This window comes from Microcystis aeruginosa NIES-4325 (assembly GCF_008974145.1).
GTDB lineage: Bacteria > Cyanobacteriota > Cyanobacteriia > Cyanobacteriales > Microcystaceae > Microcystis > Microcystis aeruginosa_G.
On record NZ_BJKP01000013.1, the window covers coordinates 57672 to 113750 of the forward strand.

The 56079-nt window shown below is 43.1% G+C and carries 58 protein-coding genes and 1 pseudogene (1 of these 59 cut by a window edge); 27 read left to right on the forward strand and 32 right to left on the reverse strand.

Annotated elements, in window-relative coordinates:
- The 3 genes from MiAbW_RS09370 to murI all read left to right on the forward strand — a co-directional run.
- Positions 1-698, forward strand: partial view of a cation:proton antiporter gene (locus MiAbW_RS09370; RefSeq protein WP_151695904.1) — the 3' portion only. 691 nt of this gene lie to the left of the window's left edge; the window shows 698 of its 1389 coding nt (coding positions 692-1389); its start codon lies off the left edge, out of view; its stop codon occupies positions 696-698.
- 259 nt (positions 699-957) lie between these two features.
- A complete protein-coding gene (locus MiAbW_RS09375; protein ID WP_151695905.1) occupies positions 958-2880 on the forward strand; it encodes an N-acetylmuramoyl-L-alanine amidase in 1923 nt (640 codons plus the stop codon).
- Positions 2881-2977: 97 nt separating this feature from the next.
- A complete protein-coding gene (murI, locus tag MiAbW_RS09380; RefSeq protein WP_151695906.1) occupies positions 2978-3790 on the forward strand; it encodes a glutamate racemase in 813 nt (270 codons plus the stop codon).
- A 906-nt stretch (positions 3791-4696) separates the two neighbouring features.
- On the opposite strand, the gene MiAbW_RS09385 is transcribed toward murI, so the two are convergent.
- The 4 genes from MiAbW_RS09385 to MiAbW_RS09400 all read right to left on the reverse strand — a co-directional run bounded on the left by MiAbW_RS09385 (position 4697) and on the right by MiAbW_RS09400 (position 8938).
- Positions 4697-5506: a DNA adenine methylase gene (locus MiAbW_RS09385; RefSeq protein WP_151695907.1), complete on the reverse strand. Its 810-nt coding sequence runs from the start codon at positions 5504-5506 to the stop codon at positions 4697-4699.
- Positions 5507-5578: 72 nt separating this feature from the next.
- Positions 5579-6154, reverse strand: a complete 576-nt coding sequence (locus MiAbW_RS09390) for a Uma2 family endonuclease (protein WP_151695948.1) — start codon at positions 6152-6154, stop codon at positions 5579-5581.
- A 196-nt stretch (positions 6155-6350) separates the two neighbouring features.
- Positions 6351-8282, reverse strand: coding sequence for a transglycosylase domain-containing protein (locus MiAbW_RS09395; protein ID WP_151695908.1), 1932 nt, complete (start codon positions 8280-8282; stop codon positions 6351-6353).
- A gap of 170 nt (positions 8283-8452) precedes the next feature.
- A complete protein-coding gene (locus tag MiAbW_RS09400) occupies positions 8453-8938 on the reverse strand; it encodes a pentapeptide repeat-containing protein (RefSeq protein ID WP_151695909.1) in 486 nt (161 codons plus the stop codon).
- Between the two features lie 182 nt (positions 8939-9120).
- On the opposite strand from MiAbW_RS09400, the gene MiAbW_RS09405 reads away from it, so the two are divergent.
- Complete coding sequence (locus tag MiAbW_RS09405) at positions 9121-9330, forward strand: transposase family protein (RefSeq protein WP_238707229.1); 210 nt, start codon at positions 9121-9123, stop codon at positions 9328-9330.
- Positions 9331-9353: 23 nt separating this feature from the next.
- Here MiAbW_RS09405 and MiAbW_RS09410 read toward each other — a convergent pair whose 3' ends face one another.
- From MiAbW_RS09410 to MiAbW_RS09430, 5 genes are all read right to left on the reverse strand, one after another.
- Positions 9354-10115 carry a sulfite exporter TauE/SafE family protein gene (locus MiAbW_RS09410; protein WP_151695911.1) on the reverse strand — a complete coding sequence of 254 codons (762 nt, stop codon included), beginning with the start codon at positions 10113-10115 and terminating at the stop codon, positions 9354-9356.
- Positions 10116-10667, reverse strand: a complete 552-nt coding sequence (locus MiAbW_RS09415; protein ID WP_151695912.1) for a DUF2854 domain-containing protein — start codon at positions 10665-10667, stop codon at positions 10116-10118.
- Between the two features lie 308 nt (positions 10668-10975).
- Positions 10976-12658, reverse strand: a complete 1683-nt coding sequence (locus MiAbW_RS09420) for an alpha/beta hydrolase (RefSeq protein ID WP_151695913.1) — start codon at positions 12656-12658, stop codon at positions 10976-10978.
- A 329-nt stretch (positions 12659-12987) separates the two neighbouring features.
- Positions 12988-14298 (reverse strand): mechanosensitive ion channel family protein, encoded by a 1311-nt coding sequence (locus MiAbW_RS09425; RefSeq protein ID WP_151695914.1) that lies wholly within the window; start codon positions 14296-14298, stop codon positions 12988-12990.
- Position 14299: 1 nt separating this feature from the next.
- Positions 14300-15592: a sugar ABC transporter substrate-binding protein gene (locus tag MiAbW_RS09430; RefSeq protein ID WP_151695915.1), complete on the reverse strand. Its 1293-nt coding sequence runs from the start codon at positions 15590-15592 to the stop codon at positions 14300-14302.
- A 779-nt stretch (positions 15593-16371) separates the two neighbouring features.
- Here MiAbW_RS09430 and MiAbW_RS09440 point away from each other — a divergent pair.
- On the forward strand, positions 16372-17715 hold the full coding sequence (locus tag MiAbW_RS09440; protein WP_151695916.1) for a chloride channel protein: 1344 nt from the start codon (positions 16372-16374) through the stop codon (positions 17713-17715).
- Positions 17716-17864: 149 nt separating this feature from the next.
- Here MiAbW_RS09440 and MiAbW_RS09445 read toward each other — a convergent pair whose 3' ends face one another.
- The 6 genes from MiAbW_RS09445 to MiAbW_RS09465 form a co-directional block, all read right to left on the reverse strand.
- Entirely contained in the window at positions 17865-18293 is a 429-nt protein-coding gene (locus tag MiAbW_RS09445; protein WP_151695917.1) for a DUF29 domain-containing protein, read from the reverse strand.
- Positions 18294-18371: 78 nt separating this feature from the next.
- Entirely contained in the window at positions 18372-20123 is a 1752-nt protein-coding gene (locus MiAbW_RS09450; protein WP_172967359.1) for a mechanosensitive ion channel family protein, read from the reverse strand.
- Positions 20124-20236: 113 nt separating this feature from the next.
- Positions 20237-20413 (reverse strand): hypothetical protein, encoded by a 177-nt coding sequence (locus MiAbW_RS20010; RefSeq protein WP_238707230.1) that lies wholly within the window; start codon positions 20411-20413, stop codon positions 20237-20239.
- Between the two features lie 15 nt (positions 20414-20428).
- The gene (locus tag MiAbW_RS09455; protein ID WP_238707231.1) at positions 20429-21160 is read right to left on the reverse strand and encodes a hypothetical protein; all 732 of its coding nucleotides are present in this window, start codon (positions 21158-21160) and stop codon (positions 20429-20431) included.
- Between the two features lie 3 nt (positions 21161-21163).
- A complete protein-coding gene (locus MiAbW_RS09460) occupies positions 21164-22567 on the reverse strand; it encodes a glutamate decarboxylase (protein WP_151695918.1) in 1404 nt (467 codons plus the stop codon).
- Positions 22568-22595: 28 nt separating this feature from the next.
- Positions 22596-23204 (reverse strand): DUF1345 domain-containing protein, encoded by a 609-nt coding sequence (locus MiAbW_RS09465; protein ID WP_151695919.1) that lies wholly within the window; start codon positions 23202-23204, stop codon positions 22596-22598.
- Between the two features lie 711 nt (positions 23205-23915).
- Between MiAbW_RS09465 and MiAbW_RS09475 the strand changes: the two genes are divergently transcribed.
- Positions 23916-24470: a hypothetical protein gene (locus MiAbW_RS09475; protein WP_151695950.1), complete on the forward strand. Its 555-nt coding sequence runs from the start codon at positions 23916-23918 to the stop codon at positions 24468-24470.
- Positions 24471-24760: 290 nt separating this feature from the next.
- Here MiAbW_RS09475 and MiAbW_RS09480 read toward each other — a convergent pair whose 3' ends face one another.
- Positions 24761-25231 carry a DUF4079 domain-containing protein gene (locus tag MiAbW_RS09480; RefSeq protein WP_002760891.1) on the reverse strand — a complete coding sequence of 157 codons (471 nt, stop codon included), beginning with the start codon at positions 25229-25231 and terminating at the stop codon, positions 24761-24763.
- Between the two features lie 266 nt (positions 25232-25497).
- On the opposite strand from MiAbW_RS09480, the gene der reads away from it, so the two are divergent.
- The 4 genes from der to recQ all read left to right on the forward strand — a co-directional run bounded on the left by der (position 25498) and on the right by recQ (position 31013).
- Positions 25498-26856, forward strand: a complete 1359-nt coding sequence (der, locus tag MiAbW_RS09485) for a ribosome biogenesis GTPase Der (RefSeq protein ID WP_151695921.1) — start codon at positions 25498-25500, stop codon at positions 26854-26856.
- Between the two features lie 3 nt (positions 26857-26859).
- A complete protein-coding gene (locus tag MiAbW_RS09490; RefSeq protein WP_151695922.1) occupies positions 26860-27735 on the forward strand; it encodes an energy-coupling factor transporter transmembrane component T family protein in 876 nt (291 codons plus the stop codon).
- A 452-nt stretch (positions 27736-28187) separates the two neighbouring features.
- The gene (locus MiAbW_RS09495) at positions 28188-28799 is read left to right on the forward strand and encodes a DUF3318 domain-containing protein (protein WP_151695923.1); all 612 of its coding nucleotides are present in this window, start codon (positions 28188-28190) and stop codon (positions 28797-28799) included.
- Positions 28800-28907: 108 nt separating this feature from the next.
- Entirely contained in the window at positions 28908-31013 is a 2106-nt protein-coding gene (gene recQ, locus MiAbW_RS09500) for a DNA helicase RecQ (RefSeq protein ID WP_151695924.1), read from the forward strand.
- A 137-nt stretch (positions 31014-31150) separates the two neighbouring features.
- Here recQ and MiAbW_RS09505 read toward each other — a convergent pair whose 3' ends face one another.
- Positions 31151-31393, reverse strand: a complete 243-nt coding sequence (locus MiAbW_RS09505) for a hypothetical protein (protein WP_108936261.1) — start codon at positions 31391-31393, stop codon at positions 31151-31153.
- A gap of 59 nt (positions 31394-31452) precedes the next feature.
- On the reverse strand, positions 31453-32979 hold the full coding sequence (gene lnt / locus MiAbW_RS09510) for an apolipoprotein N-acyltransferase (RefSeq protein ID WP_151695925.1): 1527 nt from the start codon (positions 32977-32979) through the stop codon (positions 31453-31455).
- A 238-nt stretch (positions 32980-33217) separates the two neighbouring features.
- Between lnt and MiAbW_RS09515 the strand changes: the two genes are divergently transcribed.
- A complete protein-coding gene (locus MiAbW_RS09515; protein WP_151695951.1) occupies positions 33218-33976 on the forward strand; it encodes a GAF domain-containing protein in 759 nt (252 codons plus the stop codon).
- 81 nt (positions 33977-34057) lie between these two features.
- Here the strand turns inward: MiAbW_RS09515 and MiAbW_RS09520 are convergent, their stop codons facing one another.
- On the reverse strand, positions 34058-34444 hold the full coding sequence (locus MiAbW_RS09520) for a hypothetical protein (protein WP_002739650.1): 387 nt from the start codon (positions 34442-34444) through the stop codon (positions 34058-34060).
- A 79-nt stretch (positions 34445-34523) separates the two neighbouring features.
- Between MiAbW_RS09520 and hpsP the strand changes: the two genes are divergently transcribed.
- From hpsP to MiAbW_RS09545, 5 genes are all read left to right on the forward strand, one after another.
- A complete protein-coding gene (hpsP, locus tag MiAbW_RS09525) occupies positions 34524-35735 on the forward strand; it encodes a hormogonium polysaccharide biosynthesis glycosyltransferase HpsP (RefSeq protein WP_151695926.1) in 1212 nt (403 codons plus the stop codon).
- Between the two features lie 311 nt (positions 35736-36046).
- Complete coding sequence (locus MiAbW_RS09530; RefSeq protein ID WP_151695927.1) at positions 36047-36613, forward strand: glyoxalase-like domain protein; 567 nt, start codon at positions 36047-36049, stop codon at positions 36611-36613.
- 45 nt (positions 36614-36658) lie between these two features.
- Positions 36659-37000, forward strand: a complete 342-nt coding sequence (locus MiAbW_RS09535; RefSeq protein WP_151695928.1) for a hypothetical protein — start codon at positions 36659-36661, stop codon at positions 36998-37000.
- Positions 37001-37028: 28 nt separating this feature from the next.
- The gene (locus tag MiAbW_RS09540) at positions 37029-38363 is read left to right on the forward strand and encodes a flotillin family protein (protein WP_151695929.1); all 1335 of its coding nucleotides are present in this window, start codon (positions 37029-37031) and stop codon (positions 38361-38363) included.
- A 345-nt stretch (positions 38364-38708) separates the two neighbouring features.
- Complete coding sequence (locus MiAbW_RS09545; RefSeq protein WP_151695930.1) at positions 38709-39359, forward strand: TIGR04282 family arsenosugar biosynthesis glycosyltransferase; 651 nt, start codon at positions 38709-38711, stop codon at positions 39357-39359.
- Here the strand turns inward: MiAbW_RS09545 and MiAbW_RS09550 are convergent.
- The 3 genes from MiAbW_RS09550 to speD form a co-directional block, all read right to left on the reverse strand.
- Positions 39321-39833, reverse strand: a complete 513-nt coding sequence (locus MiAbW_RS09550) for a L,D-transpeptidase (RefSeq protein ID WP_151695931.1) — start codon at positions 39831-39833, stop codon at positions 39321-39323. The two genes, MiAbW_RS09545 and MiAbW_RS09550, sit on opposite strands and share 39 nt — an antisense overlap.
- Positions 39834-39902: 69 nt before the next feature.
- A complete protein-coding gene (locus MiAbW_RS09555) occupies positions 39903-40217 on the reverse strand; it encodes a DUF6464 family protein (RefSeq protein WP_151695932.1) in 315 nt (104 codons plus the stop codon).
- 59 nt (positions 40218-40276) lie between these two features.
- The gene (speD, locus tag MiAbW_RS09560; protein ID WP_002735723.1) at positions 40277-40684 is read right to left on the reverse strand and encodes an adenosylmethionine decarboxylase; all 408 of its coding nucleotides are present in this window, start codon (positions 40682-40684) and stop codon (positions 40277-40279) included.
- Positions 40685-40886: 202 nt separating this feature from the next.
- Between speD and MiAbW_RS09565 the strand changes: the two genes are divergently transcribed.
- Both MiAbW_RS09565 and MiAbW_RS09570 read left to right on the forward strand, forming a co-directional pair.
- Complete coding sequence (locus MiAbW_RS09565; protein WP_151695933.1) at positions 40887-41171, forward strand: type II toxin-antitoxin system RelE/ParE family toxin; 285 nt, start codon at positions 40887-40889, stop codon at positions 41169-41171.
- A 15-nt stretch (positions 41172-41186) separates the two neighbouring features.
- On the forward strand, positions 41187-41540 hold the full coding sequence (locus MiAbW_RS09570) for a HigA family addiction module antitoxin (protein WP_151695934.1): 354 nt from the start codon (positions 41187-41189) through the stop codon (positions 41538-41540).
- A gap of 10 nt (positions 41541-41550) precedes the next feature.
- Here the strand turns inward: MiAbW_RS09570 and MiAbW_RS09575 are convergent, their stop codons facing one another.
- Both MiAbW_RS09575 and MiAbW_RS09580 read right to left on the reverse strand, forming a co-directional pair.
- On the reverse strand, positions 41551-42204 hold the full coding sequence (locus tag MiAbW_RS09575) for a DUF4335 domain-containing protein (RefSeq protein ID WP_151695935.1): 654 nt from the start codon (positions 42202-42204) through the stop codon (positions 41551-41553).
- Between the two features lie 2 nt (positions 42205-42206).
- A complete protein-coding gene (locus MiAbW_RS09580; protein ID WP_123229928.1) occupies positions 42207-42833 on the reverse strand; it encodes a DUF3038 domain-containing protein in 627 nt (208 codons plus the stop codon).
- Positions 42834-42931: 98 nt separating this feature from the next.
- On the opposite strand from MiAbW_RS09580, the gene MiAbW_RS09585 reads away from it, so the two are divergent.
- From MiAbW_RS09585 to MiAbW_RS19585, 5 genes are all read left to right on the forward strand, one after another.
- Positions 42932-43450 (forward strand): adenine phosphoribosyltransferase, encoded by a 519-nt coding sequence (locus tag MiAbW_RS09585; protein ID WP_002737799.1) that lies wholly within the window; start codon positions 42932-42934, stop codon positions 43448-43450.
- 10 nt (positions 43451-43460) lie between these two features.
- A complete protein-coding gene (locus MiAbW_RS09590; protein ID WP_151695936.1) occupies positions 43461-44522 on the forward strand; it encodes an ABC transporter permease in 1062 nt (353 codons plus the stop codon).
- Positions 44523-44611: 89 nt separating this feature from the next.
- Positions 44612-44920, forward strand: coding sequence for a hypothetical protein (locus MiAbW_RS09595; protein ID WP_151695937.1), 309 nt, complete (start codon positions 44612-44614; stop codon positions 44918-44920).
- A gap of 3 nt (positions 44921-44923) precedes the next feature.
- Positions 44924-45802: an SDR family oxidoreductase gene (locus tag MiAbW_RS09600; RefSeq protein WP_151695938.1), complete on the forward strand. Its 879-nt coding sequence runs from the start codon at positions 44924-44926 to the stop codon at positions 45800-45802.
- Positions 45789-45941, forward strand: a complete 153-nt coding sequence (locus tag MiAbW_RS19585) for a hypothetical protein (protein WP_172967360.1) — start codon at positions 45789-45791, stop codon at positions 45939-45941. The genes MiAbW_RS09600 and MiAbW_RS19585 overlap by 14 nt, the downstream gene beginning before the upstream one ends.
- Before the next feature lie 13 nt (positions 45942-45954).
- Here MiAbW_RS19585 and MiAbW_RS09605 read toward each other — a convergent pair whose 3' ends face one another.
- The 3 genes from MiAbW_RS09605 to MiAbW_RS09615 all read right to left on the reverse strand — a co-directional run bounded on the left by MiAbW_RS09605 (position 45955) and on the right by MiAbW_RS09615 (position 48625).
- Positions 45955-46449, reverse strand: coding sequence for an ureidoglycolate lyase (locus tag MiAbW_RS09605; RefSeq protein WP_151695939.1), 495 nt, complete (start codon positions 46447-46449; stop codon positions 45955-45957).
- Between the two features lie 5 nt (positions 46450-46454).
- Entirely contained in the window at positions 46455-47912 is a 1458-nt protein-coding gene (locus tag MiAbW_RS09610; protein ID WP_151695940.1) for an efflux RND transporter periplasmic adaptor subunit, read from the reverse strand.
- Positions 47913-48022: 110 nt separating this feature from the next.
- Positions 48023-48625 (reverse strand): GUN4 domain-containing protein, encoded by a 603-nt coding sequence (locus tag MiAbW_RS09615; RefSeq protein WP_151695941.1) that lies wholly within the window; start codon positions 48623-48625, stop codon positions 48023-48025.
- A gap of 83 nt (positions 48626-48708) precedes the next feature.
- On the opposite strand from MiAbW_RS09615, the gene MiAbW_RS09620 reads away from it, so the two are divergent.
- A complete protein-coding gene (locus tag MiAbW_RS09620; protein ID WP_151695942.1) occupies positions 48709-49689 on the forward strand; it encodes an aspartate carbamoyltransferase catalytic subunit in 981 nt (326 codons plus the stop codon).
- A gap of 23 nt (positions 49690-49712) precedes the next feature.
- Here the strand turns inward: MiAbW_RS09620 and MiAbW_RS09625 are convergent, their stop codons facing one another.
- Complete coding sequence (locus MiAbW_RS09625; protein WP_061433075.1) at positions 49713-49994, reverse strand: hypothetical protein; 282 nt, start codon at positions 49992-49994, stop codon at positions 49713-49715.
- 241 nt (positions 49995-50235) lie between these two features.
- Between MiAbW_RS09625 and MiAbW_RS09630 the strand changes: the two genes are divergently transcribed.
- Positions 50236-50883, forward strand: coding sequence for a Uma2 family endonuclease (locus tag MiAbW_RS09630; RefSeq protein WP_151695943.1), 648 nt, complete (start codon positions 50236-50238; stop codon positions 50881-50883).
- A gap of 482 nt (positions 50884-51365) precedes the next feature.
- On the opposite strand, the gene ureE is transcribed toward MiAbW_RS09630, so the two are convergent.
- Together ureE and MiAbW_RS09645 are read right to left on the reverse strand one after the other, a co-directional pair.
- Positions 51366-51842: an urease accessory protein UreE gene (gene ureE, locus MiAbW_RS09640; RefSeq protein ID WP_151695944.1), complete on the reverse strand. Its 477-nt coding sequence runs from the start codon at positions 51840-51842 to the stop codon at positions 51366-51368.
- A gap of 76 nt (positions 51843-51918) precedes the next feature.
- On the reverse strand, positions 51919-52404 hold the full coding sequence (locus MiAbW_RS09645; RefSeq protein WP_151695952.1) for a DUF4168 domain-containing protein: 486 nt from the start codon (positions 52402-52404) through the stop codon (positions 51919-51921).
- 549 nt (positions 52405-52953) lie between these two features.
- Here MiAbW_RS09645 and MiAbW_RS09650 point away from each other — a divergent pair.
- Together MiAbW_RS09650 and cobD are read left to right on the forward strand one after the other, a co-directional pair.
- Positions 52954-53238, forward strand: a complete 285-nt coding sequence (locus MiAbW_RS09650) for an HU family DNA-binding protein (protein WP_002759570.1) — start codon at positions 52954-52956, stop codon at positions 53236-53238.
- A gap of 31 nt (positions 53239-53269) precedes the next feature.
- A complete protein-coding gene (cobD, locus tag MiAbW_RS09655) occupies positions 53270-54337 on the forward strand; it encodes a threonine-phosphate decarboxylase CobD (RefSeq protein ID WP_151695945.1) in 1068 nt (355 codons plus the stop codon).
- Positions 54338-54444: 107 nt separating this feature from the next.
- Here the strand turns inward: cobD and psbC are convergent, their stop codons facing one another.
- Complete coding sequence (gene psbC / locus MiAbW_RS09660) at positions 54445-55827, reverse strand: photosystem II reaction center protein CP43 (protein WP_151695946.1); 1383 nt, start codon at positions 55825-55827, stop codon at positions 54445-54447.
- Positions 55811-56079, reverse strand: a pseudogene (locus MiAbW_RS09665) (photosystem II D2 protein (photosystem q(a) protein)); the annotation flags it as partial. The pseudogene MiAbW_RS09665 and the gene psbC, both read right to left, overlap by 17 nt.

The window sequence follows — 56079 nt, forward strand, 5'->3', positions numbered from 1 at the left end:
TCGTTGCTTCTTTGGTGAAGACCGGAGAAGTGCAAATTAGCAAAGTAATTTATCTAGTTATTAGTTCTAGCGCTTTTGTGGTCGGGGCGATCCTGATCGGTCGTTTTTTAAACCCCTTTTACGTTCAATTAGTTAATAGCATGAAAACTAGGGGACAATTGCTCTTAGTTTCCCTGATTTTCGCTTTTATTCTTGCCTATATTGCCCAAGTTATCCAATTAGAAGCGATTCTCGGTTCCTTTGCTGCGGGTCTGGTCCTAGCGGAAACGGAAAAGCGCTCGGAATTGGCAGAACAAGTGTTCCCGATCGCCGATTTATTTGTACCGATATTTTTCGTCTGTGTGGGGGCAAAAACCGATTTAAGTGTCCTTAATCCCGCTATTCCCAGCAATCGAGAAGGATTAGTCTTGGCCGCTTTCCTAATTGTCGTCGCTATTTTGGGTAAAGTGGTGACGGGGTTGGCCGTTTTCAGCCAGGAAAAACTCAATCGCTTGGCGATCGGAGTTGGTATGATTCCCCGGGGTGAAGTGGGTTTAGTCTTTGCTGGAGTCGGGGCTGCCAGTGGTGCTTTATCCGCCGCTACCGATGCGGCGATTATTATGATGGTGATCTTGACTACCTTTATCGCTCCGCCCCTGTTAAGGTTAGTATTTAAAGAACCTACCGCCAGCCCTCAATCAGTGAGCAGTGAGCAGTGAGTTAGGAGTTAGAGGATAGGGAGATGGGGAGATAGGGGAATTTCAACTAAAACCCCAACACCCAACACCCAAAACCTCAACACCCAATCCCTGATCACTGATCAGAAACATAGCAGACCATGGCAACGTCCCATAAGCTTGTTTTTATTGATAGTCATTCTCAAAGCATTAACGGAGCTATGGATGGCCAAAAATCGACAAAATCGTCCATTTTTACCGAAAAAAGGTAACTGATAACTGAGGAACGGGAGCATCGATCATGAGATTTCATTGGTTATTCCTAAGCGCATTAACTTGGTTGCTGGTGGCGGCCCCTGCTTGGGCGGGCAAGCTCGTCTTTTGGCGATTCGACACCAATGAGAATCGTCTGGTGTTCACCACCGACAATCGAGTGCAACCGCGAGCGCAAATGATCACTAACCCCACCAGGATCGTGATCGATCTGCCCGGGATCAAGTTAGGGCAACCCAATATTAACCGGCCCATTGGCAATATCGTCAGAAGTGTCCGTATCGGTCAATTTGATGCGGAAACTACCCGTTTAGTGATTGAATTAGCCCCCGGCTACACCGTTGATCCTCAACAGGTAAAAATTCGCGGAATTTCGCCCACCCAATGGACAGTGGAACTGCCAGAACCCCAACCGATTAGGGAGGAAACGCAACCCCCCGTCACCCCTGAACCCAATTCCACCCCGAACCAAGGTTCCACTCGTCCCACTCCCCCACCTCCAGTTAGCCAGACGGACAACAACGATGATTTTCAGGTGACTCGCAATGGTCTTTTTATCCGTTTAGAGCAGAATGGTGATGAGCGATCGATCCGCAGTCAACGCAGCCGGGACGGCAAAAAAATCGAATTTGAATTACCCGGTGCCACTTTACCCAGCAGTCTCACCGGCCAAACTATCCCCGTCAATCGTTATGGGGTCGGTGATATTCAATTCAGTCAGACTGCCAATCAACGGGCCAAGATTTCCCTAAGTGTTAATAAAGATAGTCCCGATTGGCAAGCTCTCTATAGTCGTTTTGGGGGCTTGGTTTTACTGCCTAGGGGTGGTCTGAGTTCCGTGGATAATATCTCCTCACCTCCCCCAACTAGCGCCACTAATCCCAATCCCCGTCCCAATAATCCCCCCCCGAAAACTCCTAATAATCCCCCCCCGAAAACTCCTAATAATCCCCCTTCTAGCAATCGTTTGGCCACGATCTCCTCGATCGATCTGACGGGTAATAACGATCGCCTGTTAATTCGCGCGGATTCACCCCTGAAAGCTAACGGCAGTGTTAACCGGGATGGTGTCTATGAACTACGCATCGACAATGCTAAGTTAGCCGAGTCTTTTCGCGGTCCGCGCTTCGGTCGCTATAGTCCTATCTATCAATTGCGGGTACGTCAGGAAAGTGCCAATAAGGTGCTGATTTTGGTACAGACCGCAGCAGGGTTTCAATTAGGTCAACTCAATCAGTCGGACAGTCAAACCCTAGCCCTAGAATTGCTTTCCTCCCGCAATTCTAGCCCCGTTTCCCAAGTTCCTGACTCCACCACTATCCCTGTCCCTTTACCCCCCAATACGGGGCAATTTAACCCACCTCCGCGCCCCTCTAACCCCACCCCTAATACTCCTCGACAAGGCAATGGCCGCTTTCTCGTGGTTATAGATCCAGGCCACGGTGGTAAGGATCCGGGTGCGATCGGAATTGGTGGCCTTCAGGAAAAAAACGTGATTCTGCCCATTTCCCTAGAAGTTACCCGCATCCTGCAACAACAGGGCATCGATGTGCGTCTAACTAGGGATAGCGACTTTTTTGTCACCCTGCAAGGTCGCACGGATCTGGCTAACCGGATCGATGCGGATCTATTTGTCAGTATCCACGCTAACTCTATGGGGAAAGCACGACCAGATGTCAACGGATTGGAAGTTTATTACTTCGGCGATAGCCGCTTATCGGACACCATCCATCGCAATATTGTCCGTAGTGTCGATATGCGCGATCGGGGGGTGCGTCGAGCCCGTTTTTATGTGCTGAGAACCTCGAAAATGCCCTCTACCCTCGTGGAAGTGGGTTACGTCACCGGTGCTCAGGATGCTCCTAAATTAGCCAATGCCAACTTTCAACGACAAATGGCTGCGGCGATCGCAAGGGGGATTATTGAATATATTCAACGAAATCTCCGTTAATGATTAAATCATTGGAGTATTCGTTTACCAATCAAAAAATCCGTGTTTTAATATCATCAAATAAAGCTACTTTAGATCAACGTTTTCCTCGATATCTATGAGAGAATCACAATTTAGTCCGATTGGTGTGTTTGATAGTGGTGTGGGTGGACTGACCGTTTTAAGGGAGTTGTATCGACAACTGCCCCAAGAATCGATTCTCTATTTCGCTGATACCGCTAGACTTCCCTACGGAACCCGTTCTAAAGGGGAAATTATCGAATTTGTCCAGGAAATTCTCACTTGGATGAGCGAGCGCCAGGTGAAAATGGTGATTATGGCCTGTAATACCAGTTCCGCCTTGGCTTTAGAAGAAGTACGGGCCGAATTTAAAGATTTACCGATTTTGGGGGTAATTTTACCCGGTGCCAAAACTGCCGTTAAACAAGGAAAGCGCATTGGGGTGATTTCTACCCCGGCTACGGCTAAAAGTAATGCCTATAAACAAGCCATTCAAGAAATCGATCCTACTGCCCAAGTTTGGCAAATTCCCTGTCCTGAATTTGTCCCTTTGATCGAGGCTAACCGCATTTTTGACCCCTACACCACCCAAGTAGCTAGAGAATATCTTCAGCCTTTACTGGCAGAAAATATTGATACTCTGGTCTATGGTTGTACCCATTATCGCCATCTTTCCCCGGTTTTACGTCGTCTTTTACCTAGTTCCGTGCGCTTGGTAGATCCCGCTGCTGCCGTTGTCCGATCGGCGGAAAAAGAGCTAGAATTATTAGGGCTAAAAAATCCCGAAACACCCCTACCTACTAGCTTTGCAGTTAGCGGTAATCCTGACACTTTTGCTCGTTTATCTCGTCAATGGCTCGGTTTTTCTCCTCAGGTAGAAAAGGTTTATTTGCCTGTCCCCGTTTTATAGCCGTTAGCCCTTTCAGTGAGCAGTAATCAGTGAGCAGTAATCAGTGGAAACTGCTATTGACAGCCTTTCTCGTCAAGGTGAAGCACCGACACTAATACTTCACAGAAACGCTGTAATACTGCTCACTTAAAACTCAAATCCGATCAACTGATAACTGATGACTGATCACTGATTAGGAGTTGATTTTAGCTTTTTTTGCGATCGCTAGTAAGAGATAGATCACCAGTAGATACACCATTGGTAACACTAAGGTCATGGTAGGCATTGTTTAATTAGGGAGGAGAGAAGATAGTTAAAATTAGGTGGGCTCGACCTTTCCCCATTGATCATTGAATGACTAGCGACGAGAAAACTAGCTAAATCTGCAAACAGATCGAGCTTATCCGTCAGTCACTCTGCCAAAGGACTGCGATCGAGTTGGACAGGTAATCGTCTTCAACTCCATTGCTCCCACTAGAAACTGACGAGAAAAAATTCCTCATCTTAACAATTCCTAGGCGAGAACTGGGGGTTAATTTCTGGCAACTGCCACTATCAACTTAACATAAGTTGTCAAGGACTGGGAAAAAATTTTTTTAGGCTCGATCGAAAGGAGAATAATCGAGATTTTGCGAAGAAGATTGTCGTCGTAATCAACCATGACTTGAGAATAATTTGACCAGCAAAGCTAGGATATTTGTCAGAATCTCAAGCATAAAAAGGCAATTTTTTAATTTATTTGAGTTAAATATTAGATAGGACTAAATCTGTTGTCAATAGCGTGATTAACTCCCGATCAAACTTTAAAAAACCACTCCCTGCTCCCCTCTCCCCTATCTCTTTTAAACAGGATTTAGTATATTGGGTAACAGCAGTAAGCTAACACATAAGATTAGCTTACTGCTACCCAGTGCCTTCGGCATCGCACTAATAATTTTTGATCATTAATTCTCTCCCCGCTGCTGCCTGTCCTTGTTTATAATTATTCATACCATACTGAAGATTCCACTCGATAATATGGGCAAAATCAAAGAGTTTTCGTATCTCTGGACAATCATCGTAGGTAATTAACCATTTAGCCTGACATTGACGCATATTATCGGCAAAACGTTGATGATCAAAGCTAGTATGTAAATTCCCTCTTACGCCGTACAAACGGGATTTTGTGGCACTATAGTAGGGGGGATCAAGAAAGATAAAAACTTCTTTTCCCTCAGCAAATAATAATTCTTTGTAGTCTTGGTTAGTAATTTTTACCGATGCTAATAAGGGCGCAATTTGAGTTAATCTGGCAATTGATGAATCAGTAAATCTACTGGTAAAAGCTGCTTGAGAATACCCCCCCGAATCCACTGTTCCCGAAAAAGTAATCCGATTTAAGATAAAAAAACGCACCGCCTTTTCAAAGTCGGTTAACTTTAAATCTTCCCTTGTCAAATCTTGAAATAATTCTCGTCCGCTATCATATTTCTGTTTAATTTCTGTTATTTTTGCTACCAATAACTCAATATTTTCTTGAGCGCATTGCCAGAAACAATATAAATCATAATTTAAGTCATTAATCCAATAGGTTTTTATTTGTTGTTCAAAGAGTTGCTTAACAGCAAAAAACACAGAACCACCACCAAAAAAAGGTTCTCGATATTCCCTAATATTAACAGGAATTTGCGGCAGAATTTGCTTAATTGCCCGGGATTTCCCCCCTGGATAGCGCAAGGGACTTTTAATTTTTGACATTTTATACTAAATCCGTTTATTATTGAATTTCTTCTAACGACCAAGTTAGTCATCGTGCTTCTCCCCAGACTTCTACTTACTTTGTCTAGCTTGACCAACTTTTAGCCATGCAAAGATTTGTTGTGGAGTCAGTGTCAACTCAACCCCTGCAATTACCTTAAGCTGGTCATCCCCTCTGCAAACTTTCGGCTCTTGTTGGGGAGTAAACATTAAAACAGAATAATCATCTGGATCAAGCATCCATCCTAATTTACTGCCATGTTTTAAACAATGTAAAATGTTGTCAATTACACGGTTTACCTTTTGATCCGGTGAAAGAATTTCGATAGTCCAATCAGGTGCTTCCCTAAAGTCGTCCTCCGGTTCACCTGCTTCATTTAGGTTAATTCGATTCCATGCAATTACCGCCACATCAGGAACGATCGAACGCCCGCCGAAGGTACATCGCAACTCAGGTAAGGCTGTATAATCAACAGTGTGGCTGTCAACCGCAGCTAAAAGACGTTTTTGCAGGATAGAGTGTCGAGTCTTAGGCATGGGTTTCTGAATTGCGACTCCATGCAAGTATTCCCATGCTGGAGAATCCTCCAAATATGGCAATTTGAGGAAATCTTCAAGGGTGAGACTCTCAGTCAAGGAAGTCGTCATCGGTTCAAGCAAAGGTTTTTTTTGTGACTTTATTATAAATGAACTTTATCTGGGTTTCTTACCCACGATTCAGGTATATTTGAGGAGAATTTGCCCTCTCAATTGTTCAGCAAAAATCGACCAGATCGGTCGATTTCTTAACTATTCTGACTATTTCACGAAAATGTTCGCAGGCATAACCAATTAGATTAACCATCTACTTAACTGTTGGTTTGCGGAATTTGGAGGGAGAGGGAAAATATTCTACCCGTTCATTTTTAAGTGCTTGTGCCATGAAATCACGCCAAATGGGAGCGGCAAAACCACCACCGGTGATACCTTTACCTAAAGTGCGGTTTTGGTCATCTCCAATCCACACCGCCGTGGCTAATTGGGGAACATAACCGACAAACCAGACATTTTTCTCGTTATCGGTAGTACCGGTTTTTCCCGCTGCCGGACGACCGATTTGGGCCGAGGTGGCTGTTCCCCCTTGAATAACTCCCTGTAGGACAGAATTGAGGGAAGCGGTGGCCCAGGGGTCTAAAACTAGCTTCGGTTTGGGTGTATTATCGAGCATGACGTTACCCCGGCTATCGGTAACACGCATGATAAAGGTAGGCTCAGAATGCCAGCCATTACTGGCAAAAGTAGCGTAGGCCCCCGCCATTTCCAGTGGAGTCACATCCACGGATCCCAACGGTAAAGAGGTGACGGCAATTAAAGGACTCTCGAAACCCAGCAGACGACAGACTTCAATGACTTTATTGATCCCGACACGACGACCGAGAACAACTGCGGGAATATTCAGAGACTGCACCAGAGCGCTACGCAGGGAAACCGGGCCAGAAAAGCCGCCACCGTAGTTTTTTGGGCTATAGAAGCCGCCAGCCTCGCGAAAACGGACGGGAGCATCATTAACCACGGTTTCGGGGGTAAAACGACCACTAGCGAAGGCAGTATAGTAAACAAAAGGTTTAAAAGCTGACCCCGGTTGACGACGGGATTGAATAGCGCGGTTTAATTGACTTTTATTGTAATCAACGCCACCGACGAGTGCCTTGACGAAATGGGTGCGGGGATCCACAGCTACCAGAGAAATTTGTAGGTCCTTGGTGCGAATACCGCGACCACGCAAGCTATTATAGGCCTTTTGAATGGTGGACTCGGCCATGTTTTGAAAGTCGAGATCGATCGTGGTTTGAATCCGCATTCCCCCTTTAGTTAGGGTTTCTTTGCCAAATTTTTGCCGCAATTCTGCCACCACTGCATCGGTAACGTAGGGTAATTTACTTTCTTGCCAAGCGGTGGGTTGACCCAGTTTCAGAGGTTCCTTTAAAGCGGCCTTTTCCTGTGCGGGGGTAATCCAACCTAAGCTACGCATCCGACTGAGAACCAGTGCCTGTCTTTCCTTGGCGGTTTTATAATTATTAAAAGGACTATAAACTTCTGGCGCTTGGATTAATCCGGCCATCATCGCCGATTCTGCTAAATTTAACTGGGCAGCGGGTTTATTGAAATAACTTTTAGCGGCGGTTTGTACTCCGTAATTATTATGACCCCAATAGATATTGTTGAGGTACATTTCCAGAATGTCATTTTTGCTAAAAACCTGTTCCACTCGTACTGCCAGGACCGCCTCGGCTAATTTGCGACTAACGGTGCGCTGATGGGAAAGAAAGATATTTTTGACTAACTGCATGGTGATAGTAGATGCACCTTCCACCACACCGCCACTTTTCCAGTTAGCGACCACTGCCCGACCGATACTATTAGGATTAATACCACGATGGTGATAAAAATGGCTATCTTCGATCGCCATCACTGCGCGTTTTAGATTGGGAGAGATTTGATCGAGTTCCACCACTTCCCGATGCGCTTCTCCGTGTAAGCTGGTCAGGGGTCTGCCTTTAACATCGTAGATATAACTGGTTTCCGTGGGAACGTAACCCCGTAAAATCCTCACATCGGGTAAATTGCGGTAACTGATCGCTAATCCTACCATAGCCCCCGTCACCACGGCCGTGGATACCATCAACAGGCCGAGAACAGTTCCCCCCGCAACCCTAGAGACTCCCTGGAGAAAGCTATCGGAGGAACTACTGGACTGCTGCTCTTTGTCTTGATTGCCGAGGGTACTGGTGGACACGATGGTTACAATTTCCTTTTTCCAAGAGGGGACTGACCGATTAAACTGGCTTGAAAGTCTATTCTAAAGGTTTTGTTAAAAAATTGAATACTAGCTTACAGGAATTCTGGCCGATCTGGCTCTAGTTCGATCAGCCCTGGCAGTGCGATTAGGGGCAGCATAGTTAGATATCAGGGACAAAATAGGGTATCGCGGGTATTTCTGCCGGTTACTGGGTTAGTTCCCGTGGCTCTCTCACAAAGATATTTTTCCACATCGGAGCGAATAATTGCATCGGTAAAATCCGCCCCGTCGATAATTGCACCTTTGATTAAAATGTTAGTGGCAAAAGCACCTTCGAGAACGGCATTGGTAAAGTTGACTTTGGTTAAACGGGCCGATTCTAAATCCACATTTCTCATATTGGCATCGCTAAAGTTAGCCCCCTCCAAGTTGGCAGAAAAAAAGCGTACTCCTTCGAGATTGGCATGACTGAAGTTACTACCGCGCAGATTAGAGTGATCAAAGGTGGAATCGCGCAAATCCTGCCCCGCAAAGTCGTTATCGGTCAAATTACGGTTATTGTAACTGAGGGCTTGGGCCGGAGCCAACGAAGATAATAATACTAATATACTAGCAAAAAGGGTTAGTAGAGTTTTGCGAGAAAATTGCGCCATATTGCCACCTGATCGATCAACCTTTTCTATAATAAGCTGTACTGCCTTAAAACTGCATACTAAAAATTTTAGTACAAATGCTCAAACTGCCATTCCCATCTCCTCAAGTGGCGTAAATATCTGCGTAATCTTGACTCAGATTAAGTTTTTTGTCAAAAAAATATCTATTTGTTATCTGATAGATGCTAGGGTTTTTGAAGGATAAAATTGATAATTTTCCCCTGATTAATTTAATCAAGCTCAAACCTAAAACTACGGGACAGCATTTTTTAGCGATCAAAGCTCCTAAATTAGAAAAAATCAAGGTAAATTTATTAATTGATACCATTACGCTGACTCTCTGTGCTGTTATTGGTGGGGCAGAAACTTGGGAAGACTACCCTGATCATTAAGATAACTACTATAACTTGGTTTGTTAACGAAGAAAATAAACTATAGCGGTAATAATACTCAGAATTACCACCGTCCAGCGCAGATCACTAGGAGAGATAATTCTGGCTAGTTTTCCCCCCAATAAACCCCCAATTAAAGAGCCAATTGCTACCACTATCGCCGCCCACCAATACACCTGATTAGAAAAGAGAAAAAAACAAGCTGCGGCCACATTAACCACCAAAGAAAGCAACTGTTTTAAAGCATTTAATCTCGTGAGATTATCCTTGAGAAACAAGCCCAAAATTGCCAACTCGATTACACCTAAACCCGCCCCAAAATAACCACCATAAATTGAAGCAAGAGCGATGGGTAAAACTGCCAAAATTTCTGGTATATGACCATTTTTGTCCCCCTGTCGCCGCTGCAACCAAGAACGTAAAGTATCTTGAAAAGCCAATAGAGCCGCCGCTAAAAGAATCAGAAAAGGAATGAGGCGGTCAAATACTTGATCGCTGCTATTTAACAGCAAAATACCACCGATAATGCCGCCAATAACTGCCGATGGTAGCAATAACTGAATCCGTTTTTGTTGCCCGTGCAGGTCTTTTTTTTGGGCGAGGGTTGCCCCCAGATAACCGGGGCATAAAGCGACGGTATTAGTCACATTTGCCATCACCGGTGGGATACCCACCGCCATCAGCGTCGGAAAACTAATCAGACTACCGCCACCGGCAAGGGCATTAATTAAGCCGGCAGCCACCGCAGCGATTGCCAAGAAGCCATACTGAATAGGCGTGAGCATTTAGGCGCTAGGGATAGTAATTAGCGATAAATCAATTTTTTCCTCATCAATTTGCTTAATTTCGGCTCTAATTCCTGGTCCAAAGTATCTTTCAATTTTTTCCTGTTTTGCCAGCCACTTTTCTAGGGGTAAAAGGGGCGATTCAAATTCTAGGGTGAAACAATAGGCGGAATCAACAGCAGTTTCACGAATTCCCACTAAAGTCGGTCTTTCCTCGTCGGTGGGGCTTAATCCCAGCTTTTCTAGGGCTTCATCCAGATGCACTTCCTGTCCGTAGCGATAGCGGGTGACATCGTTGCGAAGTTTGGTTTGGGTGACAGTAGCCTGTTGTTGGCGCAATTGCAAGATTTCGGGGCTAGTGGGTTGACTGAAGGGTATCGGTTTGATTTCTGAAGCTTTTAGGGCTAAACCTCCCAATAATAAAGGTAATCCGTAGAAAAAACCCGCTAAATTGACCGTGGCGTTACCTTGGGCATAACCGATGATCCCGATAACCGTTAAAATACTGCCTAAAATTAAGCCAAAGTATGATAGTCTAATTTTTCTGAGCATGAAATAATTTTTTTCTTGAGTACGCTAATCCTTTAGAGATTATACAACTCAAGAGAATCTTTTTTGCAGATGGGCAGTAGGAAGATTTTTCAGTTATCAGTAAACAGTCATCAGTCATCAGTGAAAAGAAAGCGGCGAACTTGACACTTAATAAGTAAGTAATCTCAATTAACTGTTAGATAGTGGGACAGGTTTCAGTTTCTTTGTATTTTATCTTTGATTGTAACCAGCTACTTAGTTGATGATAGGTGGTGCGTCAGGAATTTTTGCCGTCTAACGCACCCTAAGTTTTACTATTGCAAGAGTGCCTATTGCCGATGTACTCGCAATTTCTCAATTAATTGAGATAATTTCTCGTCAGAAGCGGCAGTAATAAAGTCTAATTTAAACTTTTGTCCCTGACTGAGATATTCTGTATAACTAGACAGAAGAAAAGGACGAAACTTGTCATTATCAGCAATATAAACTTCAAAAAAAGCGACAAATAAAGCCCCCGCATAATCCCCAATTAAATTTTGATCGGGTAAAGTGATATTGACCACAGACTTCAGTGTTTTTTGCATTCCTGCATCCAATTCCGTAAAATTTACATGAGCTTGTCCCTCCACCATGGCCAGATATTTATCCGGCGTTTTTAACCAAGTAAAAGGAATGGCCTGTTCAAAAATCGGATTAGCTGCTGGGTCATAACTTCCTGAACCCAAGAGGACAGGAATCGAGATTTTACTTAAACCTTTTTCTCCAAAAATACTGCGGTTAACGGGATTAGCTGCAAAGACAGCCGTGACTCGTTCATCGCGAAAATTATAGACCTGTCTAGGCAATTCCAGGGCGCGACATTCCAGTAAAATAGCGATATTAATCCCGGAATAAGGACGGTTGCAATCTTTAGCAAGATTATCAAAATCAATTTGTGCGCCGGCAACAGCTAGAGATGTATAACCCCCGAAGGAATGACCCGCTACTCCCACATTAGTGAGGTTAAGTTTACCTTGAAATTGACTAGCATTACGTCTTGCTAATTCATCGATGACAAAGCTAATATCTTTGGGTCGATTAATAAACTCATCTCGATCAAAAATATTGCGATAATACCCCCCTAACATTCCTTGTAGGTATTTGATATCACTGCCGGGGTGTTGCGGTGCCGCTACTAAAAATCCGTAGGAAGCTAGATGTTCAATTACTTGGGCATAATCTTCCGGTCGCGAGGCTAATCCGTGGGAAAAAATAATTACAGGTGTTTTGCCTTCTCGGAAAGTTTCCGGGATATAAACATCCACATATAAACTGCGATTGCGACTGCTATCGGTTAGGTTCCAAACTTCTTTTTTTACCTGAAAGCTACCGCGCTGACGCAAATCGGGTAAACGGGCATAATTAATCGCTGGTTTAACGGCAGCCGCTTCCTCGGCTGTCCAGAGGCGCATATCTTTAATAAATATTTCCGCCACATAAATGGCATAATCAAGGGCTTTAGCTAATCCGAGGATTTCTTCCCCCTGTAACTGGATATTATTGGGGAATTTTTTCAGGACGTTTAAAAGGGTTAAGCCTCCCGGTTCAAAAGCGGCACTAACAATCGCACTCCGCAGGGCATATTTACCATTAATTCCCCCTTGAATGGTGATACTTTTCCCCAAACGAGAGAGCATATCAGCACCCATTACACTATTAAAAAAACGAGATAGTAAAACAGGATCGATGTCAATTTTTGTTAATAAAGCCTCACGAAACTGCTCTCTTGCTTCGGGAGTTGCTCTGGCCAGAAAATTTTTTAAATTAGCATCGATTTTTCCTTCTTTAGCGAAGGTTTCTAGGGATGCTACCGATACAGAAAAGACGAGGGGAGTATAAACAAATTCAATTTCTTCGGCAGCTTTTAGGGGTAAAGCGGTCATAGTGGCGGCGAAAAGACCTAGTAGAAAAGCTCGCAGCCGACGGGTGGGATTATTTCTGGAAAAACGATTCTGTAAACTGGTGATAATCATGGAATTGTTAGTTAGGGTAGATGACAGCAATTAAAGGAAAAAAGTGTTACGGCGATTGATGTCTAAGTTCAACAAACATCGATAAAGCACCAAGCAAATTAAAAACAAAAAGCATGAGCAAAACCTCGAAATATTAATCTGGGTGATTTTGATTCTAGATTATTGAGTATTTCTGAATATACTATCTAACCTAGATATTATATGAAAGTTGTTTTTATGTCAAGATATAAACTATTAACAAAAAACAATAAATAGATGAATTTAATAAGTGAAAGTGATATATTTGGAAATGAAAATAATCAGATAGGGTTTTTGACTGGGATAAATTGCTAATCATTGCGAATATGAATATCTTGTCGCGGGAAGGGAATCTCGATACCCTCTTGAGTAAACAGATCAAGAATAACACAATTAATATCACTAATGACTCGCTTTTTCCTGTTAACATCATTCAACCAGAACTTTAATTCAAAGTTTAAACTAGAATGATCAAAATTAAGAAAAAAGGCTACTGGTTGCGGGTTTTTAAGTATGTGAGGATGTTGATCAGCAATGTCTAGCAATAAATTCATCACCTGTTTTGCGTTAGAATTATAACCAACTCCGATAACAATTGAACAATAAATCAAGTTATCACTACCAGTATAGGTGGTGACATCCTCAGTGAAAAACTTTTGATTGGGGATAATTTTTTCAGAATTATCTGTAAGGATTTGCACTGTTGTGGCTCGAATACCTAGCTTTTTTACCTGAGAAGTCTGTCCTTCAATATTAATTATATCACCAGGTTTGAGAACTTTTTCAAATAATAGTAAAATACCGCTAACAAAATTACTGACTACTTGCTGCATACCGAAACCAATACCCACAGATAAACCGCCAGTAATTGCCGCTACTGCCGTTGCATTAACTCCCACATAACCCAAGATGAGAATAAAACCTAAGACAATGAAAAAATAACGTCCTAACAGCAAAGTTGCTTCAATTTCACCGCGACTAGCTTGCTGATTTAAATTAGCAATACTCAAAATTATAGTCTCTATAATATCAACAAAAATTACCAGAAAATAGGGAGCTATTATCAAAATAAATATGCTTCTCAATGTGATCGGACTATTGAATAAATTAAAGGGAGATACTTGGGCAATTTCCTGAATATTATTGTAGAAACCAATCATGGTTCTCAGGAGAAATAACACCAGTAAAGGTGCTAAAAGCCGGAAATGATAATATTTAATTGTATTGACGGAAAACTTGGCGTATAGTCCAGCTAATAAACCACGATAAACTAGATAAAACCACAGGAGTTTTATAGATAAACTAATCATTCCTCTTGTCCAATTTTGACTTAAAAAAATTAGATAATTTAAGTCAAGTAAAATTATACTAATAACTGGAAAATTAAGAAACTGTATCAGGATAGCAAAATATTGACGGAGGGTTAAATTTTTATCACTATGAATAAAACTGGTGACGTGAGGGAATCTTTTTTTTAAGTAAAACCATAACCATTGTGACAATAACCAAGCAAGAATTAAAGACAGAAAAATAATCGTTAATTGGTTTTGAACGTCTCTGCGTCCTAAAAATAATAATTGGTTAGCAATTATTTCCGAAAGAGAGGGAATATTGTTGTTCATATTAATTTATTTTCTTGACTTCCTGATCGAGATCTGATTGAATATAAAGTGTCAGTTGCTGGGCTGCTTTTGAGGAAGATATTTCACCAGCGATCGCTCTTTCATACCAAAATTCTCCTTCTTCTAAAATTTGATTCAACTTTTCCCAATCATCCAGAGGAACTGCCACGGCATTTTGAGATTGTTGTAATAATACCGATTCGATCGGTAGTAAATTTCCTTCGATCTGCACCCGTCGATTAGTGGGAATAAAACTTTCTGTTTGGATGATTGCTTGCAATTGTTGTTCGGGATTAGTGAGAAATTTTCCTAAAGCTAATCCCAAACGATTTTCATTATCACTATTATTGCGATTAAATACCATCACCCGTGTATAGAGAATTGGTGCTGCTTTACCTTGAGTTTCTTGGGGAAGTAAAGCGACTCTGAGATCATCTTGTAGGCTGTTTTTTAAATCGGCAATTTCAATAGAATTACACACATAATAGGTTAAGCGGCCGCCAGCAAAGGCCTCATGAAGTAATTCCCGTTGACGATTGAGGATAAAATTAGGCTGTGACGAGGCAAATTTTAGCCATTCTAGCCATTTTGCCCAACCATCCAAGCGAGGTTGCATCCGACCCTGATCATCCCACAAATAGCCGCCAAAAATTGCCATTCCCCAAAAAGTATCTTCAAAAGAGGACACCATCCCCACAGAATAACCTTTGCGCGCACGTTCCACTAATCCCTCTAAACTGGTGGGAGGTTGCTTCAGCAGCGGATCGGTACTAACTTGTAATTTTTTTTGATTATAACACAGTACAGTAGTACGAGAACCTAAGGGAATGCCATAGATTTTTCCTTGATAGCTAACTTGTTTCAGCGTTGGGGGATAATAAATAGATAAATCTAGATTTTTCTGGTCAATTTCCTTCAGTACTCCTTGGGATACTAATTTGGGTATATTTCTCGAAAAAATTAGAATAACACTCGCACCTAATCCGCTTTGAGATTGTTTAAAAAAACGTTCGGGTATCTCATCGATAGGAATAGCTTGTTCAAGAATTGTCACCTGCGGATTTAATTTTCTAAACTCTTGCAAACCGAGACCTAATAATTTAGTTAAATTTCCCTCTTCTGGATACCAAACCAAAAGGGTTCCTTGCCGTTGCTCCGATGATTGGTTAGGAAGATCACTAAAACAAGCATAAAGAAAAATTGGCATCAAGATAAAAAGCAATAGGAGCGATATAATTCTCCTTAGTTTTTTACTTCTCCAAGCAGTTTTAACTCTAAGCATTAGGGATTGCATTGATCGTGAGCCTTAAAAAATATTGTCATATCTTTATAGTATCATGAAAGTTTACCCAATAATCTTCAGGATAAACATAATTTAACATGATCCTTTGTCAAGAGCCTCCAATCTAGCAACAATTACAGCTTAAAACGCACAGTTTTAAGCTGCTGACCTATCTAAATTACTTGTTAAGAATGCAGGGGATAAGGGAGAGAGTAAGTGTCCTAGTTTGTTTTCTAAAACTCTAATATCCAGTTTAAATGCACTACAGTTGACCAGTAAATACTCAACCTGAAAGCTAATCATTAAATAACTACCTCTTAAAAACCCAAGTGAACCCCATAAAAAAGATAAATTTGTTCGACATTCCTGACAGCAAACAATTATTACTTGTCCGAAAAAGCCGAAAATATGCCGATCAAAAAGCCAAGATAACCACCTAAATTTAACACCACGATCCCCCATCTAGATATTGAAAATGCCAAGACCAATAACTATGACAAACTTCAACAACGGCTAAATAACTGGGTTGTTCAGAACATATTATGCTAAATTACTTAGTGATTAAGGATAGGGCGAAGTCCATAGGGCAATACTTGATCTATGGACCTAAGGCTTGCTCCCCCTCCCAACCTTTTCAGGAAAAAACTTAGTCAGATCTACGGTATAGCGCACCTAAATAAAATGTCAACCCCCTCCGTTTGCCGTCGTGCGACACCTGACTTCTAGGGCCTACCCGTTCACGTCTTTACTTATCACCGAGATCCAGCATTAAATGAGGGTAATTCAACTCTATGGCAAATAATAAACCACAACCTCTGTTAACTAGGGTAGGCCGCTGGGCTGTTGCTGGTCTGCTCGGCGGTTTGATCGGCTCTCTGGCCGCAGTACTACTGACTGAGGCAATTAAGCAAACCCTCAGGATTGCCTCTGGCCTAGACAACGTCTGGCTACAGCTGCTGCCTCTGGTGGGCGTTAGCTTAGCAGTGCTAGTCCTGTTTGGACTGGGTAGGGGCCAACCCGTGCAGACCTTAGCTCCCCGGGAGGCCACTGTCTCTGGCCGCTGGGGTTCTCTTATGGCCTGGTACTCTTTCCCCCATGACATTGCTCGCGCCGACCTGACCGGTGACGTGGTTAACGCATCCGGGGCAGAAGAGCGCTTCCCCTGGAATCTAGCACCGTTGCGGGCTTTGGCTATTCTCTCCACTGTTGGACTGGGTGCGCCCATGGGAACAGAATCACCGGCGGCTCATATTGGCGTGGCGACAGGAACCTGGTTAGGTAGCATAAATCCAGCCCTGAATCAACTGGTGCGGCCGCTGGCAATCGGCGGCGGGGCGGCAAGTGTTTCTGCCCTGATGGGAATCCCGCTGGTGGGCAGCTTCTTTATGTTTGAGTTGAGTCAGCGACGCCAGGTTCCGATCACCCCGGAGCGAGTGGCGGCGATGTTAGCTGGGGGACTGGTGGGATGGGGAGTCAACGTTGCCTTTAAGCTGCAACTGATCCGGCTGGTCGTGCCGCAGGTTGCCCCGACTGACTTCTGGGATGCGGTGGCTGCCACTTTGTTGATCGGAGCGATCGCTGGCACGATTACAGCCCTCACTGGTGAGGCGATCTACTGGGCCAGAGGCTTGCGGGACAGGCCCGCCACTCGTCTCCTGATCGGTGGCCTGGTGATGCTATTATTGGCGATCGTGATCGGACAGGTGGCGACTCCCGCCGCGGCTTTTGGTCCAGGGGGAGCCGCTATCGTCTGGGCCGAAAACATTGAAACGACTCCTTACCACCTGTTGGCGGTAGCTCTGCTCCGGGCTGCCGCCACCACTGCTGCGGTTTTAGCTGGGGGCTGTGGCGGCGTGTTTGTCCCTTTTCTGGCGATCGGCGACCTCAGTGGCCGGGTGTTCGCCACCACCTTTGAGATTTCGGGGGATCTGGCCGGTGCCGCAGGGGCAGCGGCTGGTATTGCGGGCGGCTATCGCCTACCTTTGACCGCCGTGGCGATGGTACTGGGGGTAGGGGGTCCAGGGGCAGCCCAGCTAACCTGCCTTGCTACAGTGGTCGTCGCCGCCCTTTCGGGATTGGTGGCCGCACGGGCAGCCAATCAACTCTCTAGTTCCCTGCGGGCAATGATCCGCTAGAAGCCACGCTTAGGTCTCCACTGAGCCGAAAATTTAGGTGATTGCGGTTGTTAGTTGGTGAAGAATTGGGCGGGTAATTACCTCCTTTAATCTCATACCCCTAAAAACGATCGCCCTTAGCTCTAGCAGCAAACTGCGATCGCCTTTTATCATTCCGACAAATGAAGAGAACGATTTAAAATATCCTTAATACCGTAGGGACAAACGGGGGGAAACTCTAATCCCGTCTCTCTAAAGGCATCGGAACAAGCAACAGCATAGAGTTTAAATAGGCTTTCATCGGTTAAATATCGCTTTAAACTGGGGCTATCGTCCAAATAAAGCCTAATATTAGCTCTTTCTCGTTGAATAGTCCCCAGCCAACTGTGCGATCGCCTTTGAGGTTGATAGTCCCACTTTAATAAATGATGCAAAATTAATCTGAGACTAGCGAGTAAGCGATCGCGCTCCCGTTTCGACAAATCCCGCACCTCTTCGACTAAATTCTCAATATCTAACTCGGAAAACTGACCAGAGGCTAATAAATCGGCCATTTGTTCGGCCCAAAGTCCAAAGTCTTGCTCATAGGATGCCGTCATCGATTTATCTCCTTCTAAGCTCAATTAACATTATATTAATAATCCGCCAACAGTGAGGGCTTAAAAACTGATTTACTATCATAATGTGTTGTTTTCTTGATTGTCTGAAGATTGAACGCGAAAGGGAGGCGCAACATAATCGGAAGGTAAATAATTTTCGGGAATGGTTGTTGTATTTCCATCTCGTAGGGCGGTGTAATTGGGAGAGAGAATCTCAATCCCGGCTTCGTTACACTTATCTTGAATATTTTGATGGAGTTCTGAATAAATTATTACCATCAAATTGGGTTGGTTAGTGTAAGCGTTTAACTGATAACTGATGTAAAAATTATCTAGGCTAGTTTGCAGGACAAAAGGGGCGGGTTCTTTGAGGATATGCTCGGTTTCTAAAGCCGCTTCAATTAAGGTTTTGTGGGCTTTTCGCCAAGGCAGATCGTAACCTAGGGTAATCGTTGTCTGAATAATTAGATTTCTGTTTAATTCCCGCGAGGAAATACTAAAGTTAATGACATTACTACTTAATAAAGATGAGTTAGGAATAGTAATGATTTTATTAGTGGGAGTGCAAATGCGAATGACTAGGAAGTTTTTTTCAATTAGATCGCCAATTACCTCTCCTACCTGAATGTGATCTCCGATGCGAAAGGCACGGGTATAGATAAGAATAATTCCCCCAATAACATTGGCGATCGCTGAAGTAGAACCAAGGGATAAAAGAAGACCAAGAAAAACAGAAATGCCTTGAAAAGCTGGAGAATTAAAACCGGGCAAGTAGGGAAAAGCCACTATTGCTGCTATGGCAAGAATTATGACTAATAGGATATTGTAAGTCGGTTTAGCCCAATCAGTATAAAAACCAGGAATAACCAGATTTCCTCTTTCTATTGCTGTAAAAAAGGGCTTGATTAACCGGATTAAGTAGTAGGTTATAAAAATGATTATGGCAATAATAAAGGCATTGGGAAGATATTGGGCAATAGAGGATAAAACCAGTTCTAATGATTGATAAAAATAACCTAAAATACTCTCGCCAAAAACTCTTGTCCAGGGAAATAAACGAAGTACAAATGTGGCATAATGAAATAATAATAAAAACAGAACAAATAAGCGAATTATCCGAAAAACTCGCAGCCAAAAAAAGCTGATTTTAGAGGAAGATACAATCTCGATATTCCCGATTTGAATGCCCGGTGTTAAGGATTCAATCAAACGTCTAATAAAGGGAAATAGCTTCCCTGAAATTTTGATAACTGCAAAGCTAATAATCAAGAAAGCAAAGGTGGCTATAACCGTATAAATGATATTCTTAAGTAGTTGTTCGGGTTTTCGATCTTGGCGATATTGAGCGATAGCGACCTGAATTTTTTGTAAAGCTTGTTGAGCTAAAACCTCCGGCGTTGAACGATAGGCTTTTGCATCTCGCTCCGTCACCGTTAGAATTACTTCTTGATCTACACTTAAATAAAGTGAGTTATCATCAGGAATCTGCTCAATTGTCAGGTTCTCCACAGGAATAGAATCATTTTGAGCAATTCTTTCAATTCTCCGGGTAACAGCGTTAGCTCTCTCCTCCGCCGAAAATGAAGAAACTCCCCGCCGGATAAAAAAGAGGGGTTTTCCATCTAACATAACTGGAAAGCCGTCAATTTTATTTTCTGGTTGTGTCGGATTTTGAGCTATTCCCAAAAGAGGGGTACTTAGAGTCAGTAGTAAAACTACGATCAATATTACCAAAGTATGCCCAGTTTTTTTTATCCATCCTCTAGCTCTAGATGGTATAGTTGGCATTAAAGATATTTGATTAATATCGAAAAATGATACAAATTTCATAGGATTAACTCAGATTTTTATCTGTGTAGTAGGGTAAGGTTCAGTAATTACTGTCCTCGATGAGATATAGATATCCTAGGTTGAGACAGGAGGGAAATTTTCACAGATGAAAGCTATTCTTGCAACATTTCGGGAATCATTAAATAACTACCTCCTAAAAACAAAAGTGAACCCGATAAAAAGGAGAAATTTGTTCCCCATTCCTGACAGCAAATAATTGTTCCTTGTCCAAAAAAGCCGAAAATACTGCCACTCAAAAAGCCAAGAGAACCACCTAAATTTAACACCATAATCCACCATTCTATCTATTTAAAATGCCAAGACCAATAACTATGATAAACTTCGACAAAAGCCAAATAACTAGAGGTGCAGAAATGAAGAGAAGCAAGGGTACTAGGAATCCAAATTAACAGATCATCACTCTGCCAACTTAAACCTTGTGCCATGGCAAAAAAACAATTAATATTGAATAGACAAGCTCCGATAAATTGAATGAAAGTTACCCAATATTCAAGGCGATCAGGTTGCCACGCAAACCATTTAATTTTAATTAGTTTGGGTAAGGGATGGGAGACAGTACCGATTTTTTCCTCCAGTATTTCTGCATCCCGAATCAGAGTAACATCTAGATTTAAATGAATAGCTTCTAAAAAGGCAGCATAGGAACCAAAAGTAAAACAAACTGAACCGATAAAATTAATGACAGAAATTCTCTCTAAGGGGGGATGGGGAAACATCATCGGAATTGCCCCGACGACGAATAAAATTGAACCAATGGTAAAAATAAAACCGATCCACCAGGTTAAATTATCTAATTGCCAAGTCCAGTATTTAAAAGGCTTTAAGTTCGAGGAAATTAAGTCAGAAGTGCTAGATTTCATTTCACTGCTATGGCGTTTACGAAAGCGCCGAGATGACCAAATATGAAAATTTCCTTGGGCAGTTCGGTGAATAATTCGTGTGGAAAAATTGGCAACACCAAAACTTTGTAAGGGTTGCCAATTTTTGGGAAATTTAAGCGAGTTTTTCCTCAACATCTGTTAGTGATGGAAATGGGAACCAGATAGTTTTGACTGATAATTAGACTGAGATTTAAAGAATGCGATCGCTGACCGAATATCCCGCAACAACAGATCCGCCATATCGCGACTAAATCCCTCTTTGATCACCACGCGCTGCACAGTTAAATCTTGGCGATTTTTGGGCATTGTATAGGCAGGAACTAACCAACCACGCTCGCGCAATTTATCGGCTAAATCGAATAAACTATAATTAGTTTGATCGCTAATTGTCTCCTTTAATTTCCAAGCAAAAACCGGAATAGTGCTGCCATCGGTAATCAATTCAAACAGTCCAATCTTAGCAATTTCCCCCGATAAATACAGAGCCGTATCTCGACAGGCTTGATGAATTTGTCGATAACCCTCTTTACCCAAGCGTAAAAAATTATAATATTGGGCGACTACTTGATTGCCAGGACGAGAAAAATTCAGAGCAAAATTAGGCAGATCGCCGCCTAAATAATTACAATGAAAAATTAATTCTTCTGGCAATTCTTGCCGATCTCGCCAGATAATCCAACCGACACCGGGATAGACTAAACCGTATTTATGTCCGGAAGCATTAATCGATTTAACCCATTTGAGGCGAAAATCCCAGACTAAATCGGGATCGAGAAAAGGGGCGATAAAACCACCACTAGCGCCATCGACGTGCAGGGGAACTTGCCAGCCAGTTTCTCTGTTCAATTTTTCTAGGGCATCATTAATTTCTTGGACTGGTTCGTAACTACCATCAAAGGTACTACCCATAATGGCAATTACCCCGATCGTATTCTCGTCAATTAGTTTAATTGCTTCCGTCGCATCGAGATGAAAACGATTCCCTTCCATCGGCACAAAACGCGGTTCTACCTCCCAATAACGACAGAATTTTTCCCAACAAACCTGCACATTAATACCCATGACTAAATTAGGTTTATCGGTGGGTTTACCCTCTTTTTGTCGGCGTTTGCGCCACTGCCATTTTAAAGCCATGCCTCCCAACATCGCCGCTTCACTGGAACCAATGGTAGAACAACCGGTTGCGGCTTCGCCTTCGGGAGCATTCCAGAGTCTAGCGATCATATTCACACAACGCAGTTCAATTTCGGCGGTTTGTGGGTATTCATCCTTGTCGATCATGTTTTTATCGAAGGTTTCCGCCATTAATTGTTTGGCTTCCGGTTCCATCCAAGTGGTGACAAAAGTAGCCAGATTCAGGCGAGAATTACCATCAAGGGCGAGTTCATCCCGAATTAAATTGTACGCCACCGCCGGCGGCATTTCCCCCTCGGGAATCTCGTATTTAGGTACAGCGGAAGTCAGGGCGCGGGAGGCATAGGTGGGGGTAATTAGTGCCTCTTCTGGACTGAGGCGATCGAGATTAATTTTCTGATGAACCATAACTTCCTTGATAAAATATCTTTTTTGCTTAGAGTAAATTACCGATCATTCCAAAAATAATAGCAATAATCGAGACGGATAAAAAATAGGAAAGCATCCCGTGGGTTGCTACCAGCTGCCGCATCGCCGTACTATTAATACTGGTATCGGAGGTTTGATAACAAGCCGCCATACAAAAACCTTGATAGAGAAATTCCGTCCAATTAGGTTGATCGCAATCAGGAAAAACTAGCCCTTTACCATCATGATAGTAGCGCACTGCATATTCTTTGCTGTAGATCAGTTGTATGGTTAACCAAGCACTAATAATACCCAGAAAACCACAGGCAAAATGAACGATGGCGTGTTCGGAAGCGATCAGATAAATTAATAGTCCGAAACTGCCGATCGTATACAATAGGGATTCCAGAAATGCCACCCGATGATTGGGAGATTTTAATAGTTCTAACTGCCAGGGGGCAACGCCAGAAATTCTGTAAGCTAGTAACACAATTGCCACTATCAAAGCCGCAAGAAAAGCTAAAACCAGTCGCAGAGTAATTGTCACCGGCAGCATTAAGACAATCAGAGCGACAATTATTTGACAGAGCCAGCGAATTTGAGTATAGCTTGGTTTTCTAGAGGTTTTTTTGACCATAGATCAAAGCAGAATTGTCGCTCACTATTCTCTCACAAAAATCTGTTGGGTAAATAAGGCAATCACTGCTGGTAATTCTTGGCGACTGTACTAAGACTAAATCCTCTTTATAGTCATTTCAGATAAGTCTGATACAGTCTAGGCCGACAAAACCCTTATGAAATCTGGGATTGATATTCTTAATCTTAATTGAAATGACTATAGCGGTAAGCGATTGAGTGAGATACAGACTAAGCTTTGCCTAGCATGGTTTATAGCTCGTGACACTGTACCTCATACGACTGCACACCGCTATATAAAAGCTATGGAAGAGTGGCGAGTGGAGAGCACCAGAGCGCTGGAGCGGGAAGAAGATCGAGCAAATGTCAGCAGAAAGTTGCCACAATCATCTCGTCACACCAGTCAATAAAACGCAGCAGCAATTCTATCTATCCTAGTACAATCGATCAAGAGCTACCAATCGACCAACCGGGAAGAGTTAGCCAATAACCAAATTCAGGCGTGGAGAAGTTTATGTCACTTTTCTGATCAACCCCTGGCAAAAGTCAAAAAGTAATCAATAATGATATGCAAGGGTTAATTATCGCCCCATGGCAAGAGTGCCTCTTGCCTGACTTCCACCAAAAGTCTGTTTTTACCTTCGGGAATTGTCAAAACCGAGATGTAGTTGCTGATTGGACACCACAAAGGCTAAAATACGGAGTGTTATTTATGAGCCATTTATCCCTATCCGAACAGATTACCGATGAACTTTTGGCAATCCTGATCGAAGAAGAAGACACCTATCCCTGGAATGTAACCGCTGTTGAGAGCAATGATCCCTTAGACGTGACAGAAACCCCTTTTTCTCTGTGTGAAGGCTTAGAAGCGACGGCGATCGAGGCACAAGCTCATAGATTCTTTAGCAATTTACACCAAAAATTCCCGACAGTTTCCGTTTCACCCCAGTCTAATATCTTTGATAAATTTGCTTCTTTACTACCAGCCGAACATTTAAATCGTCTAGTAGAAAGTGCTGAAAATCTAGTTAATAGTCAATTAGATGACTTTGATCGCCTTGTTGTTTGTCTTAGCGATCTCTTTCCCCAATGGTCTCTAGAAGATTTAGAGGTTTTTGCCCGTCCCTACGCCTATACTATGCGTAATGGCCAGAGCGAAACTAATATAGACACCGAAAATTGGCAAAGTCTTTCCGAAATTGAACAAATTCGCCGCAGTGCAGCCATTGCCAGCCAGATTTTCTGCGACTTGTCTTCTCCTCAATAGTCATCTCATTTTATTTTGCACCACTACATTAGGTTACAATTCGTATTTTATGAGAAACACTAGCTCTATTTATTTGATTTTTTACTTTTTGTTTCTACCCGTCAGAAAGATTCTATAGCAAAGATCGGGGTGGTTAGGACAATCAATCGCTGAAACCCTTGACCGATAAGAGTTTGAAAATTGAAAGCGTCCTAAATAACCCATTTTTTGCTATATAATTTGTGATTATTTTGAAAGCACTTTTCAGGGTTGGATGCGTCATCAGACGCATCCTATCGGTTGAGAGTTTCTTACATTTTGCTGAGAATACGCTGGACTATATCCATTCCTGTGAAGGCTTGCCAGCCAAAAAGACCTAAAATGACGGCATTAAGGGTAATATGGGTGATTCTCGCCAATTCGTTGCCTTTTTGCATCAAAGGTACTAAAGCGGCACTAATCGAGATTAAACCCACCATCCCTAAACCGGCCAGTAGATGGGGGCCGACAAATAATTTACCGTTATTAATATAAGTCACCGCCATACCTCCGATCGTCCCCAACACCATTAAAGCGAGGATTAGGGAGCCAATTTGATAGTGTTTAGTGCGAAAATCTTTGGGTAATAATTCTTTTTTTAGGTCTTTATCTGCTGTCCGCGTCCGTCGCCATTGTAGCCCCGAATAGAGCGCATAGATAGTTAATCCTAATAAAACCCACATTAAAATGGGATGGCCAAATTGTGACCAAGTTTTTACGGCACTGGGAATCTCGAAGTTCATAGTTGTCTGTTCTCATCAAAGATCGCTTCTTAATAAAAATTAACATGAATCGCTCGCGCTTCCTTGTTTTCTGTGTCATTAGACCTGTCATACTAAATCCCGTTTAAAAGCTATAGGAGAGTGAAGTGTGGGGAGAATAAATAAAAATAGTCTCCTGTCTCCATCACTACTATCTTTGTTCAAACCAACGTTTAAATCAACCAAGGTCGATCGCAAATCGCTATGATAGAATATTGGGTCTTTAATTTCCGTCCCCTCCTCCCTTTATGAAACTGCCTGTCGTCGCTATTATCGGTCGTCCCAATGTGGGCAAATCTACCCTCGTCAATCGTATCGCTGGAGATCAACAGGCGATCGTTTTCGATCAACCCGGGATTACCAGAGATCGCACCTATCAACCAGCTTTCTGGTGCGATCGAGATTTTCAAATTGTCGATACAGGAGGGCTAGTTTTTAACGATGACAGCGAATTTCTCCCTTTAATCCGCGAACAGGCTTTAATCGCCCTAGCAGAGGCAAGTGTGGCGATTTTTGTCGTCGATGGCCAGGCAGGAATTACCGCCGGCGATCGAGAAATTGCCGCTTGGTTACGACAGCAAAATGTCCCGATACTTTTGGCAGTCAATAAATGTGAATCGGTGGAACAGGGTGTCCTGCAAGCGACGGAATTCTGGGAATTAGCCATCGGTGAACCCTTCCCCATCTCAGCTATTCACGGTTCTGGTACGGGCGAACTACTCGATGCGGTGATTAAATATTTGCCACCCGCGGCGGAAATTACCGAAAATGAAGAAATTAAAGTGGCAATTATCGGTCGTCCTAACGTGGGTAAATCCAGTCTCCTCAATGCTTTAACCGGACAACAACGGGCGATCGTTAGTCCGATTTCAGGAACCACCAGAGACTCGATCGATACTTTAATTGAACGAGAAGGACAGGTTTATCGGTTAATTGACACCGCCGGCATTCGCCGTAAGAAGAATGTGGACTATGGAGCCGAATTTTTCAGCATTAACCGTGCTTTTAAGGCAATTCGCCGGTCTGACGTGGTGCTATTCGTCATCGATGTGCTAGATGGTGTCACCGAACAAGATTTAAAATTGGCGGGACGAATCATTGAAGAAGGGCGCGCGGTGGTGCTAGTGGTCAATAAATGGGATGCGGTGGAGAAAGACACCTACACCATCAATACTTACACCAAAATGCTCCAAGATCGGCTGTATTTTATGGATTGGGCAGAAATGATCTTTGTCAGCGCCATGACGGGGCAAAGAGTCACTAAAATCCTCGAATTAGTCGATATTGCCGCCGAATCTCACCGTCGTCGCGTCAGTACCTCGGTAATCAACGATGTGATCGAAGATGCGGTTAAATGGCACAATCCCCCCACCACCAGGGGCGGAAAACAGGGGAAACTATACTATGGCACGCAAGTATCGAGTCAACCCCCCACCATCGCCCTTTTCGTTAACGATCCCCAGCGCTTTAATGATAATTATCGCCGTTACATCGAAGGGCAATTCCGACAACAGTTAGGCTTTAAAGGAACCCCGATCCGCTTAATCTGGCGCGGCAAACCGGCGCGAGAAGTGGAAAAAACGGTTAATAGAGCCACCAAGGTCTAATTTATGGATTTATTGCGAAGTTTGCCCATCGGTCTTTATCTCGATCAACCGATTACCCGACTACATCAACTAGATGCCCGGGTAAAATTTATCTGGTTAATGGCTTTTTTAGCAGCACCTTTATTAGCTAATGCTTGGTGGCGTTTAGCTTTGGTGGGGTTGTTAATGTTGTTAACCCTGCTGGCCCCTATTCCCCCCCGGGTCTGGCGGCAACAGATGGGCTGGCTGATATTTTTAGCGATTATCGTCTTTCTGATTACTGCTATCACTCCCGATGGTTTAGCAGTGAGTATTCAGCCGCGTTTACCAGAGGAAGGGCTGAATTTACCGCCAGCAAGTGATTATCAGTATGTTTTATGGGATAGAGGCCGTTTATTTGTTACCCGACGTTCTTTGGAATTAGCGGTGAGAATTAGTACCCTAATTTTTACTTTAATTTATAGCACTAATCTCTTTTTGTTGACGACAGCCCCGGAAGAAATTACCGAAGGTTTAGAGAATTTAATCAGTCCTTTACGGCGATTTAATGTGCCGGTGACGGAAATTTCTCTGACTCTTACCCTGTCTTTGCGCTTTATTCCTCTGGTTTTAGAAGAAGTGCAAAATCTAGCTAGGGCGGTGCGAACTAGGGCGATCGATTGGCAAAAATTAGGGATTAAAAGGAGTTTAAACGTCTGGTTAACAGTAGTGGAAAAATTACTAGATAATTTGCTTTTGCGCGCTGAACAAATAGCGATCGCTATGGAGGTTCGCGGTTTTACCAGTCCCAATCAGCATCAAGTGCGCTGGCACCAATTACAGTTAAGATGGGCTGATTTTATCGCTTTATTTTTGTTAATTCCCTTTTGGGCAGCCCGATTAGTTTGGGGAGGGTTATAGCAGTGATAAGTTATCAGTTAATATCGAGGGTATCGTCCCCGAATATCAAGAAAAAGTCTTCGAGGTTTTTCAGATACTAAATTCCCGAGATAAAACAGAAAATACAGGCATAGATATATCAATTATAAGAAAAATTTCTTGATAGTCAAGGAGAAAGTATCTGGGTAGAATACTCAGCAGGTGAAGGGGCAACTTTTGATTTTACTTGGCACAAAAATCTTCCTAGTTAGCTGATAACTAATCGTGTAAAATTAAATACTACATCCTGTTTAAAAGGCATAGCAGAGTAGTAAGTGGGGAGAAGCGATTTTTGTCCCCTTGTCCCTTCCGTCCGCAAACCCCAGCGTTTTTCCTCTCTTAACAAAACTCAACTTTGAGAAAATTGTCGGAAAAGAGATATTAACTCAGAAAGCGATTATACTCAATGATCGAAGACTATTGGCTGGCGATCGATGAACCAAGACAACGAGATTAGTCATTTACTAGACCTCATGCCTGCTTCGGGACGGATGATGACGCGCATTGTCAGCAAACCCGAAAGCACCAAGGTAATCGAAACTAATTTTCCCCTGCCCTGGCAAAGAGGAGTCAGACCGATTCCAATTAATTTTGACCTCTGGCGGCAATTATCAAGATTCCAACGGGATTTAGTCTTGTTAAGGGCCGTCTGTGTTTTAACGGCAGTAAAATGGTTTAAACCCGATCTCGATCAAGTAATTGCTCTGGCTGGTATGATCGGTTTAACCGTGGAAACCCTGCAAACCGATGCCGTCGGTATGGCAGTAGCGGGGGGGTTAACTGCCTTGGCAATTAACCGGATTTGGCGAGAAAAACGCAGCCCCCAACGGGAATTAGACGCGGACGAAGCAGCCATAAAAGTGGCCGTTAGACGCGGTTATACGGAAACCGAGGCCGCCAAAAGTTTATTATCGGCTATTGAGACTATAGCTGAAATTGAAGGGCGATCGAGTCTCAATTTTAACGAGTTATTGCGCTGTCAAAATCTGAAAAAATTAGCCAATCTCTCCTTTGTGGGTGTTCCCGATCAGGTGAGACAATCTTAAAGTCAGTTGTTTTGGCTCTCAGTTTTCTTTTTACTGATTACCGAACACTGACTATTTAAATCCCTAACCTTAAAATAACTGCCATAAAAATATTTTTCTCCTTGCTCAATGGCTGCAATTGACTCTTTAGAAAAAGCCTTAAAATATCACTTTGGCTACGATCAATTTCGATCGAATCAACGCCAAATAATTGAGGCTGCCTTAAATAATCAGGATTTATTAGTAATTATGCCCACCGGAGGCGGTAAATCTCTCTGTTTTCAGCTACCTGCTTTAATCAAAAAAGGGGTGACGGTGGTGGTTTCTCCCCTAATTGCTTTAATGCAGGATCAAGTAACTGCTTTAGCTGATAATGGCATCGGGGCAACATTTCTCAATAGCACCTTAAACACTAAACAAGTCAGAGACAGAGAATCTTTAATCCTGCAAGGAAAAATTAAACTGTTATATGTCGCCCCAGAAAGATTATTATCGCCTAGTTTTTTAGATTTTTTAGCTGTTATTGATAATTACCTCGGTTTAGCCTGTTTAGCGGTGGATGAAGCTCACTGCGTCTCCGATTGGGGCCATGATTTTCGCCCTGAATATCGACAAATTAAACAAGTACGTCAACGCTTTCCCTCCGCACCAATTCTGGCTTTAACTGCCACCGCTACCCAACAGGTTAGGGAAGATATTATTCAACAATTAGGATTGCGAGATACTTCCATTCATATTGCTAGTTTTAATCGTCCTAATCTTTATTATGAAGTTCAACCTAAAACCAGTAAATCTTATCAGCAATTGTATCAATATATTAAAGGACAAAAAGGAGCAGGAATAGTTTACTGTATCAGTCGCAAAACCGTCGATCAAGTTGCCGAACAGTTACAAAAAGATGGTATTAATGCCCTACCCTATCATGCCGGTATGGATGATCGGGAAAGAAGCGAAAATCAAACCCGTTTTATTCGGGATGATGTGCAGATTATGGTGGCGACAATTGCCTTCGGTATGGGGATTAATAAACCGGATGTGCGCTTTGTCGTTCATTATGATTTACCCCGCAATTTAGAGGGATATTATCAAGAATCTGGCCGCGCCGGTAGGGACGGGGAACCAGCTAAATGTACCCTCTTTTTTAGCTTTGCCGATGCCAGAAAAATTGAGTATTTTATTAACCAAAAAACCGAGCAAAATGAACAACAGAAAGCACGTCAACAATTGCGACAGGTGTTAGATTATGCCGAAGGGACTGAATGTAGAAGATCGAGTGTACTAGGCTACTTTGGAGAAAGTTTTGCTGGTAACTGTGATAACTGTGATAACTGTCGGAATGGGAACAATTCTGAGGATTGGACAATCCAGGCACAAAAATTTTTATCCTGTGTGGCGCGGACGGGACAGAAATTCGGTATGATGCACATAATCAACGTACTCAGGGGAGGAAAAGGTGAAAGAATCACCCAATATCAACATCATTTATTATCCACCTATGGCATCGGTAAAGATAAAACTGTGCAGGAGTGGAAACGTTTAAGTCGTTCCCTTGTCCAGCAAAATCTACTGGTAGAAACTGAAGACGATTTTAGAATCTTGAAACTTAATCAACACAGTTGGGAAGTGATGCGGAAAGAACGTTCCGTGTTTATTGCCGTCCCCCAAAAAGCTAACGGTCAAATCTTGGGAGACGACAATCCCAATACGCTGGAAAGTGATTTATTATTCGATCGCTTGCGGCAATTGCGGAAGAAAATTGCCGATAGTCAAGGGATTCCTCCCTACGTTATTTTCCATGATTCTAGCCTGCGTTTGATGGCCGAATCAAAACCCCGTAGTTTAGAGCAGTTTCGTCAAATTTCTGGAGTAGTACAAAGCAAAGTTCAACAGTATGGGGATATATTTATAGCGGCAATTAATGATTTTTGTCAGGATAGTCTTCCCTCTACTCAATTCCTCACTCTCCAATACTATCAAGATGGTTTGACTGCGGAAGAAATCGCTCGCAAAAGAAGCTTAAAAGTCTCAACCATCTATGAACATTTAGCTAAATTGCTGGAAGCTGGTTACGAAATTGATATTAATCAGTTAGTTTCTAAGAATAAACAGGAATATATTCGTTTAGCGATCAAAAAAGTGGGCGTTCAATCCCTGAAAACTCTCAAGGAAAATCTGGGAGATAATTATAGTTATGAGGAAATTAAATTAGTTGTTGCTTGGCAAAGACGACTTTAAAAGCTATAGGAGATGGCGAATTATAAATTATGAATTATGAAGTGGGGAAGTGGGGAAGTAGGGGAGTTTTTTCAGTAAACAGTGAACTGATAACTGATAACTGATAACTGATAACTGACAACTGAATTAAGCAAACCCTATTTAGGGGACAAGCGTTCTTGTATTTTATTAATCGCCCAGCTGAAAATCGCCCCCGCAATTAAAATACTAATAGCAGGATTGAATAGGGGCAGCCAAAGACGCTGAAAAAGTTTAAACCCTAGGGGAATTCCTGTGGATTCACCGATAACAGCCACGGCAAACCAGAGAAAACCCGCTATCACTAAAAACACATCAAATATTAAGATTCTATTCAACCACTTGACAAATTGCTCTTTCATTGCAGCAAAAACTTAGGTTATTTAACAGTTTATTTACGAAAAAGTATAGCACTGTCACCTTAATCCCAAGCTCTCCAGAGCCAAGCTAGTCCAGCAGTCATGATTAAAACTTTAGTTAACCAATCTCCCCAGCGCACATATAAAGTTCTCGTATCCCGTCGATAAATTGTTTCGCTATGGATTTGATATTTATCCAAATCCGATAGCCAAAGGTGATTACCGTGGGGATCGACAAAAGCAGAATAACCTGTATTGGTGGCCCGGGCCATCCATCGATCGGTTTCGATCGCTCGCATGGTATCCTGAGCATGGTGTTGAGCGGGCATGGCGTGGCTATAATGGGCGTTATTAGAAGCAGTAATAATAAATTCGCCTCCTCTGGCAGTTTGACGGCGAAAATGTTCGGAAAAAGCTGACTCGTAACAAATGCCCACAATTATTTTACCGAAAGGACTGTCAATAATTTGAGCGGGATCTCCCGGTATTAAGTGCGCTTGCAAGGGAGAAAGGCGATCAACAATTCCGCCCAAAATTTCCTGAAAAGGAACGTATTCGCCTAAAGGCACTAGAATTACTTTATCATACCGACTAATCACCTGTCCTTCGCCATCAATGGTCAAGAGACTATTGCTATAACCCTTGTCCACCTTGCCGAATGCACCTAACCAGATCGGCGTTTTTTTCGCTAAAATTGCCGAATAAATCGAGCTATTATTGACTAAGTTCTCCCAATAGTAGGGTAAGGCGGTTTCAGGAGTTAAGACGGCATCTACTCCTTGATCGGCGAGAATTTGATAACCAGAGGTGTAACCTTCGAGGGCCTTTTGAAATCCTAGGGGCGAAAGTTTGATCGTGTTGGGAATATTGCCCTGAATTACGCCAATTTTTATCCCTAAATCCCTTGACTTTTCGATCGGTTTATGGTATGTGTTCCATCCCCAGAGATGGAGGCTAAAACAAATAAGTAGGGGTAAAGATAGAAAAGCGAGATTTTGCCGCGATTGACGGATTAGGAGCAAGCTTTCGGCGATTAAACCATTAACTACCACAATTGCCGCCGTTACCGTCGTAAAACCCGATAATTTGCCCAATTGCAGAATCAATAAATTATGGGGACTTTGACTATAAGCAAGGGTAGTCCACCAGAGAGGGGATTGACTCCAGAGAGATTCTAACCCACACCAGAGAGCAGTGCCGATGAAAACCCGTAGGAGAGCATCCCGAAAAGATGACTGATTAACACTTTTGTTGACATAAAACATAACTAACGTCCAAGTTAGCACGATCGCCGTTCCCCAAAAAGTGATAAACAACCAACAAAACAGGGCAATTAACAAACTAGCTAACCAGGGGACACCCATCCACGTCATCGGGTGAATTCCCGTGATCCAGAATAAAGCGAGGCCATGGTAGGCAAAACCCCAGCCAAAACCGTATAAAAGCTGTTTTTTTAGGGATTTTTCCGCTAATCTCACAATAATCCACAGGGGGACGAGAGAAATCCAAGCGAGTAACCACCAAGAAACTGGCGCTACTGTTAACCCCATCCCCACACCGGCCAAAATTGCCCAGAGAAAACGCAACATCTTTCACTCCAGTCAGGTTGAACTGGTCTGACCTACTAGATCTCAGAGTAGCCAGAGGGAAGACAAAAAACAAGAGAGACACAGAAGTTTTGGCTACATCTACAATAGAGCAGTTAACGAGTAAAAAAGCACCTCGATCAGATGCTATGGCAAGCTATAGACTCAGATAAACAAGGAGATGGGGAATGTCACCCTCACCCTAAAAGCCTAAACTCGGACTGAATAAATGATTGAATACATGGATAATTTTAACCCCAAATTAACGGCTCTGGCTCTTGTCTTGAATGTTGGGGAAAATCTCGAAGATATTTTTGGGAAAATAGCTAGTATAAGTGCTCATCAATTGCGAGCGCAGCGCTGTTCAATCCTGTTAAGCTCTCCACAGGAATTAAAAGGGGAAATTACCGATTATCTAGAAGTTTTTGCCCATTATGATGATCTATCACCTTTAGCCGATCAAGAAATAATTAAACTCGATCAAGCTATTGCCAGCACTATAGCGGCGACAGGGAAACCTTTACTAATTAAAGATATCACTCGATCGCCATTTGCCAGTACAGCCCGTTATCCCAAAAGATCAAATAATAATAGTTTTATATCCGTACCGATTATCCTAAACGAGCAGGTAATTGGAGTAATTAATCTCAGTTTTCCCCTAGATAAAAAACATTTTGAACCATTAGATTTAGAAATCTTGCAGTTATTCGCTCAACAGGCGGCCCAATCCCTGCAAATTTTTCATTTGCAAGGGATATTAAAATCTCGTTTTGTGACTATGGCAGTGACTAGAGAAATAGCAGAAATTCAGTCCGAACATTCGATCGCTGTCCATCCTTATCCCCCGAAATTAGCCAAAATTGTCGCTAAGGCTTTTTTTAAAGAATTAACTCAGGCCGGTTTTGGTACCCATCAAGTTATTGAGATTGCCAATGAGGTTTTGAATTTACTACAAAAGACTCTTAATAAACATAAAAATCGTCTGGAAGGAAAAGATTGAGCTATAATCAAGGGTTAAAATCGACTAACTTGTCCCCCCCGTGCAGTCCCAAGGAGTAATTGAGATAGTTAACAGCTTAATTTACTGATTGCCGCTGCCATCCTGCCGTCCTAATTCATAGACACCAGAGGCAACACAGGCGAGAATACCGACACTAATCGGCCAACTTTTTCCTAAACTAATCTCAATTAACCAATCGGAGAACCCGCCGAGAATGAGAAAGGGAATAATACTAAAGATAGAGGCATAAAAAGCATTTTGGGATTCTCTTGCGACGCGAGTTTTTTCAAACTCCTCTAGGGAAGTATAGAGGAAACGCTCGGCAAAATTAAACCAGCGATAGAAAATTTCTATAAACCAATTTCGTACCCCAGCTAACCCCAAATATAATGCTAAAGACCAGAGACAGCTACCGGCAATAAAGGCCGGGGAAATATTGATAGTGAAGGGCAGAAAGTCGATTACCATAAATGAGAGCCACAGAAGTGGTAAATTTGAGCGAACGGCTCGATCGATCTTAACAAGTCTTGGCCTTTGTACCAAAAAGATGAAAATTCTTCAGATTGTTCCTTCGATTTCCCTTGTTTACGGTGGCCCCAGTCAAATGGTACTCGGTTTGTCAGCAGCCTTGGCGCAACTAGGCCAAGAGGTGACTATTATTACCACCGATTCCAATGGTGACACGGGACAAGCACCCCTAGATGTGCCTTTAGGGGTCCCTGTTAGTCAAAATGGCTATCAAATCTATTTTTTTCGCTGTTCTCCCTTTCGGCGCTATAAATTTTCCATTGATCTGTTTACTTGGTTGGCTAATAGGGCAAAAGATTACGATATCGCCCATATTCACGCTTTATTCTCCCCTGTGAGCAGTATATCGGCTTCGATCGCTCGTTATCATCAACTGCCCTATATTCTCCGTCCCCTAGGCACCCTCGATCCGGCAGATTTGCAAAAAAAACGGCAACTTAAACAAATATATGCCAATTTTCTGGAAAAACCCAATTTAGCGGCGGCGGCGGCAGTTCATTTTACCAGTCAGCAGGAGTGTCAAACTGCCGAAAGATTTAATATAACAACGAAAGATATTATCATCCCCCTAGGGGTAGATTTTTTTAACCCACAAGCTTTACCAGTAGCCGGTTTTGATCTTCCCGAAAATAAACCGATCATCCTCTATATGTCCCGTCTTGATCCGAAAAAAGGTCTAGATCTACTGCTGCCCAGTTTAGAAAGGTTGTTAGAAAAGGGACTAGATTTTCATTTTGTCTTAGCAGGAGGCAATCCCCAGAATCGAGACTATGAAAATCGGATTAAAAATCAGATCGAGCGGTCAATATTGGGCAAAAATACGACAATTACCGGATTTGTCACCGGAGAAGTCAAAAATAGCCTCCTCGCTAGGGCCGATTTATTTGTTTTACCTTCCTACTATGAAAATTTTGGCATCGCAGTGGCAGAAGCTATGGCTGCCGGAATTCCTGTGGTGATCTCGGATCGAGTGGATCTGCATCCTGCGGTGGCAGCAGCGGCTGCGGGATGGGTGACAGCTTGTCAGCTTGAGGATTTAACTAATACTTTGGCAACGGCTATCACTAATCCTGAAATTCGCCAGCAAAGGGGGAAAAATGCCAGGGATTTAGTCTTAAATCAATATAGTTGGTCGGCGATCGCCGACCAGATGCTAACTGTCTATCAAAATTTAGTCGGCACTATCGATCGTCCCCGACTTGATCGAAGTCACAGACGGATTAAAATTTAGGCCATCAGGATAACCAGCACTAAAAATGCCAGTAGGGTTAAACCTGATTGCAGAAAGACGGGAAGCGCAAAAGAATTCATAACAGTCGCTCACTTTCTAGGGATGGCTCTACCTCCACTATACGCTTTCATCTCCGCTCATTCCTCATATTTTCCTCCCCAATGTCATCATCCCATCATTTATTCATCCCATAGGAGCATTTTAATACAAACGTACGGAACTTAGTCACTCCCCACCCTGTTAACTTAAGTTTCAGCGTCGTGATTATAATTAGGGAATGATAGAAATTCTTAGGCAATAGGATCACATCAGTGTTGATAAATCATCTTTTCTTCGGCGCTTTCCTACCCCTTGATACTCTCCTGTCCACCCAGGGGATTATGGTTATGCTTCTGGCCGCTTATGCCTTAGCCATGTGGATGTTTCTAACTAGCGCCCCAAAAGTTCATACAATCATGGTGACAGACTTGGAGACAGCCCGACAATTTTATGAAGGACTTTTAAATTTACCCACGGCCGATGTTCCCCTCCATTACTATTACAATTATGAGCAGACGATGGGCAATAATATGATTGACCCATTTTATATGTCTAGTAATCCGGCTGTGACTACTGCCAACCCTTCTTTGGGAGATCAACCCCAGGGTTTATGGTATCAGTTAAAGAAAAATACCCAACTGCATATCGTTGCTGGAGCAACCTCGGGTTATAAGGATCGTCATCGTCACGTTTGTTTTGATCACGATTGTTTAGAACAAATTCTGATGCGGGTGGAATCACGACGCTTAAAGTATAAAGTTCGTCGCAATAAACCTTTAAATTTTTTGGTCAAAGATAATGCCGATCGCGTGATTGAAATGGCTGAAGTCTCGAATTAGTTAACAATTAGATTGGGGGCAACCATAACGGTAAATAACTCAACTATGAATGCTCAACTGCTCACAATCGTTTTAATTTCTTTAGGGGTAGGTATTGGTTTGGCTATTCTACTCCTAATTTTAGTCAAGTTAAGACGCTACAACCAACAGGTAAATAGTATCGTCGATTATCACTCTCTCATCGGTTTAATCGGAGTTGTTCAAATCCCCTTCGATAAAAATAGTAAGGGGAAAGTACGAGTTAATGTCGGAGATAGTCTAATCGATGTAGTAGCGATAACGGAAGGGGAAGAACAATTTAATGTCGGTGATAAAGCATTTATTCTCAATTTCCAGGACAATAAAGTTTTAGTGATTGCGGAAAAGTATATCAGAGGCGATTTTTAATTTCTTCTAGACCAAAGGGTAACTAACTATGAATAGTCAAAATAATTCCTATCTTATCCAAATCAATCCCAATCAATACGACAACAATAATAACAACAGCGCTGCCAATTTGTTATTGAATAGTGTTCCCATTGCTTTATTGATATTTTTCGGGATTGGTGCGATTTGGTTTGTCAATTCTTTTTTGTGTATTTGTAAACCCAATGAAGTGGTCATACTGAGTGGGATGAAACGCAAATCAAAAGATAGACAGGATGCCGGTTATCGAGTGGTATCGGGGGGGCGGGCGATTCGTATTCCAATTTTAGAAACCGTTAAACGCATGGATGTCACCACAACCCCGATCAGAATCGAGATTAAAAATGCCTATTCTAAGGGTAATATTCCCCTGAATATAGTGGCAATTGCTAACGTAAAAGTTAGTTCTAACCCAGAAATAGTCGGCAATGCGATCGAACGTTTTTTAGACCGAGATCGAGAAGAAATTGTTCGCGTAGCTAAAGAAACTTTAGAAGGAAACCTGCGGGGTGTAGTTGCAACAATGACCCCCGAACAAGTGAACGAAGATCGCCTAAAATTTGCAGAAAGTATTACCAGTAACGTCAGTAAAGATCTGTTAAAACTCGGTTTAGAAATTGATACTCTCAAAATTCAAAATGTTGCCGATGAAGTGGATTATCTTAACTCCCTGGGACGGGAAAGAATCGCTTTAGTCATGCGTGATGCTGAAATTGCCGAATCAAATGCCCTCAATGAAGCTGAACAAATAGCAGCGGAATGTGAGGAACAGGCAACCGTAGCTAAAACTCGCGATCAAATTATCATTTTAGAGCAAGAAAACGAATTGAGAAAGTTAAAGGCAAAACTAGAACAACAGGCCAAATCGGAAGAAGAAATAACTATCGCCGCCGCTAAGGAAAAACGTGCTATAGTTGAAGAAAAATTGCAACAGGTCAGGGCAGAATTGGAAAGATTACGTCTCCAAGCAGATGAAGTTTTACCCGCAGAAGCGCAGCAGGAAGCCGAAACTTTCCGCGCTAGAGGACAAGCAGCAATTTTTGAAGAAAATGCCAAAGCTGAAGCCTTGGTTAACGAATTATTTGCGGAAGTTTGGCAAAACACCGGCAGCGAAGCATCAGCAATTTTCTTGATTCAACAGTTAGAAACTATCCTAGAAGAAGCGATCAAAATTCCTAAACGCCTACACCTCGATCGAGTTAATATCGTTGATAATGGTGATGGTAAATCCCTCGCTACCCTGATTAAAGTCTATCCCGAAATCGTCAATCAATTCCTCGCCAGTGTCCATCAAACCCTAGGTATTGATGTCGTTGGAACTCTCACCAATAAAATTGAAAAATAGCAATCAAAAAGGTAGCATCTCATTTATGCAAGCGAGTAATTATACTTGTCCCTAAAACTGGTTTCTAGCAAGGGGGTTCTTCTCGACTCTGTGTGATAAGTTTAAATTATATAAGAGCGATCAATCTTTGTGTCCTTTGTGTCTTTGTGGTTCGTTCCACTCGGTCCCGCGTAGCGAGCGCGTTGGAACCGCCAGCAGGACTGTATCTTAGAATACATTTTACCCACCAAACCCAAGAGAGCCAAATAATCTATACTAAGCCAATAAGGCCTGTTTTATTGGGTTTTGTGCCTCCTATTGACAGTCTGCTCAAACTAATAATTAATATCATCGTCGCAATCACTCGTGGACTGGAGACAACAACTAATTATTTTTACCCGTTACCCGGAATTGGGGAAAGTAAAAACCCGTATGATTCCAGCCTTGGCAGCCGAGGGAGCCGAAGAATTACACCGCAAACTGGCCGAATATACTCTTAGTAAATTAGCGGGTTTGAGGAATTTTCTCTCCCTGATCATTTACTACCATGGCGGCAGCGAGGAGAAAATGCGTACTTGGTTAGGTGAGCATTATTGCTATCATTCTCAACGGGGACAAGACTTAGGAGAAAAGATGCAAAATGCTTTTGCCGATGGTTTTACTCAAGGGATGACAGCGATCGCTATTATTGGCACAGATTGCCCAGAAATCGGGGAAAAAGAGATTTTAGCAGCCTTTGAAGCCCTAAAAACCCACGATATGGTTTTAGGGCCAGCGCTAGATGGAGGATACTACCTAATTGCTTTAAAACAGGTCTTTCCAGAGCTTTTTGACGGTATTCCCTGGGGAACGGGGGAAGTCTTGGCAAAAACTCAAACAATCGCCGCTAAACTGGCTTTAAAAACCGCTTATCTGCCTAAATTAGCCGATATTGATCGCCCGGAAGACCTGCCTATCTTAAAAAAATACCTGCCGGAATTAAGGTTGAACGATGACAGGGGTTCCCACGCGGACTAAATCAAACAACACTTTCACATCCCGATTCCGCATCCGCACACAACCATGGGAAGCGGCACTACCGAGGGAATTTTCTGCGGGGGTGCCGTGAAAACCGATGGAATTTTTGCCGTCAGTCCAAAAACCGATCCATCTTTCCCCTAGGGGACTATTGGGACCAGGGGCGCTGACTTTTCCTGTCCAGGGACTTTTCCAGACGGGATTGCGAACTAATTCCCGCACTTCAAATTTACCGGTGGGGGTTTCCCAGCCTTTTTTGCCGACGGCGACGGTAAATTGCGCTAAAACTTGCTTATCTTGATAAACGTAAACTTTTCTCTCTTTCAGTTTTAGGACCAGATGGGTGGCGAGAGTTTGATTGACCGCCGTATTCGGGGTGACGGTGCTGATTTGGTTAGCTTGGGCCGGATATACGGGTAAACAAGTTAATCCTAATCCGATAATTAAGAGGGTCAAATTTCGTTGGAACCCCATTCTTCCCACACTCCTCAATTGCGATAGCGATAATTTTTAAGGATAGCAAATAGGGAACTTTTTGGAACTTCAAGCCGTCCGTCCTGTGCCAGTTTTAGCTTCGTACTGCTGACAACCTTCACAAGGACCCGGGGGATTAACCGCACAACGCAAATGGGGGGAATAGGCATTAAAACGACAACTAATATCACCAATAAAGGCCAGTTTATTTTCTGTCCCTAGAGGGATTGACAAAAAATCACTGGCCGTCACCGTGCTGTATTCGTGACGATAGCGAATCCCTCTCAAACGGTTGCTTAATCTCTGTTGGGATCGGTTAATTAACCAGAGACTAACGAGAGAGGGAAAGATGGCAAGGATAAAAACAAAGGTTATCCTGATCACGATTTCAGTTTAGGCGATTGCCAGTGATGCTCACTTATTATTAAGGCCGGCCCTAGAAATTAGGCCATAACCAGGGAAGACTTGAGGGGTTCTTCCTTTTTGCTTTCATAAACTGCCCCAGAACTGGGGAATCCTCTGGTTAGTTCGCGCACTTTAATCTCACCTGCTTGCAGGGATTTGGTCAAAATTTCCATGGCAACCACGGGTTTACCCGCACCACAGAAGAATAAATCGGCGGCGAAATAGCCGTGTTCAGGCCAGGTGTGGATCGCGATATGAGATTCAGCTAAAGTCGCCGTCGCGGTAACTCCGTGGGGACTGAACTGGTGGACACACAAATCGATCAGCGTTGCTTCTCCTGCCGTAATTCCATCGAGGATAGCGCGACGAATGCGCTCAGGATCGTTGAGGAGGTCAGCAGGTACTTGCCAAGCATCGACAATCAAATGGGTTCCCAGTTTGGTCATTTTTTTTTCAATACTCCCTATCGAAAAACCTTCACAGATTTACCACTATAACACAATTTTTCTAACTTGTGCAAAAAAAAATCAGGTTTTTCTCGGTTACTTTCTCTAAAAACTGGGACAGAACAGTGTGTGGGGAGATAGGGATATGGGCGAAGGCTTACTTCTGCTTGACAATAGTATCGTTAGGCGTTAGGATTTGATCATGATCGTCAATTTCAAGTCCGAAGAGACTAAGCTCATTTTCGAGGGGTTTCAGTCTCGTCACTATCCCTCTGATATTCAGTCGGTCGCTCTACGAAAACTGCTAATCCTTGCAGCGGCGGTATCGATCAATGATCTGCGTGTCCCACCGGGTAATCGGTTGGAGAAGTTGCAGGGCGATCATCAGGGACAGTACAGCATCCGTATTAATGACCAATGGAGAATTTGCTTCATTTGGACTGATGAAGGGAATGCTGATCAGGTAGAGATAGTGGACTACCACTAAAATTAGCTAAATGCGATGAATAACAACACTTCGACACATTTCGACAGGCTCAATGTAAAAGCTCAGTTCCACCGTTTGCCCAATATCCATCCCGGGGAAATCCTCAAGTTAGATTTTCTGGAACCGCTCAATATTACCCCCTACAGACTGAGTAAAGATTTAAGCGTAGCTCAAACTCGTATCGGTGAGATTTTAGCTGGTAAGCGTAGTATCACTGCGGACACAGCTTTGCGTCTGTCACGATATTTCGGTAACAGTCCTCAGTTTTGGCTAAATCTTCAAACAGACTACGATCTCCGTCAAGCTCAGGCAAAGAATGCCGAAGTTTATAACCAAATTCCTATTACTCCATTTGCAGATGTGGCTTAGGGTCCTAATTTTATCTAGGAGGGGGGACAGGATTAGTGGGGACGGTGGGACTGGGAGAAGCGGCGGGAATGGGGGGATTTTCGGGTTTACGGACTTGGGGGACGGGTAACAGATAGAAAAGTAGGGCGCAAGCGACAAGACTGCCTAATCCCGCCAAAAAAGGCACTGTTCGACTGGCCACCGATTCATTAACCTTATGGTAGCGACGGGAAACTGGCTGTAATTTCAGGGTTAGGTCGGGTAAAGTGCGCGTATCGGCAAAAAATTGGTCAATCGCTTCCATTAAATCGAATAAATGCACTGTACTGATTTCTATCTTGACTGGACTTTCTGGGATATTCAAGTCCGTTGATGGATACCAGACCAGACGATGGAGATTCTGGTCAATCTTTTCTAGGTACACATGATCTGGTTCATGGACGGGGTCTTGGGGATGACGAACACCACTCAAAAATTCTTGGGCATACTGACTGACCGCTTGGACTAAATTTTCCAAGAAAACCCGACCACCTTGCAGGACTTTATTAGCCCCGATTAACCGACATTCCACGTTAGTCAAAATTGAGAGTAAAGGTCGGCTATCCCCGGGCTTAGCTGGGGCGAAATCATCGCCGAAACCATCGAGAATCAGGGTACAATTGGGCAGGCTATACTGTCTTCTCATTTCTACACGATCTCCCCATCAAATAAACTAATCCAAAACCGCTGCATTCCCGTGGTGCCTGTACAAAATAATAACCGATCGAGGAGGGATAAAGCTAGTTCATTTAAAGCATTTTCATCGGCTAGATAAACCGATACTTTGGCCCGACGGGGGTTCATGCGACTGCGAAAATTGGAGCGAAATCTTTCTAGGTATTCTGATAAAAGAAAATTATTATCGACGGGTAAACCCTTTGATTCCATCTGTTGGCGCGCTAACAGTAATTGTCGGATGGATATAGCTAGGGGTTTGGCCCGATAACTGGCAATGATAACTAAAGCTTTTGCTTGGTCAAGGGTGAGACGGTCGAGAGTGTAGGAAATTCGCCAGGGATTGGTACAGCGTAAGCGCCAGAAAATAATCCGGTTTTTGACAATTTTATCGAGTCCTAGTTCTTTACAGAGGGCTAACAGGGCCTCCCCAGCACCGACTTCTAAGGATTCCAACGCTAATAGCATTAAATCGATATGCTGTTGGAGATGTAGGGCGCATTGCTGACTGGCAATCGGAAAATCGGGTAAAACGCTTAAAATAACTGGTTTTTCTGGGGCTGATGCTGTAGATTCGGGCGTTAGGCTAGTAGAGGTCATGATATAGGAGAACTAAAACACAAGGGCGATCGAGTCAGGGTGTTGTAAATTGTATTGTATAGATAGCTGTCCCCCATTTTACGAGACACGGAAACCGAATGGATCTGAAATCACTTATTCGCGATATTCCCGACTTTCCCAAACCGGGTATTGTCTTCCGCGATATTACTACCCTACTCAATCATCCCCAAGGATTACGTTACACGATCGATACCCTAACGGCAAAGTGTCGCGATTACGGTTTATCCCCCGATTACATTGTCGGTATGGAATCGCGGGGTTTTCTCTTTGGTGTTCCTTTAGCATACCAATTAGAAGCGGGATTTATTCCTGTCCGGAAACCGGGCAAATTACCCGCCGCCGTTCACAGTATCGAGTATGATTTGGAATACGGAAGCGATAGCCTGGAAATTCATCAGGACGCGGTGGCATCCCATCATAAAGTCTTAATTGTCGATGATTTAATCGCGACGGGAGGGACGGCGAAAGCGACGGCCGATTTATTAGAAAAAATTGGTTGTGAGGTGTTAGGATTTGCCTTTATCATCGAGTTAATCGACCTCGGTGGTCGGGAAAAATTACCCGATTTACCGATTATTACCCTCATCGATTATTAGGTTTTTTTCTATGACGGCGACTGATGATAATTATAAGGCGGCCAACGCTCGATCGAGTGCTAATAGGTTACAATTCCTCCTAACTAGCGAAACTTTTTTATATATTGTCAAGCGTGTTCTCCAGGGTTTATTAACTCTGTTGTTGGCCTCGGCGTTGAGTTTCGCTATTATCCAATTAACCCCCGGCGGTTTTCTGGCTTTGCTTGACCTTAATCCCAAGATTAGTCAGGAAACTAAAGAACAATATATTGCCCTTTTTGGTTTAAAAGATCCGCCGATTGTCCAGTATTTTAAATGGTTGTGGCAAGTGGTAACTCAGTTTAATTTTGGTCTGAGTTTTACCTATTTTCGTCCCGTGTCTTCCCTATTATTAGAGAGAATTCCTGCGACGTTATTAATGTCTTTGACTTCCATCATTTTAACTTGGGCGATTGCGATTCCTTTGGGCATTGTCAGCGCTGTCAAACAAAACCAATTTATCGATAAATTTTTCCGAGTTATCAGTTATCTTGGTCAAGGTTTCCCCAGTTTTATCACTGCCCTTTTACTGTTAATTCTAGCCCAAAATGTCTCGCCGCTTTTACCGGTGGGTGATATGACCAGTATTAACTATTCGGAATATTCCCCTATCGGTAAAGTTTTAGATATCGCTTGGCACATGATTTTACCAACTATTGCCCTGACAGTTACCAGTTTTGCGGGATTACAAAGATTGATGCGGGGACAATTATTAGATGTTCTGCGACAGGATTATATTCAAACCGCCAGGGCGAAAGGTTTACCAGAAAATAAAGTTATCTATGTCCACGCTTTACGCAATGCTATTAATCCCCTGATAACTCTTTTGGGCTTTGAATTTTCTAGTTTGTTAAGTGGGGCATTTATCGCCGAATTTTTCTTTAACTGGCCCGGATTAGGTCGCTTAATTCTGCAAGCTGTGACGGCTAAAGATTTATATTTAGTTATGGGCAGTTTAATGATGGGTGCTACTATGTTGATTATCGGTAATCTTCTGGCTGATTTACTTCTCAAAGCTGTAGATCCTAGAATTAAATTGGAGGATTTAAAGTAGGGGAAATGGGGAAATTCAACTAAAACCCCAAAACCCTAAAACCCAATCCCCAACCCCTTTTTTCCTTTTCACTTTTTACTTAACCAACTATGTTAGGAACTACACATTATTTACTCAGGTCAAAACACGACGGACAATACCTAGTGGCGCGTCTGAGAAAAGGTGAAAGCGAAACTCCGGCTAGTTATCTGCTTCTGTTTAAAGAATCCTACGATGCTTTAAGTTATATCAATACCCATGCTCAGGATTTAGCCAATAATTTTTCTGTGGAGACTCTCTCAGGAACACAATTAAAGGGACTGATGCAGCGATGGGGATTTGCAGGAATTGGTTTAGTTAGTGAACCTTTGGAACCACAAGTGCAGTTTTTAGCTTACGAAAAAGGATTTAATCTCTAAACTATGAAAAGACTGTTAATCACTGGAGTTAGTGGGTTTTTAGGTTGGCATATTTACCAAAAAACTCGCTCATCTTGGGCCAGTTTCGGTACATACCTTAATCACAATGTCAATAGTAATGACCCAAATTTAATTAAAGTTAACTTAACAGACTTAGCCGCAGTTAAAGAACTTTTTCAACAGATTAAACCCGATGCGGTAATTCATGGGGCTGCCCAATCAAAACCGAATCTCTGTCAAGAATTTCCCCAAGCATCCGAGGCAATTAATCTGACAGCTTCTCTAGAAATTGCCCGTTTATGTAGTCAATATCAAATACCCCTAGTTTTTACCTCTACTGATTTAGTTTTTGATGGTAAAAATGCCCCCTATTCCGAACATGATCCTGTTTCTCCCGTGAGTGTCTATGGTGAGCAAAAAGTAGCGGCAGAAAAGGGTATTTTAGCAATATATCCTCGAACGGCTATTTGTCGAATGCCTTTGATGTTTGGTTCCCCTTCTCCCGGCGCTAATAGTTTTCTACAACCCTTTTTAAAAACCGTCCAAGAGGGAAAAGAACTATCTCTATTTACCGATGAATATCGTACGGCTGTTGGGGTTAATAGTGCGGTGAATGGTTTACTTTTGGCATTAGAAAAAGTGCAAGGGATTATTCATCTGGGAGGGAAAGAAAGAGTTTCTCGTTATCAATTTGGGTTACTAATGGCGGCAGTTTTTAACCTTCCCAGAGAACAAATAAAACCCTGTTTACAGTGTGATGTTCCCATGAGTGCGCCCCGTCCGCAGGATGTTTCCCTTGATAGTTCTCTTGCTTTTTCTTTAGGTTATCAACCATTAAGTAATAAAACCGAATTAGAGGCAATTAGAGATGAAATTCCCTGAACAAAAGCGGACTATATTAATCATCTTACTCCTTTTTTTTACCGCTATTCTCATGGCCAATTATTTCGAGGTAGGGATGACAGGAGTGTTAGCTTTTTTCGTTGCCTATCTTTCTAAAGGATTGCGAAAAGTTAAGTAAAAAATTAATTGTTTCAATCAACAATCTCGAATTCTATTGACTGCTCTTGGGCAAAATTATAGGTAAAATGATCGACAATATTAGTATCGCTCAATTCAAGATTATAAAAATCAATTGTCGGTTGATCAAAAAGTGGGCCAGCGTGCCAAGTTCCCACCTCTAATTTAATAAAACGGTCCCCAGAGATGCGAAAAACCTTTAATTTTTCTAAATCCGGTTGAGGATGAGAACTAGGGGGGGCTACTCCTAAAAACCACTCTTGTCCCCCCAAAGAACCAAGACATTGGGTACATTGACTATGACGAGTAATTCGCTTAAATTTACGTCCGCGAGTCTGTAAACGCATAATATAAAAGCGTGGCACACCGTTTTTTAAATGCAGTTGTGCATCGCTTTCATCAAACGGTTTTCCGTCATGACTAGGGGTTATTAATTGGCCGTAGGGACGGAAACTCTCGGCGGTAATTAGTTGTGCTGACAGGGGACGAACGGTAATCGAATTACTCATAAAAATTACTGCTGACTAACAGTTATAGCTGTACCATCTCGGAGAGAAAGAATATTATTAATAGCAATTCTTTCCCCGGCATTTACTCCGGAAATAACCTGATAAGCTTGCCCTTGAATTGTGCCGACTTGAATTGGTTTTTGTCTGACCACTAAACGCTCCTTGGCATTTTCTTGACCTTCTTTAGCCTTTTCTTTTTCGGCGACAAAAACAAAATTTTGCGCCCCGATGCTAGTCACTGCCGTAGTGGGAATTAATACCCCCGGTTTTTGATCCCAAATTACCCGCGCCCGCACATATTGGTTATTACGAAGACTGCCATCATTAGTAAAGGCAAATTTCACTAAAACCGATTGGGTAGCTTGGGAAACCGTGGGAGAAATAAAAGTTACTTGACCGCGAACCCCAGCACTGCCATCGGGATTAATAATTTCCACGGGCAACCCGACACGCAGACGCGGTTGTAATTCCACGGGAATCTGCACATTTAGTTCCAAAGTTTTATTATTAGTCAACGAGGTTAATTCTTCACCCAGGGAGATAATATCGCCGACTTTTCTTTGATTAAAATCGCCGACAAAACCATCAATCGGGGCGGTAATGGTGTTAAAAACTAAATTCTGACGCGTGGCCCCTAATTGCCCCTCAGCGCTGGCCACTGCCGCTTGACGACTGTTCACTGTTGCCGCCGCCGCCGCCACCTGTTGCCGTGAGGCTAATTCGTTTTGAATGGCGATATTTAATGCTTCTTTGTTTGCCTGTAGGGTAGCCCTAGCCGCCGTCACCTGTTGACGGGCTGCATCACGATTTTTAGACCGGGCCTCTACTTCCGCCCTGGCGGCCTGAATGTCGCGGCGGCGATCATCTAAGTCCTGTTGGGGCTGTGCGCCTTGTTTAACCAGAAATTCAGATCTTGTTAGGTTTTTTTCGGCCAAATCTAAATTAGCTCGCGCTCTCTGTAAATCGGCTTCGGCGGCGCTCAACGTGGCGATCTGACTTTTAACATTGGCTTCGGCATTGGCCACATTTGCCCGATTCTGGGCTATTTGGGCTTTATTTGCGGCTGCTTGCGCTTGTCTTTGCCGTAAATCTGCCTCAGACCCGTTGAGGTTCGCTTTGGCCGAATTTACCTGGCCGATACTGGCGTTCACCTGCTGCTGTTGTTGTTCGGGATCCAATTCGGCGATTTTTTGCCCCTGAGTTACCTGATCGCCAGATTTAACGAAAATAGAGCGAATCCGACCGGTAATCTGAGGGGAGACGCTAACACGCTCTTGGGCGAGCAAATTACCCACAAATTCGCTACTTTGCACTAATTTGTCGGTGCCGAGGGTTTGCAGTTTGACGGGAACAGCCGCCGGTCCGGTGGCCTGGGGGGATTGGGAGGCGCAACCGGTGACAATTAGGGAAATGGCGATCGACGAACCGATCGCTCTCGATACGTTAACGGATCGTTTAATCATTGTTAAATTTAGGGGTTTTTGGCAGAAAAAGTGCTAGTAAATCGGAAAAAAAGGGAAGATGAGGAGAGAAGCTTTTCCTTAAATTTTACTCTACAGAATTGATCGCGTGATCACTGTTTGCTTTGCCCTAAGCTAACAATATTACAGGTAACTAATCTTTGGGCGAGGGTGGTGTATTCTAGGCGACCACCGGCGATCTGATATTCGTCCCGGGGCGCCGGCAGATGACCGACGGGAGCATTGAGGGTATAGTTAAGATTTTCTTTAAAAATAATCCAATCACCATCTTTACGCCAACCAATGCGATCGCCAAAAGTTTGAAAATTTTCGATCGCCACTAAGCGCCCCGGTCGATTACCTGTCTCGATAAAAATATGAAATTGGGTACTGAAACTAAAACGACCCCCGGAAGCTTCTTTCCAGAGTTGATCCATCTTTTGCAGATCCCAACAGGCCAATTTTTGCAGATCTTCCATGGTAAACCAGCCCTGTAATTCCCGTCCGGTCGCTTTCAGCATTAAATTACGGGTTTCATCGTTAGCTTGCCGCCAATTTTGTTGAGCGAGGAAATTTTTCAGGCGAGTGTAATTAATGCCCGTGGTGGGTGATACCATTTCCCCAGAGGTGGTAATCTGGGCAACGATCGCCGGCAAGGGATTGAGAAATAAAGCGATCGCGAGAGTGATCTGACAGAAGGAAAAATTAATTCTCATAAACCCTATTTATTAACCTGATGCAAAGAAATCCTAGAATAGCATAGACGAAATTTGCCGTTTTTACCGCCTCCTTAACTCCTATGGCTTTCACTTGGCTCCGACACCACATTTTGGGATTGCAAGACTGGCAACCGGAAGAATACCAAACCCTGCTACAAACGGCCTCTAGTTTTCGTGAAGTTCTTTCCCGACGTACCAAGAAAGTGCCGGCCCTACAGGGACAAGTGGTGACAAATCTTTTTTTTGAACCTTCCACCCGCACCCGTAGTAGTTTTGAACTAGCGGCGAAACGTCTTTCGGCCGATGTTCTTAATTTTGCCCCGGGTAGTTCCAGTTTGACTAAGGGGGAAACGATTCTCGATACCGCTTTAACCTATGTGGCCATGGGTACGGATATTTTTGTTATCCGACATCAACAGTCGGGAGTTCCCGATTTGATCGCGGGGGAAATGGATCGTCTAGAATCGGGGGTCAGTATTCTTAATGCTGGGGACGGTCAACACGAACACCCCTCCCAGGGACTTTTAGACCTGTTCACGATCTGTTGTCTGTTAGATGACGAAAATCCCCGTTTAGAACTGTTAGAGGGCAAAAAAATCGCTATTGTCGGTGATATACTCCATTCTCGTGTGGCTCGTTCCAATATATGGAGTTTAACTACGGCAGGGGCAGAAGTACACTTGTGCGCACCCCCTACCCTACTGCCGAAATATTTTGGGGAACTGTGCGATCGCCTATTTCTCCACTGGGATTTAGAACCAGCTTTAGAAAAGGCCGATTTTGTGATGACCCTGCGACTGCAAAAAGAACGAATGACTGCCAATCTTTTGCCCAGTTTACGGGAATATCATCAAAGTTTTGGCATTACTCGTCCTCGTTTGCAATCCTGTCAACCAGGGGTGAAGGTACTTCATCCCGGTCCTGTGAATCGGGGAGTGGAAATTAGTTCCGATTTAATGGATGATCCCGATTTTAGTCTGATTTCCCAACAAGTTACCAGTGGTGTCGCTGTCAGAATGGCTTTGTTATACCTGATCGGTAATCTTCGCGGCGATCGGTAAAAGCTTCTCAGGGATTTGCTCTTTTAGTCTGGTTTCATTGAAACAATCCTAAAGTTTCTATCAAGGTAAATATCATACTTTCTTCCTCCCTCACACACAGCATCTTCTGCTTCAAATAGGTTAGTCTCAACATCAAATTTCATCGCTTTAGGATTCCTACAACCCTGTTTTAGCAAAGCATCGGTCAACCGCGATTTTTCTTCTGGGGTCAAAGCTCGATAATCACTACTATTAGCTTGACCTGCATAGATTGACATTCCTATAATACTAAGGGATAATAAGCTTATAATCGATTTGGTCTTCATTTTTTCAACTTCCTGAATACAATAAAAACATCACTCCAAGGGTTTTAAACCCAAATTTTCGGTAATTAGTTCGGCACGATTACCGATCAACTATATCTTAGGGGAAGCATACCTAGATTGCAATAAGTATAAATACTCAAGCTATCCCTGGGGCTTTTCTAGAAACTTTGACCGATACCGAATTCCGTTCTCAAGGGAAGGGTATAATTAAACTAAGAAATCAACATTTTCAGCTAAAGCCATGCAATTAGCCTTAGAACAAATTATCGTCAATCCCGGTCAACAGTTACTTTTAAAAGAGCTTAACTGGCAAAAATTTGAGACAATATTATCAGAATTAGGAGAAAGTCGTGCTTCTCGGTTATCCTACAGTAACGGAATATTAGAAATTATGGTACCTTTACCCGAACATGAAAAAGATAAAGAAATCATTAGTTATATGGTTCAGTTTTTGTTAGAAGTACTCAATATTGATTTTGAACCGTTAGGATCAACAACATTTAAAAACGAGCGGATGAATCAAGCGGTTGAACCTGATGCCTGTTTTTATATTAAAAACTATCAAGCCTTTATTGGCAAAAATAGACTTAATTTAGAAAGTGATCCCCCCCCCGATTTAGTCCTAGAAATTGATATTACTTCCCGTACTTATTTAGATAATTATCGACAGTTAGGTGTTCCCGAACTGTGGCGTTATACTCAAAGTGGCCTACAGATTAATTTATTACAAGAAGGAGAATATATTGAGTCTTTAAGCAGTCCCAATTTTCCTCAGATCCCGATTATTGAATTAATTAATCAATCTGTTAAACAAAGTCAACAACTGGGGAGAAGTGAAGCCATCAGAAACTTTAAAAATTGGCTGACGGAAAATATAGATAATAGTTGAAAAATCCTAACATTTTTGACTTAGATAAATTTGTCCGTCGAGAGTTGTATAAACTTCTTGCGGTTCAATGATTCAGTTTGTTACTAGAATCTAGTTCACAAAAATAGATTAGATCATTGTTTTGAGCAGGGGATTTTTTAACCTCAGTGGGTGTGGATAAATCGGACAGGACAGAGGTTACAGCCGTTGGTGCTAGTTATGAAAGTACCATGGTTATTCATTCCTCGTAGTTCGATTTTTACTTTGATAATTAATCAATTCACCGAGGCCGATTAAAATTCTAGAAACTAGCAGAATGAGAGCCTCTTGATTAAGAAAATATCCCGTAGAGGCTGTTAAAAAGTTACTGTTTTCTTGTCAGTTAAATTTTGTTAAGATAATGCCCAAAAACTACAATTTATGGTAGGAAAAGAGGTAAGTCGAAACCGAGTTTGATTTTTGCTTACTCTAAATCAGAAAGGGCATTGGGCAAGATTAGCTAACTATCCCTTTTTTGCCTCTTCCAGATCATGATAATGCTGATAAGCGCCGATTTCGGGGTTAAAGGGGGCGATTTCTTCAGTTACAGTTAATCCCAAACCTTCTAACATTGCTTGTAGGACAGAATCGGGGGCCAGACGGAGGTAATCGGGGTTAATTTCTAAGGCCACATGACGATTACCGAGGTGATAGGCAGCTTTGAGGAGTAAATCGGTTGAAGGGGCGGTAATAGTTATAACTGGTTCTGGTTTAGCGATAATTTGAATAATTTCGCCGTTTTCACCCCGCAGGAAATCGCGGTCTTGTAGAATGGTGCCCCGGGGTAAACGAAAACAGAGGGAAAAACCTTCGGGACTGTCGAGACGATAACGGCTGCGGGTGCGTTCTTCGGCCGTAAGTAGGAGGCTAAAAACCACCGTTTCTGGGGGAGGTGGATTAGCGGTATGACGGGGGGGTAAGCGCTCGGTAAAAGTTAACATGATATTGGTCAATGGGAAAAAACATTCTTATTGTAGCCCTGACTCCAGCTTGACCCGAAAAACTTAGGAACTTTTTCTATTTATTCTCCCGTTGCAGACGAATCATCTCATTTTGCACCCGTCGTCTCAAGTTATCATCGCTACGAATCCGGTTAGTAATGGTGTTAAACTGAGAGGCAGTTAGACCACTATCTTGGACAATCTTTTTTGAGTTATTACAATAATCGACGGCAATTCTTTGGGCATTAGCGGGAAGATTATTAAAGCTTTCCCGTTGGTTACAGGTAATTGCTGGGGGACTTTTCCCTAAAATTTGCGAAATTGCCTGATAAGCTTGTTTTCTTTGGGTTTCGATCAACAAAACTGCGGTCGCATAACGTTTAATTTGGTCAGCCGTAAAATCTTGAGTATAAGCGGAGGACTTAAAACTAACTACCTCCCTCGTCCAAGAAAATTCGGGAATCACACCGCCAAGAATGGCGATTACTGCCAAAAAAGTCACAATAAAAGAACGTCTTAAGCTTTGACCTAGATCGGCTAGGGGATAGCAGTAAATCACCATGCGAGTTTGTCGCTGAATAGATAATGATAGCAAACTTTCCAGTTAAATCCTGCTTTTTTGAATATTTTTAACGATCATAAGTTCCAATTCTAGCGAATATCCCCTCGGCCGGAACCTTAATTTTTGGGCAGAAATTGCTTTGGTAAACTTTTTTAACGTTTTTGGGGGCAAAATTAGTCAAAAATCTTGGAGAGAACCGATGAACGATTTTTGGGAAGTTAGGATGCCTATCGCTTTTAGAGAATATTTATCGGCAATTTGACCAGCTAATCTCTTTTTATTAGCTTATATCGCTGTTAATCTCTCGCTTGTTCCCTTTTTTCTCTCCCCTTGCTGGGGAATCGGGGGGAAGTCTAGATAAATTAAAGGTTTCAGCGATTCCGATCAAGACAATTCCCGCTTAGAATAATGCAGTGGAATATATAGCCAATGAGGATTTGAGGCATTATTTAGTGATCTCGATCCTGGCGAGTCCTCAACAGGGGAACCATAATAAACTACTGACAACCACCCTAAACTCAGAAAAACCGCAAAACAAGGAGTTAGCGCATGAATAAAGGTGAATTAATCGATCAAATCGCTCTCAAAGCCTCTGTCACCAAAAAACAAGCAGATGCTGTTCTCACTGCCGCCATCGAAACCATTATCGAAGCGGTTTCTGAGGGGGACAAAGTAACCCTAGTAGGATTCGGTTCCTTCGAAGCCCGGGAACGTCAGGCCAGGGAAGGACGCAACCCGAAAACTGGCGATAAGATGGAGATTCCGGCCACTCGCGTCCCAGCTTTCTCGGCGGGTAAACTGTTTAAAGACAGAGTGGCCCCGGATAAGGAATAATTACTGTTGAGTTTCGTTCGCTGTAAGTCTTTTGCCTAGACCTAAACATGGTGGTAATCTTGACTGGGCGGCTGCAATTGCTGGCTGTCCAGTTTCCTCTATTCTCGATTTTTCTGCCAGTATCAACCCCCTCGGTCCGCCGGAAAGCGCCCTAACCGCTATTAAAAGCCATTTAACCAGTCTGACTCATTATCCTGACCCCGAGTATTGCCAGTTGCGTTCTGCCCTCGGTCAATGGCATAATATCGGACCAGATTGGATTCTCCCGGGCAATGGTGCGGCTGAGTTATTAACCTGGGCCGGTCGGGAATTGGCATCATTTGATAGTGTTTATGTACTAGCACCCGCTTTTAATGATTACGAACGGGCTTTAAAAAGTTTTGGTGGGAAAATCTGCCAACATTCCCTCGATTTAACCACTTTAAACCCAGTTAATCCCGAAAAACAAGGGTTATTACTCAATAATCCCCACAATCCCACGGGGAAACTCTGGACGGTGGCGGCCATTCGTCCCTATCTATCGCAATTTGGTTTGGTGGTAGTGGATGAAGCTTTTATGGATTTTTTACCCCCGCAACAACAGGAGAGTTTAATATCTCTGTTGCCGGAATATCCTAATCTTGTCATTTTGCGTTCCCTAACTAAATTTTACAGTCTCCCCGGTTTACGTCTCGGATACGTCCTCGCCCATCCCGATCGCCTGTTACAATGGCAAAAATGGCGCGATCCTTGGTCGGTGAATAACTTGGCTGTGGTTGCCGCTATTGCAGCAATTAAAGATAGGGATTTTCAACAACAAACTTGGGATTGGTTAACGGCAGCCCGCGAGGATTTATGGCAAGGATTAGCTAATTGTCCGCAATTACAGCCCCAAACCAGTGCCGCTAACTTCCTCTTAGTACAATCTCAATCTTCCTGTTTACCCCTACAGGAAGCTTTATTAAAATATCATCGAATTTTCATCCGCGATTGTCTCAGTTTCCCCGAATTGGGCAGCAATTATTTTCGGGTCGCTGTCCGTTTACCGGCAGAAAATCAACGATTATTATCGGCTTTAGAGAGTATTTTAGCCGCGTCTGATACTAAATCCGTTGAGTAACGCACAGAAAACGGGTTTCTCCGAGAAACCCGTTTTCTACTCACAAATTAACAACAAAAAGGCTCCCGCCAACTAGACGGGAGCCGCTGCCATCGAACTAAGGGAAATTAGTCGAGGTCAGGCATTGCCAATGCGGGTTCAGTCTCGCGGTCAATTCCTTTCTCGAAACCGGCGGCGGCGGCGCGAGCGCGTCCAGCGTGCCAGAGGTGTCCAATCAGGAAGAAGAAGGCGAGGGTGAAGTGAGAGGTAGCCAACCAAGCGCGAGGAGACACATAGTTAAACGAGTTAACGTCAGTGATAACGCCACCCACAGAGTTCAAGGAACCTAAAGGAGCGTGGGTCATGTATTCAGCTGCGCGGCGTACTTGCCAGGGTTGTACGTCATTTCTGATTTTGTCGAGGTCTAAACCGTTAGGACCGCGGAGGGGTTCTAACCAGGGACCGCGGAAATCCCAGAAACGCATGGTTTCACCACCGAAGATGATTTCGCCAGTGGGAGAGCGCATCAGGTATTTACCCAGACCGGTAGGGCCTTGGGCAGAAGCGACGTTAGCACCTAAGCGTTGGTCACGCACCAAGAAGGTGAAAGCTTGAGATTGGGAAGCTTCCATACCAGTCGGACCGTAGAATTCACTAGGATAGGCGGTGTTGTTAAACCAAACGTAAACGGCGGCGATAAAGCCCATCATGGAAAGAGCGCCCAAGCTGTAGGACAGATAGGCTTCTCCAGACCAGATGAAAGCGCGACGCGCCCAAGCAAAAGGTTTGGTGAGAATGTGCCAGATACCGCCAGCGATACAGATTAAGCCAATCCAGATGTGACCGCCGATGATATCTTCCATGTTGTTGACGCTGATAATCCAGCCTTCGCCACCGAAAGGAGCTTTGGTCAGATAACCAAAGATAACTGCGGGGTTGAGGGTAGGATTAGTGATGACGCGGACATCACCACCACCGGGAGCCCAAGTATCATAGACACCGCCAAAGAACATGGCTTTAAATACCAACAACAGCGCACCACAACCCAAGAGAATTAGGTGATAACCGATGATGTTGGTCATTTGGTTTTTGTCTTTCCAGTCGTAACCGAAGAAATTAGAGTATTCCTCTAGGGTTTCCGGTCCGCGGATAGCGTGGTAGATACCACCAAAACCGAGTACAGCCGAAGAAATTAAGTGCAGAACACCAGCGACGAAGTAGGGGAAAGTATCGACTACTTCACCACCAGGACCGACCCCAAAACCGAGGGTAGCTAGGTGGGGAAGCAGGATTAAACCCTGTTCGTACATCGGTTTTTCAGGGATAAAGTGGGCGGTTTCAAACAGGGTCATTGCCCCAGCCCAGAAAACGATTAAACCAGCGTGGGCGACGTGAGCGCCGAGCAGTTTACCGGAGAGGTTGATAAGACGAGCGTTACCAGACCACCAAGCGAAGCCGGTGGAACTTTGGTCACGACCACTAGCGGTAGGGATATTAGAGAGCGTTACCACGCGGGAGAACCTCCTCAGGGAAGATAAAGTTTTCGTGGGGTTGGTCTTGGGGAGCCATCCAAGCTCTCAGACCTTCGTTAAGCAGAATATTTTTAGTGTAGAAGGTTTCAAATTCCGGGTCTTCGGCCGCTCTCAATTCCTGAGAAACGAAGTCATAGGCCCGTAGGTTAAGCGCTAATCCCACCACACCCACAGCACTCATCCATAAACCAGTCACGGGGACAAAGAGCATGAAGAAGTGTAACCAACGTT

Coding starts and splice junctions, on each gene's coding strand:
- MiAbW_RS09375 (WP_151695905.1), top strand. CDS start 958: ATGAGATTTCATTGGTTATTCCTAAGCGCATTAACTTGGTTGCTGGTG.
- murI (WP_151695906.1), top strand. CDS start 2,978: ATGAGAGAATCACAATTTAGTCCGATTGGTGTGTTTGATAGTGGTGTG.
- MiAbW_RS09385 (WP_151695907.1), bottom strand. CDS start 5,506: ATGTCAAAAATTAAAAGTCCCTTGCGCTATCCAGGGGGGAAATCCCGG.
- MiAbW_RS09390 (WP_151695948.1), bottom strand. CDS start 6,154: ATGACGACTTCCTTGACTGAGAGTCTCACCCTTGAAGATTTCCTCAAA.
- MiAbW_RS09400 (WP_151695909.1), bottom strand. CDS start 8,938: ATGGCGCAATTTTCTCGCAAAACTCTACTAACCCTTTTTGCTAGTATA.
- MiAbW_RS09405 (WP_238707229.1), top strand. CDS start 9,121: ATGCTAGGGTTTTTGAAGGATAAAATTGATAATTTTCCCCTGATTAAT.
- MiAbW_RS09410 (WP_151695911.1), bottom strand. CDS start 10,115: ATGCTCACGCCTATTCAGTATGGCTTCTTGGCAATCGCTGCGGTGGCT.
- MiAbW_RS09415 (WP_151695912.1), bottom strand. CDS start 10,667: ATGCTCAGAAAAATTAGACTATCATACTTTGGCTTAATTTTAGGCAGT.
- MiAbW_RS09420 (WP_151695913.1), bottom strand. CDS start 12,658: ATGATTATCACCAGTTTACAGAATCGTTTTTCCAGAAATAATCCCACC.
- MiAbW_RS09425 (WP_151695914.1), bottom strand. CDS start 14,298: ATGAACAACAATATTCCCTCTCTTTCGGAAATAATTGCTAACCAATTA.
- MiAbW_RS09430 (WP_151695915.1), bottom strand. CDS start 15,592: ATGCAATCCCTAATGCTTAGAGTTAAAACTGCTTGGAGAAGTAAAAAA.
- MiAbW_RS09440 (WP_151695916.1), top strand. CDS start 16,372: ATGGCAAATAATAAACCACAACCTCTGTTAACTAGGGTAGGCCGCTGG.
- MiAbW_RS09445 (WP_151695917.1), bottom strand. CDS start 18,293: ATGACGGCATCCTATGAGCAAGACTTTGGACTTTGGGCCGAACAAATG.
- MiAbW_RS09450 (WP_172967359.1), bottom strand. CDS start 20,123: ATGAAATTTGTATCATTTTTCGATATTAATCAAATATCTTTAATGCCA.
- MiAbW_RS20010 (WP_238707230.1), bottom strand. CDS start 20,413: ATGGTGTTAAATTTAGGTGGTTCTCTTGGCTTTTTGAGTGGCAGTATT.
- MiAbW_RS09455 (WP_238707231.1), bottom strand. CDS start 21,160: ATGTTGAGGAAAAACTCGCTTAAATTTCCCAAAAATTGGCAACCCTTA.
- MiAbW_RS09460 (WP_151695918.1), bottom strand. CDS start 22,567: ATGGTTCATCAGAAAATTAATCTCGATCGCCTCAGTCCAGAAGAGGCA.
- MiAbW_RS09465 (WP_151695919.1), bottom strand. CDS start 23,204: ATGGTCAAAAAAACCTCTAGAAAACCAAGCTATACTCAAATTCGCTGG.
- MiAbW_RS09475 (WP_151695950.1), top strand. CDS start 23,916: ATGAGCCATTTATCCCTATCCGAACAGATTACCGATGAACTTTTGGCA.
- MiAbW_RS09480 (WP_002760891.1), bottom strand. CDS start 25,231: ATGAACTTCGAGATTCCCAGTGCCGTAAAAACTTGGTCACAATTTGGC.
- der (WP_151695921.1), top strand. CDS start 25,498: ATGAAACTGCCTGTCGTCGCTATTATCGGTCGTCCCAATGTGGGCAAA.
- MiAbW_RS09490 (WP_151695922.1), top strand. CDS start 26,860: ATGGATTTATTGCGAAGTTTGCCCATCGGTCTTTATCTCGATCAACCG.
- MiAbW_RS09495 (WP_151695923.1), top strand. CDS start 28,188: ATGAACCAAGACAACGAGATTAGTCATTTACTAGACCTCATGCCTGCT.
- recQ (WP_151695924.1), top strand. CDS start 28,908: ATGGCTGCAATTGACTCTTTAGAAAAAGCCTTAAAATATCACTTTGGC.
- MiAbW_RS09505 (WP_108936261.1), bottom strand. CDS start 31,393: ATGAAAGAGCAATTTGTCAAGTGGTTGAATAGAATCTTAATATTTGAT.
- lnt (WP_151695925.1), bottom strand. CDS start 32,979: ATGTTGCGTTTTCTCTGGGCAATTTTGGCCGGTGTGGGGATGGGGTTA.
- MiAbW_RS09515 (WP_151695951.1), top strand. CDS start 33,218: ATGGATAATTTTAACCCCAAATTAACGGCTCTGGCTCTTGTCTTGAAT.
- MiAbW_RS09520 (WP_002739650.1), bottom strand. CDS start 34,444: ATGGTAATCGACTTTCTGCCCTTCACTATCAATATTTCCCCGGCCTTT.
- hpsP (WP_151695926.1), top strand. CDS start 34,524: ATGAAAATTCTTCAGATTGTTCCTTCGATTTCCCTTGTTTACGGTGGC.
- MiAbW_RS09535 (WP_151695928.1), top strand. CDS start 36,659: ATGAATGCTCAACTGCTCACAATCGTTTTAATTTCTTTAGGGGTAGGT.
- MiAbW_RS09540 (WP_151695929.1), top strand. CDS start 37,029: ATGAATAGTCAAAATAATTCCTATCTTATCCAAATCAATCCCAATCAA.
- MiAbW_RS09550 (WP_151695931.1), bottom strand. CDS start 39,833: ATGGGGTTCCAACGAAATTTGACCCTCTTAATTATCGGATTAGGATTA.
- speD (WP_002735723.1), bottom strand. CDS start 40,684: ATGACCAAACTGGGAACCCATTTGATTGTCGATGCTTGGCAAGTACCT.
- MiAbW_RS09565 (WP_151695933.1), top strand. CDS start 40,887: ATGATCGTCAATTTCAAGTCCGAAGAGACTAAGCTCATTTTCGAGGGG.
- MiAbW_RS09570 (WP_151695934.1), top strand. CDS start 41,187: ATGAATAACAACACTTCGACACATTTCGACAGGCTCAATGTAAAAGCT.
- MiAbW_RS09575 (WP_151695935.1), bottom strand. CDS start 42,204: ATGAGAAGACAGTATAGCCTGCCCAATTGTACCCTGATTCTCGATGGT.
- MiAbW_RS09580 (WP_123229928.1), bottom strand. CDS start 42,833: ATGACCTCTACTAGCCTAACGCCCGAATCTACAGCATCAGCCCCAGAA.
- MiAbW_RS09585 (WP_002737799.1), top strand. CDS start 42,932: ATGGATCTGAAATCACTTATTCGCGATATTCCCGACTTTCCCAAACCG.
- MiAbW_RS09590 (WP_151695936.1), top strand. CDS start 43,461: ATGACGGCGACTGATGATAATTATAAGGCGGCCAACGCTCGATCGAGT.
- MiAbW_RS09595 (WP_151695937.1), top strand. CDS start 44,612: ATGTTAGGAACTACACATTATTTACTCAGGTCAAAACACGACGGACAA.
- MiAbW_RS09600 (WP_151695938.1), top strand. CDS start 44,924: ATGAAAAGACTGTTAATCACTGGAGTTAGTGGGTTTTTAGGTTGGCAT.
- MiAbW_RS19585 (WP_172967360.1), top strand. CDS start 45,789: ATGAAATTCCCTGAACAAAAGCGGACTATATTAATCATCTTACTCCTT.
- MiAbW_RS09605 (WP_151695939.1), bottom strand. CDS start 46,449: ATGAGTAATTCGATTACCGTTCGTCCCCTGTCAGCACAACTAATTACC.
- MiAbW_RS09610 (WP_151695940.1), bottom strand. CDS start 47,912: ATGATTAAACGATCCGTTAACGTATCGAGAGCGATCGGTTCGTCGATC.
- MiAbW_RS09615 (WP_151695941.1), bottom strand. CDS start 48,625: ATGAGAATTAATTTTTCCTTCTGTCAGATCACTCTCGCGATCGCTTTA.
- MiAbW_RS09620 (WP_151695942.1), top strand. CDS start 48,709: ATGGCTTTCACTTGGCTCCGACACCACATTTTGGGATTGCAAGACTGG.
- MiAbW_RS09625 (WP_061433075.1), bottom strand. CDS start 49,994: ATGAAGACCAAATCGATTATAAGCTTATTATCCCTTAGTATTATAGGA.
- MiAbW_RS09630 (WP_151695943.1), top strand. CDS start 50,236: ATGCAATTAGCCTTAGAACAAATTATCGTCAATCCCGGTCAACAGTTA.
- ureE (WP_151695944.1), bottom strand. CDS start 51,842: ATGTTAACTTTTACCGAGCGCTTACCCCCCCGTCATACCGCTAATCCA.
- MiAbW_RS09645 (WP_151695952.1), bottom strand. CDS start 52,404: ATGGTGATTTACTGCTATCCCCTAGCCGATCTAGGTCAAAGCTTAAGA.
- MiAbW_RS09650 (WP_002759570.1), top strand. CDS start 52,954: ATGAATAAAGGTGAATTAATCGATCAAATCGCTCTCAAAGCCTCTGTC.